Here is a 57190-nt window from a genome sequence, read left to right as displayed (position 1 = left end):
GCCGCCCGACGTCCCGCGGGTGCAGTCCGACGCTGGGCTCGTCGAAGATGTACGTCATCCCGGTCAGGCTGGAGCCCAAGTGGCGCACGGTCTTCAGCCGCTGCCCCTCGCCGCCGGACAGCGTCGACGTCTCGCGGTCGAGGCTGAGATAGCCGAGGCCGATCGCCTCGATGCGTTCCAGCGCGGCGACGGCGGCCCCGGCGATCGGTCCCGCGACCGGGTCGTCGATGTCCTTCAGTACGGCGATGAGGTCCGTGACCTGCATCCGGGCGCAGTCGGCGATCGACAGGCCGCGGATCCGGGTCGCGAGCGCGGCCGCGTTCAGCCGGGCGCCCCCGCACCTCGGGCAGGTCCCCTCCACGAGGTACTCCCGGACCAGATCGCGCGTCTTCTGGCTCAGCGCCGACAGATCCCGCTTCAGATACAGCCGCTCGAAACGGTCGGCAAGCCCCTCGTACTCCGTCGTCCAGGTGCCGCCGGAGCCGTTGACGGTGACCTTGCTGCCGGGCCGCCCGCGCATCAGGAACTCCCGCTCGGCCGCGGTGAACTCACCCACCGGCTTGTGCGGGTCCAACTCGTCGCTGCTGGTGTACGCCTGCCCCTGCCAGGTCCCGGCCGTGAACGGCGGGAAGCGGACCGCACCGTCCGCCAGCGACCTGGCCGGGTCGAGAATGCGGTCCCAGTCCGGCTGGACCGTGCGGCCCAGTCCGTCACAGCCGGGGCACATGCCCGACGGATCGTTGAACGAGTACGCCGTCGCCGGGCCGGCGCTGGGGGTGCCGTGCCGGGAGAACAGCACACGGATCACCGAGTAGACGTCCGTCATGGTGCCGACCGTGGACCGGGAATGGCCCCCGATCGGCCGCTGGTCGACGACGATCGCGGGCGTGAGGTCCTCCAACGAGTCGGCGTGCGGCCGCTCGTACTTGGGCAGCCGGTTGCGCACGAACCAGGTGAAGGTCTCGTTCAGCTGGCGCTGCGACTCGACCGCGATCGTGTCGAAGACGACGGACGACTTCCCCGATCCCGAAACGCCGGTGAACACGGTCAGCCGGCCTTTCGGGATGCGGAGGGTGACGTCCTTCAGGTTGTTCTCGCGGGCTCCGGTCAGGGTGATGAACTCGCTCATGCGCCCGAAGCTAGGCGGGATACCCGACAGCTTCTGGCGTGATTTCCTTCAGTTCTCTGTCCAGCAGCAGCCACCGCGTGATCCCGATCGACTCCAGGAACGGCAGGTCGTGGCTGGCCACGATCAGTGCCCCCTCGTACGACTCCAGGGCCGTGGTGAGCTGCCGTACGCTCGCCATGTCCAGGTTGTTCGTCGGCTCGTCCAGCATCAGCAGTTGCGGCGCCGGTTCCGCCAGCATCAGTGCGGCCAGTGTCGCCCGGAAGCGTTCGCCGCCGGACAGCGTGGCCGCCTGCTGGTCGGCCCGGGCGCCCCGGAACAGGAAGCGGGCCAGCTGCGCCCGGATCCGGTTGTTGGTGGCGTCCGGCGCGAACCGGGCCACGTTCTCCGCGACCGTCAGCCCGCCGTCGAGGACGTCCAGGCGCTGCGGCAGGAAGCGGAGCGGCACATGTGCCTCGGCCTCGCCCGCGACCGGCTGAAGCTCCCCGGCGATGGTGCGCAGCAGCGTCGTCTTGCCCGCGCCGTTGCGCCCGACCAGCGCGATCCGCTCCGGACCGTACAGGTCGAAACCGCCCTCGACGTGGGCGCCGTACGCCAGCTGCAAGTCCCGCAGGGTGAGCACGGTGCGGCCCTGCGGCACGGCCGTGTACGGCAGGTCGACGCGGATCTCGTCGTCGTCCCGCACCGCCTCCACCGCCTCGTCGAGCCGTTCCCTGGCCTCGGCGAGCTTCTCCTCGTGCATGATGCGGTGCTTGCCCGCGGAGACCTGGGCGGCGCGTTTCCTGAGCTTCATCACGGCCCTGGGCTCGCGCTTGATCTCGTACATCTTGTTGGCGTAGCGCGTCCGCTTGGCCAACTTCGTATGCGCTTCGACGAGTTCGCGCTTCTGCTTCTTCAGATCGGCCTCGGCCACGCGCACCATCCGCTCGGCCGCCTCCTGCTCGACCTCCAGTGCCTCCTCGTACGCCGAGAAGTTCCCGCCGTACCAGGTGATCTCGCCGGAGCGCAGATCGGCGATCTGGTCGACCAGTTCGAGCAGTTCGCGGTCGTGGCTGACCACCACCATGACGCCCGGCCAGGCCGCGACGGCCGCGTACAGCCGCTTGCGCGCGTACAGGTCGAGGTTGTTGGTGGGCTCGTCCAGCAGCAGCACATCCGGCCGGCGCAGCAGCAGCGCGGCCAGTCGCAGCAGGACGGACTCGCCGCCGGACACCTCGCCGATGGTGCGGTCCAGCTCGACATGGCCGAGGCCGAGCTCGCCGAGGGTGGCCAGGGCGCGCTCCTCGACGTCCCAGTCGTCGCCGACGGTCTCGAAGTGCTCCTCGGCCACGTCCCCGGCCTCGATGGCGTGCAGCGCGGCCCGCTGGTCGGCGATGCCGAGGGCCTCGTCGACGCGCAGGGCGGTGTCCAGGGTGACGTTCTGCGGGAGATAGCCCACCTCGCCCGCGACGCGGACGGTGCCGTCGACCGGCGTGAGGTCCCCGGCGATCAGTTTCAGCAGGGTCGACTTCCCCGACCCGTTGACGCCGACGAGCCCGGTCCGGCCGGGGCCGAAGGAGGCGTCGAGGCCGTCGAAGACGGAGGTGCCGTCGGGCCAGGCGAAGGAGAGGGACGTACAGGTGATCGAAGTATGCATAGGGGCCTCGCGGTTGCGTGATGCGGTCAGGGGCAACGCGTGTCGAGACACCGACAAGGCGGCGACCACCGGCGGGCCGTGGGGCCCAGGGGCGGGGGAGAACGAGAAAAGCCCTGCTCCGCAAGGACGGCTCGAACGCCGAGGTCGCACGCGGCGTGCACACCGGACGGGTGTGACGCGGTGTCTCAGGACCTCAGACGAGCAACGTCCTTCTCCAATCGGCGGCAACAGGACCGCTGTACACCGTACGAGGGGCGCCGGTACCTGTCAACGGATTAACGAGCGGGTCAGCACGCGTCCCGCATCAGCTCGGCCAGGTCGTGGTCCAGGTCGAGGTAGGCGTGCTCCAGGCCCTCGGGCACCAGCACGCGCGTCGCCTGCAGGAACTGCCGCAACTCACCCGAGCGGACATGCACGACGGCGGTGCCCTCGGGGGCGTGGAACTCCAGCACCGTCCGGTCGTAGCCGTACGGCCGCACGCGCACGTCGCCGTGGCCCTCGGGGCCGCGCAGACCGGCCGCCAGCAGTTCGCGGGAGAAGGTCCAGCAGACCTCCTCGCCCTCCAGGGTGGCCTGCGCCGGGAAGGTCATACGGATCGCGAACGGATCGGTCAGGTCGTAGCTCAGCGTCGCGGGGATGCTCGGCATCCGCGGCGCGGCGGCGACGAGGCGCGCCTCGACTGGCTGCTCGATGACGGTGGACATCGCCTTGCTCCCTTGTGACGGCCGGACGGACTCCCGGTGATGAGGCCGGGCACTGGGTGAGACGACGGAATCGGCGCGTCCGTGCACACGCGCGGGGTGACCTCCGTCACCGTGACCTGCCTACGGGGAGGGCCGCGTCGCCCGTCTGGAGAGCTGACCGCGCCCGGATTGCCGTATTCACCCACGATGGGGGTACTCGTTCACCCAACGTGAGAGGAAGTGAGCGGACATGCCAAGCGGTTCGAGCCCCAAACGAGAACGCCAATATGAGCACATCAAGAAGAGTGCTCAGGAGCGGGGCGAGAGCACGGGTCGCGCCAAGGAGATCGCGGCGCGCACGGTGAACAAGGAACGCGCCCGCTCCGGCGAGTCCAAGACCGCGAGCCGCACGTCCACCCAGGACATGTCGTCCGGCAAGCGCGGCGGCCAGCGGTCCGGCAAGGGATCCCAGGGCCCCACCTACGACCAGCTGTACGAGGAGGCCAAGCGGCGCAACATCCACGGCCGTTCGGACATGAACAAGCAGCAGCTGCAGCGGGCACTCGGTAAGTGAACTGATCCCGGGCGGCCCGGCCGACGGGCCGCCCGGAGCCGTACCCTCGTCATCACCATGACGACGACCGTACGCATCCCCGAAGGCTGGCCCACCACGGAGGAAGAGGCCCGCGCCGTCCAGGACGAGTTGCGCCGCAGGGTGGTGCTGGACGAGCCGGGTCCGCCGCCCGGCACTGGCCACGTCACCGGCGTCGACGTCGCCTACGACGACGAGCGGGACGTGGTGGCGGCCGCCGCCGTCGTACTGGACGCGGCCACCCTCGACGTCGTCGCCGAGGCCACCGCCGTCGGGCGAATCTCCTTCCCGTACGTGCCCGGCCTGCTCGCCTTCCGGGAGATCCCCACCGTCCTGGCCGCCCTCGACGCCCTGCCCGTCCCGCCCGGCCTGGTGGTCTGCGACGGCTACGGCCTCGCCCATCCGCGCCGCTTCGGGCTCGCCAGCCACCTCGGCGTGCTCACCGGCCTGCCCACGATCGGCGTCGCCAAGAACCCGTTCACCTTCACCCACACCGACCCGGCACCCGCGCGCGGGTCCTCGACGCCGCTGCTGGCGGGCGACGAGGAGGTCGGCCGCGCCCTGCGCACCCAGGAGGGCATCAAGCCGGTCTACGTGTCCGTCGGACACCGCGTCGACCTGGACACGGCCTGCGCCCATGTACTGCGCCTCAGCCCGCGCTACCGCCTGCCGGAGTCGACCCGCCGCGCCGACGCCCTGTGCCGCCGCGCCCTGCGGGAGGCCACCGCCGGCTGAGTCGAGGGATACCGCCGGGGCCTTCTGAGTACGCGGATGAGTACGCGTACGGATGCCGGTGCGCCGTCATGATCGGCAGGGTGGGCCGCATGACGACGCACCGTGCCCCCAAGCCCCTCGCCCACCCGACCCGGCCCGTCGAGCGCGCCGTGACGCTGGCGCTGGTCCTGGCCGTGCTGGCCGGTCTCGGCTGGATCGGCGGGATGATCTACACGCTGGCGGAGTGGTCGATGTAGCGGGACGGCAAGACCTGGCCACCACCGGCGTGCCGCCGCGCCGATGCAGCAAGACCCGGAACTACCTGCTCGCCGCCACCCGGAACGTGATCCCCGCCGCGCGCAGCCGTTCCAGCAGCGCGTCGCCCATCGCCACCGCCGTGGTGACCTGTCCGGCGGTCGGCGGGAGGTCGTCGAAGGCCAGGGACAGCGCCCCCTCGGCGAACATCTTCGCCGTCTCGCCGTACCCGGGGTCGCCGCCCGCGACCTCGGTGAACACCTTCCGGCCGCCGCCCTCGCCCACGAAGCGCACGGAGAACCAGCTCTTCGCCCGCCTCTCGGCGCTCGGCCCCTGACCGGGCTTGAGCCGGCCGGACAACCAGCGTCGGGCGGGCGGCAGTTGGGCGGCCGCCGTGATCGCGCCGAGCGCCGCGACCCCGCCCACCGCGACCGGCAGCCGTCGTACGGCGGCGTAGTGCCGGTAGCGAAAGTCGGGACCGTACCGATCGAGCGCCTTCGCCGAGCGGCGCACGATCTGCGGGTCGATGGTCGGCAGCGGCAGCGCCCAGGCACGCACCTCGGGGACGAACCGCGGCGCCCCGTTCGGAGTCGTCGCCCGCCGCCCCACCAGCCGCGGCTCGTGCCGGTGCCGCTCGCGCGCGGCGGCCGCCATCTGCCAGGGCCGCGCGAACTGGTTCAGCGCGGAGGCGAACGTCCCGCCCGAGAAGGTCGCGTGGGCGGTCACGAACCCGTCCACCGTCAGCGGCACGCCCTCCGGCAGCTGCTGGACGGTGTAGTACACGCCCAGGTCGTGCGGCACGGAGTCGAATCCGCAGGCGTGCACCAGCCGCGCGCCGGTCTCCCGCGCGCGTGCGTCATGCCGGACGTACATCAGGTCGACGAACTCGGGCTCACCCGACAGGTCGAGATAGTCCGTGCCCAGGTCCGCGCAGGCGGCCACGAGTTCCTCGCCGTACGTCACATAGGGGCCCACCGTCGTGGCCACCACGCGCGCGTGCTCGGCGAGTCGGCGCAGCGAGGCCGGTTCGGTCACGTCGGCCCGCAGCACCCCGATCTCCGCGCCCTCTGGCGACAGCTCCCGCAGCCGCTCGCGCAGCCGCGCCAGCTCCAGTTCGCTCCGGCCGGCGACGGCCCAGCGCAGGTTCTTCGGGGCGTGCGCGGCGAGGTACTCGGCCGTGAGCGTCCCGACGAAGCCCGTGGCTCCGAAGAGCACGATGTCGTACGGACGGTCCGCCCTGGTCGGCTTGCTCATGACACCCCTCGCTCCCGCAGCCCGCGCCGCTGTCGGTGGCTGAGGCTAGCGTGAGGTGTGCTGAGCCCGACGACGAGCCCGGAGGTGGACGGTGACCGTGCCCAGGAACGCCCTGAAGAAGTGGGAGAAAGTGCGCGAGTTCGCGCTCGGGCTGCCCGGCGCCGTCGAGGAGTTCCCCTGGGGCGAGTCCGTCGCCAAGGTCAACAAGAAGGTGTTCGTGTTCCTCGGCGTCGACGACGGCAGCTACCCGCTGGGCATCACCGTCAAGCTCAAGGACGACACCACCCACGCCCACGCCCTGACCGCCCCCGGCGCCGAGCCCGCCGGCTACGGCCTGGGCAGATCCGGCTGGGTGAGCATCCCGATGGAACCGAAGGACGCCCCGACGGCGGAACTCCTGTGCGACTGGGTGGAGGAGAGCTACCGCGTCATCGCCCCCAAGCGCCTGATAGCGGAGCTGGACGGACGCTGACGCCGCACCGGCGTGGTGGTGCCGCCGATCGCCTGGCACCCTGAATGCCAAAGTGATGTCTAAGCGCTTGCTCGTTCAGGCCTTGTGCCCACTGAAACACGTTCTTACCATCACCGGTGTTACATCGTTTGTGTCACAGCGACAGGGGGCTGGATGACCACGGCAAAGACGCCGCCACCGCGCGGCCCGCTCACCGGCGTCCGCGTGGTCGAGCTGGCCGGTATCGGCCCCGGCCCGTTCGCCGCCATGCTCCTCGCCGACCTCGGCGCCGACGTCGTCCGCGTGGACCGCCCCGGCGGCACCGGCCTCGCGATCGACCCCGACTACGACATCACCAACCGCAACAAACGCTCGGTGATCGTCGACCTGAAGTCCCCCGACGGCCCCGCCCGCGTCCTGGACCTCGCGGCCCGCGCCGACATCCTGATCGAGGGCTACCGCCCCGGCGTCGCCGAGCGCCTCGGCGTCGGCCCCGACGCCTGCCATGCCCGCAACCCCCGGCTCGTCTACGGCCGGATGACCGGCTGGGGTCAGGAAGGCCCCCTCGCCCACCGCGCCGGCCACGACATCGCCTACATCGCGCCGACCGGCACCCTCGGCATGATCGGCCGCCCCGACGAGGCCCCCGCCGTCCCCGCCAACCTGGTCGGCGACTACGCGGGCGGCTCCTTGTATCTCGTTGTCGGCGTCCTCGCCGCCCTGCACCACGCCCGCGCCACGGGCACCGGCCAGGTCGTCGACGCCGCCATCGTCGACGGCGCCACCCACCTCGCCGCGATGATCCACGGCATGCTCGCCGCCGGCGGCTGGCAGGACCGGCGCGGCGCCAACCTCCTCGACGGCGGCTGCCCGTTCTACGGCACCTACGAGACGGCCGACGGCCAGTACATGGCCGTTGGCGCGCTGGAGCAGCAGTTCTACGACGAGTTCGTCACGCTGCTCGGCATCGCCGACCAGGCCCCGGCCCGCAAGGACGTCACCCGCTGGGGCGAACTGCGCGAGACCGTCGCCGCCCGCTTCAAGACCCGTACCAGGGACGAGTGGACGGCCGTCTTCGAGGGCACCGACGCCTGCGTGGCGCCCGTACTGTCGCTGCGCGAGGCCCCGCACCACCCGCACCTCGCCGCGCGCGGCACCTTCACCGACCACGGCGGCATCACCCAACCCGCCCCCGCACCCCGCTTCTCCGCCACCCCGACCGCCGTCCGTACCGGCCCGGCCAGGCCCGGCGCCGACACCGCGGACGTGGCCCGCGACTGGGACGTACCGGGCCTGACGGAGGCGAGCCCGTGACGTCCCCAGCCTCCTTGCAAGCCCCTCACCGAAAGGCCCTCCAGTGACCACCGAAGCGTATGTGTACGACGCGATCCGCACCCCGCGCGGACGGGGCAAGGCGAACGGCGCCCTGCACGGCACCAAGCCCATCGACCTGGTCGTCGGGCTCATCCACGAGCTCCGCACCCGGTTCCCGAGCCTCGACCCCGCCGCCATCGACGACATCGTGCTCGGCGTCGTCGGCCCCGTCGGCGACCAGGGCTCCGACATCGCCCGGATCGCCGCCGTCGCCGCCGGACTGCCGGACACGGTGGCGGGCGTGCAGGAGAACCGCTTCTGTGCGTCCGGCCTGGAGGCCGTCAACATGGCGGCCATGAAGGTCCGTTCGGGCTGGGAGGACCTCGTCCTCGCGGGCGGCGTCGAGTCGATGTCCCGGGTGCCGATGGCCTCGGACGGCGGCGCCTGGTTCAACGACCCGATGACCAACCTCGCGGTCAACTTCGTCCCGCAGGGCATCGGCGCCGACCTGATCGCCACCATCGAGGGCTTCTCCCGCCGTGACGTCGACGAGTACGCGGCGCTGTCGCAGGAGCGGGCGGCGACGGCCTGGAAGGAGGGCCGCTTCGAACGCTCGGTCGTGCCGGTGAAGGACCGCAGTGGCCTGGTCGTCCTCGACCACGACGAGCACCTGCGCCCCGGCACCACCGCCGACTCGCTCGCCAAGCTGAAGCCGTCGTTCGCGGACATCGGCGACCTCGGCGGCTTCGACGCCGTGGCGCTGCAGAAGTACCACTGGGTGGAGAAGATCGACCACGTCCACCACGCGGGCAACTCCTCCGGCATCGTCGACGGCGCCGCCCTCGTCGCGATCGGCTCCAAGGAGATCGGCGAGCGGCACGGCCTGACCCCGCGCGCGCGGATCGTGTCCGTCGCGGTCTCCGGCTCCGAGCCCACCATCATGCTCACCGGCCCCGCCCCCGCCACCCGCAAGGCGCTCGCCAAGGCCGGGCTCACCATCGACGACATCGACCTCGTCGAGATCAACGAGGCCTTCGCCGCCGTCGTCCTGCGCTTCGTGAAGGACATGGGCCTGTCCCTGGACAAGGTCAACGTCAACGGCGGCGCCATCGCCCTCGGCCACCCCCTCGGCGCCACCGGCGCGATGATCCTCGGCACCCTCGTCGACGAACTGGAGCGCCAGGACAAGCGGTTCGGCCTCGCCACGCTGTGCGTCGGCGGCGGCATGGGCATCGCCACCATCGTCGAGCGCGTCTGACCGGCCCGTCCCAGATCCCGATACGGAGAAGCAATGACCGAGAGCACCACCATCCGCTGGGAGCAGGACGAGACCGGCGTCGTCACCCTCGTCCTCGACGACCCGGGCCAGTCCGCGAACACCATGAACCAGGCGTTCCGGAACTCCCTCGCCGCGATCACCGACCGGCTGGAGGCCGAGAAGGACTCCATCCGCGGCATCATCTTCACCTCCGCCAAGAAGACCTTCTTCGCCGGCGGCGACCTGCGCGACCTGATCCGGGTCACCCCAGAGACCGCGCAGGAGCTGTTCGACGGCGGCCTGGCGATCAAGCGCGACCTGCGCCGCATCGAGACCCTGGGCAAGCCGGTCGTCGCCGCGATGAACGGCGCGGCCCTGGGCGGCGGTTACGAGATCGCCCTGGCCTGCCACCACCGCGTCGCCCTCGACGCGCCCGGCTCCAAGATCGGCTGCCCCGAGGTCTCCCTCGGCCTGCTTCCCGGAGGCGGCGGCGTGGTCCGCACGGTACGCCTGCTGGGCATCGCCGACGCCCTCCTGAAGGTGCTCCTCCAGGGCACCCAGTACAGCCCTCAGCGCGCACTGGAGAACGGCCTGATCCACGAAGTGGCGTCGACCCCGGAGGAGATGCTCGCCAAGGCCCGCGCCTTCATCGACGCCAACCCGGAGTCGCAGCAGCCCTGGGACCGGCCGGGCTACAAGATCCCCGGCGGCACCCCCGCCAACCCGAAGTTCGCGGCCAACCTGCCCGCCTTCCCCGCCAACCTGCGCAAGCAGACGAACGGCGCCCCCTACCCGGCGCCGCGCAACATCCTCGCGGCCGCCGTCGAGGGCTCCCAGGTCGACTTCGAGAACGCCCAGGTCATCGAGGCCCGCTACTTCGTGGAGCTGGCCGCGGGCCAGACCTCGAAGAACATGATCCAGGCGTTCTTCTTCGACCTCCAGGCCGTCAACTCCGGCGCCAACCGCCCCAAGGGCATCGAGCCCCGCCAGGTCCGCCGGGTGGCCGTCCTGGGCGCCGGGATGATGGGCGCCGGTATCGCCTACTCGTGCGCCCGCGCCGGTATCGAGGTCGTCCTGAAGGACGTGTCCCTGGAGGCCGCCGTCAAGGGCAAGGGCTACTCCGAGAAGCTGTGCGCCAAGGCCGTCGCAAAGGGCCGTACGACGCGGGAGAAGGCCGACGCGCTGCTGGCCCGCATCACCCCCACCGCCGAGGTCCAGGACCTCGCGGGCTGCGACGCGGTCATCGAGGCCGTCTTCGAGGACACCGCGCTCAAGCACAAGGTGTTCCAGGAGATCGAGCAGGTCGTGGCGCCGGACGCGCTGCTGTGCTCCAACACCTCCACGCTCCCCATCACCGCCCTCGCCGAGGGCGTGCAGCGCCAGGCCGACTTCATCGGACTGCACTTCTTCTCACCGGTCGACAAGATGCCGCTGGTCGAGATCATCAAGGGTGAGCGGACCGGCGACGAGGCCCTCGCCCGCGCCTTCGACCTGGTCCGGCAGATCAACAAGACGCCGATCGTCGTGAACGACTCGCGCGGCTTCTTCACCTCACGGGTGATCGGCCACTTCATCAACGAGGGCGTGGCGATGGTCGGCGAGGGCATCGAGCCCGCGTCCGTGGAGCAGGCGGCGGCCCAGGCGGGCTACCCGGCCAAGGTGCTCTCCCTGATGGACGAGCTGACGCTCACCCTCCCGCGGAAGATTCGCAACGAAACGAAGGGGGCCGTCGAGGAGTCGGGCGGCACCTGGACCCCGCATCCGGCGGAGGCCGTCATCGACCGCATGGTCGACGAGTTCGGCCGCACCGGCCGCAGCGGCGGCGCGGGCTTCTACGACTACGGGGACGACGGCAAGCGGACCGGGCTGTGGCCGGGACTGCGCGAGCACTTCACGCGCGCGGGCGCCGAGATCCCGTTCAAGGACATGCAGGAGCGGATGCTCTTCTCCGAGGCGCTGGACACCGTCCGTCTCCTGGAGGAAGGCGTGCTGACCTCCGTCGCCGACGCCAACATCGGCTCCATCTTCGGCATCGGCTTCCCCGGCTGGACCGGCGGTGTCCTGCAGTACATCAACGGCTACGAGGGCGGCCTGCCCGGCTTCGTGGCCCGCGCGCGGGAACTCGCCGAGCGCTACGGGGACCGCTTCACCCCGCCCGCACTGCTGGTGGAGAAGGCGGAGAAGGGCGAGCGGTTCAGCGACTCAGCCCGTTCCTGACTCCGTGAGCCATTCGCCCAGCTCCTCCTTCAGCGACCGCTGGAACGTCGTCAGGAGCGCCTGCACCACCAGGGGGTGCATGTGGGCCGACAGGGACTTCACATCCCGCGGCCCACGCTCCGACACCTCGCCGCGGAAGAGCTGGGCGAGTTCGTGAGCCGCGGCGCGCGAGTGTTCGATGAGGACCTTGCGCGCCGCCAGGATCGCCTCCTGGGAGAGCGGCACGTCCAGCAGCCGGACACCGAGCCGCAGCAGACCCAGGTCGACGTCGTACGCGCCGCTCCCGGGCCGTACCACGTCCATCGCGGCCAGTCGCTCGACCTCACCGTCGGTCAGGGGCCGCCCCGCCCGCCGTTCCAGCTCCGCACGCGTCACCGTCTCCACCGTGTCCGGCGCCCAGGAGGCCACCACCGCCCGGTGGATCGCCAGGTCGTGCGCGCTGAGATCCGGCGGCAGCTGCCGCAGATAGCGTTCGATGGCCGCCAGCGTCATGCCCTGCCGCTGCAGCTCCTCGATGAGCTCAAGCCGGGCCAGATGCTCCCGTCCGTAGTGCCCCACGCGCCGCGGACCGATCACCGGCGGCGGCAGCAGACCCTTGGTGCCGTAGAAGCGGACCGTGCGCACCGTGACACCGGCCCGGGCGGCCAGCTCGTCGATCGTGAGGGTCGGCTCCTCGGTGTCGGTCGTCATGCGCAGCAGTATCGCTGTCTCACCAGTGCTGTGAAACCTCGTGGGCACCCTGTGATGAACCGAAGATGATCGTGGGATGGCCGTGCGGTGACGGTGTGAGAAGCAACGCTCTGTGACATGGGCCACCGTCTGTGGGCCGATTCATGTGGGAAAGTGCTGCCTTGGTCTGTGCCACGTCACGAGCGGGGTGCCGGACCGAGTCACGTACGGACACCCGAGCGCACGACGTTCGGGCGCACCAGAGAGTGGTACCACCCGTGAGCAAGGACGCCGTGGACACGGCCAAGGTCACCGCCGGGAACGGGGCGACCACGACGCCCGCGGACGCGGGCGACGCCGGCTACAGCAAGGACCTCAAGGCCCGCCACGTCAACATGATCGCCATCGGCGGCGCCATCGGCACCGGCCTCTTCCTGGGCGCCGGTGGCCGCCTGCACAACGCGGGCCCGGCGCTCGCGATCGCCTACCTCGTCTGTGGCGTCTTCGCCTTCTTCGTCGTCCGGGCCCTGGGCGAGCTGGTCCTGTACCGGCCGTCGTCCGGGTCCTTCGTGTCGTACGCGCGCGAGTTCCTCGGCGAGAAGGGCGCATACGTCGCCGGCTGGATGTACTTCCTGAACTGGTCGACGACCGGTATCGCCGACATCACCGCGATCGCGCTCTACACGCACTACTGGAGCATGTTCACCGACATCCCGCAGTGGGTGCTGGCCCTGATCGCGTTGGCCGTCGTACTGGCGGTGAACCTGATCTCGGTGAAGATCTTCGGCGAGATGGAGTTCTGGTTCGCGATCATCAAGGTCGCCACGCTGATCGGCTTCATGTTCGTCGGCATCTTCCTGCTGGCCACCCAGCACGAGGTGGGCGGCCAGACCCCCGGCATGAGCGTGATCACGGACAACGGCGGCGTCTTCCCGCACGGCCTGATGCCGGTCGTCCTCGTCATGCAGGGCGTGATCTTCGCGTACGCCGCCCTGGAGCTGGTCGGTGTCGCCGCGGGCGAGACCGCCGAGCCGGAGAAGGTCGTCCCGCGCGCGGTGAACTCGATCATGTGGCGCGTCGGCCTGTTCTACGTCGGCTCGGTCGTCCTCCTGGCCCTGCTGCTCCCCGGCTCGGTCTACTCGGCCGACGAGAGCCCCTTTGTCACGGTCCTGTCGAAGATCGGCGTCCCGGCGGCGGGCGACGTGATGAACCTGGTCGTCCTGACCGCGGCGATGTCGTCCCTGAACTCGGGCCTGTACTCCACGGGCCGCATCCTGCGCTCCATGGCGATGGCGGGCTCGGCCCCGAAGTTCACCGCCCGCATGAACCGCAGCCAGGTGCCCTACGGCGGCATCCTGCTGACCTGCGCGGTGTGTGTGCTCGGCGTCGGCCTGAACTTCCTCGTGCCGGCCCAGGCCTTCGAGATCGTGCTGAACGTCGCCTCGCTCGGCATCATCAGCACCTGGGTGATCATCATGGTCTGCCACCTGATCTTCGTCCGCCGCGCCAAGGCCGGCCTGGTGCAGCGGCCGCACTTCCGCCTCCCCGGCAGCCCGGTCACGGAGATCGCCACGATCACCTTCCTGCTGGCCTGCCTCGGCATGATGTGGAACGACCCCGACGTCGGCCGCAAGACCCTGCTGCTCATCCCGCTCATCGCCCTCGCCCTCGTCGCGGGCTGGTTCGGCATCCGCCGCCGGGTCTCCCAGACGGTGGACCAGGAGCTGACGAAGCTCACGAAGTAGCAGGTCACGGCCACTGTCAGTGGCATCGCCTACGGTGGCGTCGTGTCGGAGATCATTTATGTCCGGGGTGACGCCACCGTGCCGTCGGTGAAGGGCGTCAAGCTGATCGCCCATGTCTGCAACGACAGCGGCGGCTGGGGCAAGGGCTTCGTCCTGGCCATATCGCGCCGCTGGCCGGAGCCGGAGGCGGCCTACCGCGCCTGGCACCGCGACCGCGCGTCGAACGACTTCGGGCTGGGCGCGGCCCAGTTCGTCCAGGTCGAGCCTTACGTGTGGGTGGCCAACATGATCGGCCAGCGCGGCATCCTCCCCCACGCTCGGCTTCGCTCGCGTGGGGGGACCCCCATGGGCAGCAAGGGCGTCCCCGTGCGCTACGAGGCGATCGACACCGCCCTCGGCCGCCTCGCCGACAAGGCGGCCGAACTGAACGCCTCGGTCCACATGCCGCGGATAGGCTGCGGCCTGGCCGGTGGCAAGTGGTCCAGCGTGGAACCGCTCATCATTGAGCGGCTGGTGCGGCGGGGCATCGCCGTGACGGTCTACGACCACGGGGAGGGCGGAAGGTGAGCACCGACACGGACGTCCTCGTACTGGGCGGCGCGGGCGTGGACACCATCGTGTACGTGCCGGAGCTGCCGCTTCCGTACGCCGACAGCTACATGATCGACTCCGGGATCCGCACCCGCGCGGGCCAGACCGGCGACTTCGTCGCCCTCGGCCTCAGCGCCCTGGGTCTGCGCACCCACCACCTCGACCTGCTCGGCGACGACCCCGAGGGCGAACTGGTCCGGGCCCTGCACCGCGAGAAGGGCGTCGCCCTCACCGCCATCCCGCAGCCCGCCGGTACCAAGCGTGCGGTCAACCTCGTCGGCCCCGACGGCCGGCGCCTCTCCCTCTACGACACGAGCCGCTCGCACGCCGACGACCGGCTGCCCGAGGCGACGGTCCGGGCACTGGCGGAGTCGAGCCGCCACGTCCACGTCTCCATCACCCACCCCTGCGCCCACGCCCTGCCCGTGCTCCACGAGACCGGCGTGCCCCTCTCCACCGACCTGCACGACTGGGACGGCGAGAACCCCTACCACGAGCCCTTCGCCCTCGCCGCGGACATCGTCTTCCTCTCCGCCGCCGCCCTCACCGACCCCGAACGCACCATGCGCCGCATCGTCGAACACGGCCGCGCGCGGCTGGTCGTCGCCACGGCCGGCGCCGAAGGCGCGTACCTCCTCACCGACGGCGACCTGACCCACGTCCCGGCGGTTCCACCCCCCGCCCCGGTGGTGGACTCCAACGGCGCGGGCGACGCCTTCGCCGCGGCCTTCCTCTTCGGCCACCTGGACGGCGCACCGCCCCGCCGATGCGCCCTGTACGGCGCGGTGGCCGGCGCCCACGCATGCACGGTGCCGTCCACCGAGACGGCGGCCATTGGCCGGGACCGCCTCCTTGAGCGCGCCGCCGAGATGGACCACTGAAATGCAGGTGAGGGCAGCCGCCCTCCCGCGTATTCCGCCGCGACAGGGGTACACGACTGTGCATGATGGGGCGCGAGTGCCCGCCCCATGTACAGAGGCAGCGTGAGAACAGTGCGCCGAACCGGAACGCTGATCCTCGCGTCCCTGCTGGGACTGGCCCTCGGCGGCTGTGGCAGCGCCGGGGAACGCAGCGTGGACGCCTCTGCCGCGGCGACCGAATTCGAGCGACTGCTGAGTTCCGCCGATTTCAAGGGCCTCTGCGCTGCACTCGCACCGGAAACCCGCAGCGAATTGGCGGAATCCGAGAAAACGAGCTGCGCCGAGGCGATCGCCGCTCAGGACATCCCCTTCGGCGGCGCGGTCCGGAAAGTGGATGTCTACGGGAGACAGGCTCGGGTCGTACTGGAATCGGACACGCTGTTCCTGTCGCAGTTCCGGGACGGCTGGAAAGTTGTCGCCGCTGGGTGCACTCCCCGGTCGGGGGGCCTGCCCTATCAGTGCACGATCAAAGGAGGCTGAGGACGGATGCGGGTCATGTTCACGGTCTGTCTTGTGGTCGTCTTCGGCAGCCTGCTCTACTTCGGGTTCCTCGGCCTGACGTACCGCTGACGGGAAGGAGCGGGGCATGCGCCGATTCGTGCGCGAGAACGGCCTGACCCTGAGCTTCGGCATCGCGTTCCTGCTGGCTCTCGCCGGACACGCGATCGCCGGTCACACGGAGTTCAACAATCAGCAGGCCGCGGACGGGCTGGCACAGATCGGCCTCGGCGACTATCTCATGTCGTCCGACTTCGCGGTGGACGTGACAGAGAACTGGCAGTCGGAGTATCTGCAGTTCTTCCTCTACATCACCGTGACCGTCTGGCTGCTGCAACGGGGCTCACCCGAATCAAAGGAAATGCACAAGGCCGGTAAGGAATCTGACAAGGAGCAGCGAGTGGGACGCCACGCCCGGGAGGATTCGCCGCGCTGGGCGGGTGCCGGAGGGATGCGACAAGCGGTCTTTTCCCGCTCGCTCGGGCTGGTGATGGGCACGATATTCGTCTTGTCGTGGCTGGTCCAGGCGACCGCCGGAGTCTCCGCGTACAACGAGCAACAACTCAGACAACTCCAGGCGCCCATCAGCTGGGGCGCCTATGTGGGATCTGCCGATTTCTGGAGCCGGACCTTGCAGAACTGGCAGTCCGAATTCCTCGCGGTGGCCTCGATGGCCATTCTCTCCGTCTACCTTCGGCAGCGCGGCTCGCCGGAATCCAAACCGGTGGGCGCACCCCATTCGGCGACCGGAGTGGAAGGATAAGTCTCCGTACGGCGCGGACCCGGGGAAAATCACCGATTCGCCCCGGGCCGCACACTCGCGTTACTCGGCGTGCCCGTGCTCATGGTCGTGCACGCCATTGGTCGCCGCGATCTTCTTCCACGACTTCGGCTGCTCCGGCGCCCCCTTCGTCCCCAGCGCACGGGCCGAGATCGAAGCCTCCCGCGCCGCCGGCGCCCCCGGCTTCGACGGCTGGAACAGCCAGGTGTCGAACAGCGCGGTCAGCCGCTTCCCGGACACCCGCTCCGCGTACTTCCTGAAGTCGGCGACCGAGGCGTTGCCGTGGGCGTACTTCCGCGGCCAGCCCTTCAGGACGGCGAAGAAGTCCTCGTCGCCGATCGCGTTGCGCAGCGCCTGCAGGGCCAGCGCACCCCGGTCGTACACGGCCAGGTGGAACTGGTTCTCCGGCCCCGGGTCACCGGGACGGACCGTCCAGAACGGATCGTCCGCCGGGCGTGACGCGTACACGTAGTCGGCGATCTCCTGCGCCGTCCCCTCGCCCTCGTACTCGGACCACAGCCACTGCGCGTACCGGGCGAAGCCCTCGTTGACCCAGATGTCCTTCCACTGGGACACCGACACCAGGTCGCCGTACCACTGGTGGGCCAGCTCGTGCACGACGACCGACGTGTTCGACCCGTTTGCGAACTGCCGGGGGCTGTAGAACGGGCGGGTCTGCGTCTCCAACGCGTAGCCGGTGGTGGTGTTCGGCACGTATCCGCCGAGGGCGTTGTAGGGATACGGCCCGAAGTAGTCGGTCAGCCAGTCGGCGATCTCACCGGTCCGCTCGACGCTGGCCCGTGCCGCGCCGGCGATGTCGCCCAGGTCCTTGCTGTAGGCGTTGATGACCGGAATGCCGCTGTCCGTCGTCGCGGTCGTGACGTCGAACTTGCCGACCGCGAGCGTGGCGAGGTAGGTGGCCTGCGGCTTGTTGGACCGCCAGCTGTAGCGGGTCCACCCGGCCCGTGAACTCGTCGATTGAAGCGTGCCGTTGGAGATGGCCTGCGTGCCGTCCGGCACCTGCACCGAGATGTCGTAGGTGGCCTTGTCCAGGGGGTGGTCGTTGCTCGGGAACCACCACCACGCCGACTCGGGCTCACCGGCCGCGACCCCGCCGTCCGGCGTACGCAGCCAGCTGGTGAAGCCGTACGCCTGCTCCGACGACGGCACCCCGCTGTAGCGCACCACGACGGTGACGGACGTTCCCTTGGCCAGCGGTTTGCTCGGTGTGACCTGCAGTTCGTGCTGGCCCGAGGTCGCGAACCGCGCCTTCGCGCCGTTGACCCGCACCTCGCTCACATCCAGCAGGAAGTCCAGGTTGAACCGGGACAGATCCTGCGTGGTCCGGGCCAGCAGGGTCGCCGTACCCTCCAGCCGGTCGTTCGCGGGCTGGTACTTCAGCCTGAGGTCGTAGTGGGAGACGTCGTATCCGCCGTTGCCGTACGCCGGGTAGTAGGGGTCGCCGATGCCCGGAGCGCCGGGGGAGTGGCTCGCGGCCGATGCCGGGATCGCCAGCAGAAGGGAGGCCGCAGCGAGTGCGCCCGGCGTGGTGAGTCTGCGGTGCACTGAAGCTCCAAGTCGTAGGGGCGGGAGGACCGTTCGGAGCCCATTCATGCCCAGCGCAACAGCCCTGTCCACAACAACCGCTGTCACGAGATCACCATTCGGCCGTCATACACCCGGACGCCGCAACGTCGCTTTCCAGCCACCAGCCATAGGCCATGAGGGTCCCTCAGTCGTCCCCTTCTGCACTTGAGTTGCGGACGGTACCGTCCGGCGCATGCCTCTACGCATGCGCTTCACGACCTGGAGACCGCTCGCGACGGCGGCCATCGCCGCCCTGACGGCCACCCTGCTCACCCCCGCCACGGCGCACACCGCGCCTCGCACGAGCCAACCCGTCTACTCGTACGAGAACGCCGTCCGCGAGGCCGTCTGGGTGGACACCGGCCTCGACGGCGACGGCGACGGCCGGACGGACCGTGTCGCCGTCGACATCGTCCGCCCGCGCGAAGCCGCCCAGCGTGGCCGGAAGATCCCCGTCATCATGGACGCCAGCCCCTACTACTCATGCTGCGGGCGCGGCAACGAGAGCCAGAAGAAGACGTACGACGCGAACGGCGACGTCGTCCAGATGCCGCTGTTCTACGACAACTACTTCGTACCGCGCGGCTACGCCTTCGTCGGCGTCGACCTCTCCGGTACCAACCGCTCCGACGGCTGCGTCGACGTCGGCGGCCGCTCCGACGTCCACTCGGCGAAGGCCGTCGTCGACTGGCTGAACGGCCGCGCCAAGGCCTACACCACCCGCACCGGCGCGACCCGCGCCAAGGCCACCTGGACCAACGGCAGGACCGGGATGATCGGCAAGAGCTGGGACGGCACCATCGCCAACGGCGTCGCGGCCACCGGCGTCGAGGGCCTGGAGACGATCGTGCCGATCAGTGCCATCTCCTCCTGGTACGACTACTACTTCCAGCAGGGCGCCCCGCTGTACGACTCCGGCCCCGACTGGCTGTCGAACTACGTCAACAGCCCCGACGCCCGCGCCAAGTGCGCCGCCGTCCAGCAGCGACTCGCCGACGGCGCCCCGCGCACCGGCGACTGGACGCCGCTGTGGACCGAGCGCGACTACGTGAAGGACGCGCGCAAGGTGAAGGCGAGCGTCTTCCTGATCCACGGCATGCAGGACCTCAACGTCCGTATGAAGCATGTCGGCCAGTGGTGGGACGCCCTCGCGAGGAACGGCGTCGAGCGCAAGATCTGGCTGTCCCAGACAGGCCATGTCGACCCCTTCGACTTCCGGCGTGCGGAGTGGGTGGAGACCCTGCACCGCTGGTTCGACCACGAACTCCTCGGCTACGACAACGGCATCGACCGCGAGCCGATGGCCGACATCGAGCGCCACCCCGACCAGTGGGTCACCTCCAAGATCTGGCCCCCGCGCGGAACCGACACAACCACCCTGCGCCCCGCCAAGGGCACCGAGGCGGGTCTCGGCACCCTCGGCCTGCGCAGGGGCAAGGGCACCGAGACCTTCACCGACGACCCGCGGCACAGCGAGACCGACTGGGCCGCGCACATCGACCAGCCCACCTCCGACAAGGCGGGCTTCGTGACCAAGCCGCTCACCCGCGACCTGCGCCTGTCCGGCTCCACCGAGGTCACCGTCACCGCGACCCCCACCACTCGCACGGCCCATCTCTCGGCCGTCCTCGTGGACCTCGGCCCCGCCACCATCCGCGACTACGCCGACGCCGCCGAGGGCATCACCACCCTCCCCGACCGCACCTGCTGGGGCCCGTCCACCACCGGCGACAGCGCCTGCTTCAAGGAGACCAGTGCCAAGACGACCGACGTCGAGCACACCATCGTCAGCCGCGGCTGGGCCGACCTCGGCAACCACGCCTCCGACCTGACGGGCCGCCCGCTCACCCCGGGCAAGCGGTACACCATCACCCTCGACGTGGCCGCGACCGACCACGTCGTCCCGGCGGGCCACCGGCTGGCCCTGATCATCGCGGGCACCGACAAGGACCTCATCGACCCTCCGGCCGACACTCCCACGCTCACCCTGGACCTGTCTCGCACCTTCGCCCGCGTCCCGCTGGTCGGCGGCACGGCAGCGTTCGCCCTGGCCACGGCGGGCACCGCGACGGCGGTGACCCCGGCGCCGTACGAAAAGCTCGACGGAGTCGACGCACCGCGCGCCGCTCAGCGCGTGCCCGGCCCTCGCAACACCAACTGACTCACCCGGAGGCGGCCGGACCGCACAGCCCGGCCGCTTCCTCCGCACACCCCCACGCCACGGTCACGCCCGCACCCCCGTGACCGTAGTTGTGCACCAGCGCCCGCCCGTCCGGCAGCAGTTCGCGCTCCAGCCGCACCGCGTCCCGCACCGGCCGCAACCCCACCCGGTGGTCCAGCACCCGCGCCCCGGCGATCTCCGGCCGCAGCGCCGCGCACCGTCGTACGATCGTCTCGGCCACCGCCGGATTCGGCGCGAGCGACCACTCGTCCTCCTCCGAGGTGCCGCCCAGCACCAGCCGCCCCGGATGCGGGAAGACATACGCCATCTCACCGGAGGCGTCCTTGGAGACGACCCAGGTACGGATCCCGGGGTTCTCCACCACGACCAACTGCCCGCGCACAGGGCGCACCGACGCGTCCGGCACCAGCTTCCGCGCGCCCAGCCCCGTGCAGTTGACCACCACCGGCGCGTCCGCCTCCGCGAGCGCCGACACCGTACGCTCCTCCACCACTCCGCCCGCGGCAGCCAACCGCTCCCGCAGCCACGGCAGATGAGTCGACATGTCGACCAGCGGCAGCCGCGCCCACAGCCCCACCGACCCGGCGTACTCCTCGGGCGTCGCCGGCCGCAGCCCCTTCAGCCGGCCCGCCGCCCAGGAGTCCGTCTCGTCCAGGTCGGTCTCGCCCATGACTCCCTCGACCAGGCGTACGCCGGTCACCTCGGGCCGCTCGGCCAGCTCCTCGTAGACGTCCAGCGAGCGCAGCGCCCATCTGCGCGCCGCCTCGGGCGGCTCGATGCGGTACGGCCACCACAGCGCGCCCGCCACGGCCGAGGTGGTGCGCTCGACCGGGTCGCGCGTCCACACCCGTACCCGCCGCCCGCGCTCGGCCAGCACCACGGCCGTCGTCAGCCCGATGACACCCCCGCCGACGACGATCACATCGTCTTCCGTGTCACTGTTCATGCGGGGACGGTAGCGGAATGTGTCATGCCGCGATCAGAGCGGCGTAATGGTGGGGATACTCACCGTATGTCTGCCGCGTACGCGACCTTCGGCCTGGCACCCGCGATGCGGGCCGGTGGAGTTCTCGCAGACGGTGGCTACCAGGTACACCGGGACTTCGTGGACTTCATCGTCGACGGGCGCCCGCTGCTGTTCCAGCTCTCGGACCTGGACGCCGTCTCCCCGCTCGCCTCCGACGTCCCGCCCGCCATCTTCACCGCCCAGGTGCGCAGCCTGTTACTGGAGGCCGACGCGCCGCTGCCCGGCGGGCGATACGTCATCTACGGCTGCCCCGAGTGCGCGGACCTCGCGTGCGGCGCGGTCACCGCGGTCATCGAGCGCGCCGACGACGACTACGTGTGGCGGGACTTCGCCTGGCAGACGGACGAACAGTTCGACCTGGAGTTGAACGGCTACCAGGGCATCGGCCCGTTCCGCTTCCACGGCGACGAGTACCGCACGGCGCTGAACTCCCTGCTGGACGCCGAGGGCCCCGGCAGCCGCCGCGTCCTGCTGATCGGCGCCCGCGTCGCCCTGCTCGCCAAGCTCGCCGCCGCCCTGCGCACCATCGGCATCGGCGCCGACATCACCCGCGACGCCGACCGCGTCCCCGCCGAGGAGCTGCGCGGCTACGGCGCCGTCGCCTTCGGCCGCGGGGTCGGCGAGGAGGAGCGCGCGGCCGTGCGCCGGGCCTTCGAACGCGCCGGGGTCGAGGTGGCGTACGTCGACGGACTCGCCCCGATCGTCCCGCTGCTCGTCGCCCAGATCGAACACGCCCTCGACCGCAGCCCGGTGGCGCTGCGCCGCCTCACCCGCCTGGTCACCGCGGATGGCGAGGCGGGCATCGAGGTCACCTCGACCTGCCGGGTCCAGCTCACCGCGTACCGCCTGGACCGCCTCTCCCGCACCCACACCCACGAACTCTTCGACGGCCTCCTCGAACCGGGCCACCACCGCATCCCCCTGGACGGGAAGTGCGTGAAGGGCGAGTCGTATGTGGTGGCCAGGACGGCGGGGAGTGTGCTGGTGGAGTCGATGCCGCGGTGAAGGCCGGTCCGGTCGTCGCGGGTGGTGGACAACGGCTTGGTGGTCGTGCGGGGTGGTGGGGGCTTGTGGTGGGGGGCGATGGCGAGTAAGGCCGAGCCGGTCGTCGTGTGGGGCGGCGAGGGCGGCGGGTGAGGGCCTATCGGTTGTCGTGTGGCGTGGGCGGGGCCTGTGGTGGGGGAGATGGGGGATGGGTGGCCGATCGGTCGTCGTCTGGTGTGGGCGGGGGCTGTGGTGGGGCGCTGGCGGATGTGGGGCCGATCGGGTGCCATGTGGGGCGGGCACGAGCCTCTGGTGGGGTCGATGGCGGGTGAAGGGCCGATCCGGTCGTCGTGCGGCGTCGCGGGGTGGCTTGTGGTGGGCGATGGGCGGGTGAGGGCCGATTCGGTCGTCGTGTGAGGCAGCGAGGAGCCTCTGGTCGGGCGATGGCCCGGTGACGATCCACCCGGTCGCCCCGCCGGGCGACGGCAAGCGTGCTGGTGGGGACGGTGGCGCCCTGTATACCGGCGCGACCGCCCGGCCGGGCGGGCACTAGGATCGGCGTCTGATGACTGCCACCCTCGTCGCCAAGAACCTCGCCGCCGGTCATGGCGACCACGCGCTCTTCACCGGCCTCGATCTGGTCGTCGCGCCCGGCGACGTGATCGGGCTGGTCGGTGCCAACGGTGCCGGAAAGTCCACGCTGCTGCGGATGCTCGCCGGGCTCGACGCCCCCGAGCAGGGCGAGCTGCGCCTGTCCCCGCCCACCGCCACCGTCGGTCACCTGCCGCAGGAGCCCGAGCGGCGGCCGGGCGAGACGGTACGGGAGTTCCTGGCCCGGCGCACCGGCGTCGCCGAGGCCCAGCGGGCCATGGACGAGGCCACCCAGGCGCTCGTCGACGGGGCCCCCGGCGCCGATGACGCCTACGCCACCGGCCTGGAGCGCTGGCTCGGCCTCGGCGGCGCCGACCTCGACGAACGCGCCGAGGAGGTCGCCGACTCGCTCGGCCTCGCCGTCGGCCTCGACCAGCCGATGACGTCCCTCTCCGGCGGCCAGGCGGCCCGCGCCGGCCTCGCCTCCCTCCTGCTCTCCCGCTACGACGTCTTCCTGCTCGACGAGCCCACCAACGACCTCGACCTCGACGGCCTGGAGCGCCTCGAACGCTTCGTCAGCGGCCTGCGCGCCGGCACGGTCGTCGTCAGCCATGACCGCGAGTTCCTCACCCGCACGGTCACCAAGGTCCTCGAACTCGACCTCGCCCAGCAGCAGATCAACCTCTACGGCGGCGGCTACGCGGCCTACCTGGAGGAGCGCGAGGTGGCCCGGCGGCACGCGCGCGAGGAGTACGACGAGTACGCCGACAAGAAGTCCGCCCTCCAGGACCGGGCGCAGATGCAGCGCGCCTGGATGGACAAGGGGGTGAAGAACGCCCGGCGCAAGGCGGGCAACGACAACGACAAGATCGGCCGCAAGTTCCGCAGCGAGGCCAGCGAGAAGCAGGCCGCGAAGGCCCGGCAGACCCAGCGCATGATCGAACGGCTGGAGGTGGTCGAGGAGCCGCGCAAGGAGTGGGAGCTGCGCATGGAGATCGCCTCGGCATCCCGCTCGGGTGCGGTCGTGGCCACCCTGCGCGACGCCGAGGTCCGGCGTGGCGACTTCATGCTCGGCCCGGTGTCCCTCCAGGTCGACTGGGCGGACCGGGTCGCGGTCACCGGCGCGAACGGCGCGGGCAAGTCGACCCTGCTCGGCGCCCTGCTCGGCCGCGTCCCGCTCGACGCGGGCCACGCCGCCCTCGGCTCCGGCGTGCTGGTCGGTGAGGTCGACCAGGCCCGCAAGCTGTTCCACGGCCCGGAGACCCTGCTCGACGCGTTCTGCGCGGCCGTCCCCGACACCGAACCGGTCGAGGTACGCACGCTCCTGGCCAAGTTCGGTCTGAAGTCGGACCACGTCCTGCGCCCGGCGGCCACCCTCTCCCCGGGCGAGCGCACCCGCTCCGCCCTCGCCCTCCTCCAGGGCCGGGGCGTCAACCTGCTGGTCCTCGACGAGCCGACCAACCACCTCGACCTGCCCGCCATCGAGCAACTGGAGTCGGCCCTCGACACCTACACCGGCACCCTCCTGCTGGTCACCCATGACCGCCGCATGCTGGACGCGGTCCGCGTCACCCGCCGTCTGGAGGTCGCCGACGGCAAGGTGACCGAGCGCTAACGAGGCGTCAGCCGCGTCGCCAGCTGCGGATAGTCGACGACGAGGCCGTCCGCGTCGATGTCCAGCTCGCTGCGGAAGTCACCCGACGCGAACCGCACCCGCCCGCCGCCGCCGGTGCGGGCGAGATGCGTGTAGGTCTGGACCGAGGGCCGTACGGCCAGGTCGGGCACCGACACCCAGGCCATCAGGAACTCCCGCTCACCGGCGGTCCGGTGCAGGTCGTGCCGGAGCACCGGCATGGTGTTGGTCAGCGGACACAGCCCCAGATCGCAGTCGAGCGCCCCGTGCACCTCCGGCACCGGCTCCCCGTCGGCGGTCCATTCGCCCCGCCCGTCGTGCCACAGATCGAGCGTCCGCGTCAGCTCCGCGGTCTCGGCGGTCACCCGGAGCCGCCGGGTCACGTAACCGTCGCCCGTTTCCAGTTCGTACGACACCCAGTACGGCTCCGGATCCGTCCCCACCGCGCGCCCCCGCGCCCGCAGGGTCTCCCCGTCGAACGCGGCCCAGGCGGTCTCGTACCCGTGGCTCGCCGTGACGTCCCAGGTCACTGCACGCGAAGTGGTCATATCGACACACTAGGGGTGGTGGGGCGGCGGACGTCCCGCCGACACGGTTGCACCCACCGGGCCCGAACCCCCGCGGCCTCGCGGAAGCCCGGGCCCGACCAACGTCAGCCCCGCCCGCCCTTCTTGGGGTCGAGCAGCCCCGCGCGCCGCAGGGCGTCGGCCATCGCGCTGTTCGCAGGAGCCGGAGCCTGGCGTGCTCCACCGCCTCCGCTGCCACCGCGCCCGCCCTGCCGCTGCTGCGGCGGGCGCCCGCCCCGCTGCGGGCGGCGTTCGCCGGAACCCCGCTCCTGGGGCGCGGCCTCGTCGTCCAGCCGCAGGGTGAGGGAGATCCGCTTGCGCGGAATGTCGACGTCGAGGACCTTCACCTTCACGATGTCGCCCGGCTTGACGACGTCCCGCGGGTCCTTGACGAACGTCTTCGACATCGCGGACACGTGCACCAGGCCGTCCTGGTGAACGCCGATGTCGACGAACGCCCCGAACGCGGCCACATTGGTGACCACGCCTTCCAGGACCATCCCCGCCTCAAGATCGGAGAGCTTCTCGACGCCCTCCTTGAAGGTGGCCGTCTTGAACGCCGGACGCGGGTCGCGACCCGGCTTCTCCAGCTCCTTGAGGATGTCGGTGACCGTCGGCAGACCGAACGTCTCGTCCACGAAGTCCTGCGGCTTCAGCGAGCGCAGCACTCCGGTGTTGCCGACCAGCGCGGCCACTTCCTGGCCGGTGGTCTTCACCATCCGCCGTACGACGGGGTACGCCTCGGGGTGCACGCTGGACGCGTCCAGCGGGTCGTCGCCGCCCCGGATGCGCAGGAACCCCGCGCACTGCTCGTACGCCTTCGGCCCCAGCCGTGCCACGTTCTTCAGCTCGGAGCGGGACGTGAACGGGCCGTTGGCGTCGCGGTGCGCCACGATGTTCTCGGCGAGCCCGGAGGAGATGCCCGACACGCGCGCGAGCAGTGGCGCGGACGCCGTGTTGACGTCGACCCCGACGCCGTTCACACAGTCCTCCACCACCGCGTCCAGCGAACGCGACAGCTTCACCTCGGACAGGTCGTGCTGGTACTGGCCGACCCCGATCGACTTCGGGTCGATCTTCACCAGCTCGGCGAGCGGGTCCTGGAGGCGACGCGCGATCGACACCGCGCCACGCAGCGACACGTCCATGTCGGGCAGCTCCTGCGAGGCGAACGCGGAGGCCGAGTACACGGACGCGCCCGCCTCGGACACCATCACCTTGGTGAGCTTCAACTCCGGGTGCTTGGTGATGAGTTCACCGGCGAGCTTGTCGGTCTCGCGGGACGCCGTGCCGTTGCCGATCGCGATCAGCTCAACGGCGTGCTCCTTGGCGAGCCGGGCCAGCTTCGCGATCGCCTCGTCCCACTTGTTGGCCGGGACGTGCGGGTAGATGACGTCGGTGGCGACGACCTTGCCGGTGGCGTCCACGACGGCCACCTTCACGCCCGTACGGAAACCGGGGTCGAGGCCGAGGGTCGCGCGCGTGCCCGCCGGGGCGGCGAGGAGCAGGTCCCGCAGGTTCGCCGCGAACACGCCGACCGCCTCGTCCTCGGCCGCGGTACGCAGCCGCAGGCGGAGGTCGATGCCGAGGTGCACGAGGACGCGGGTCCGCCAGGCCCAGCGGACGGTGTCCGTCAGCCACTTGTCGGCGGGCCGCCCGCGGTCGGCGATCCCGAACTTCCCGGCGATGATCCCCTCATACGACGAGGGCCCCTCCGTCGACTCCTCCGGCTCCAGGACGAGGTCGAGGACCTCCTCCTTCTCGCCGCGCAGCATCGCCAGGATGCGGTGCGAGGGCAGCTCGGTGAACGGCTCGGCGAAGTCGAAGTAGTCGGCGAACTTGGCGCCCGCCTCCTCCTTGCCCTCCCGCACCTTGGCGGCCAGCCGCCCGCGCACCCACATGCGCTCACGCAGCTCACCGATCAGGTCGGCGTCCTCCGAGAATCGCTCGGTGAGGATCGCCCGGGCACCGTCCAGGGCGGCCTGCGGATCGGCCACGCCCTTGTCGGCGTCCACGAACGCGGCGGCGGCCGCGAGCGGCTCGACGGTCGGATCGCCGAGCAGTCCCTCGGCCAGCGGCTCCAGACCCGCCTCACGGGCGATCTGCGCCTTCGTACGCCGCTTCGGCTTGTACGGCAGATAGATGTCCTCCAGGCGCGCCTTGGTCTCCGCGCCCCGGATCTGCGCCTCCAGTTCGCCGGTGAGCTTGCCCTGCTCACGCACCGACTCCAGGATCGCCGTCCGCCGCTCCTCCAGCTCCCGCAGATAGCGCAGCCGCTCCTCGATCGTGCGCAGCTGCGCATCGTCGAGCATCTCGGTCGCTTCCTTGCGGTAGCGGGCGATGAAGGGCACCGTCGAACCGCCGTCGAGCAGCTCCACGGCAGCCTTGACCTGCCGCTCCCGTACGCCGAGCTCCTCGGCGATCCTGCCTTCGATGGACCCTACTCCCAGGGACCCGGGTGTCGTCACGATTCCCGTACCGCCTTCTCACTTCGGGTTGCGCGGCAATTGTGGCAGGTGGCACCGACAACGGGGGACCAGGGCGGGAACTGGCGGGGCGGCGGCTCTCAGACCCGGCGCGCGCCGCGTCGGCCGGCCCCGGAAGCGCCGCCGAGCAGGCGGGCCACGGCCCGGAACGGCAACGTCACGACCGTGGCGACGGCACCGCCGATCTGCCGCAGGACATCCGCAATGGCACGGAACACGTGAATCCCCTTTCGTCTTGCACTTCGACTCTCTGTGGACCAGGTGATCTGCGGGTACCGCGCCCGCCGCCGGTCATGCCGGGCGATGGCAGGAAAGGTGGGGAACTCGTCATTGCGGCCGCGATCGGCCCCGCGAAGAATCGCTCGTATGGCGCAACGAACCGTTCTGGTCGTCCTCTTCGACGGCGTGCAGAGCCTCGACGTCACCGGCCCGGTGGAGGTCTTCGCCGGGGCCGAGACGATCAACCCGGGGACGTACCGCATCCGTACGGCCTCCCTGGACGGCGGTCCCGTCCGCAGCTCCAGCGGGCTGACCCTCGTACCGGACGAGGCTCTCGCCGACGCGTCCGCCGCGCACACCCTCCTGGTCCCCGGTGGCAGGGGCACCCGCCGGCCGGATCCGCGTCTGACCGACTGGCTGCGTGAGCAGGGGCCGCGGGCCCCGCGCCTGGTCTCCGTGTGCACCGGGTCGCTGCTGCTCGCCGAGGCGGGCCTGCTGGACGGCCGTCGCGCGACGACCCACTGGAGGTTCTGCGACCAGCTCGCCCGCGACCACCCGGCCGTGCAGGTCGAACCCGACCCCATCTACGTGCGCGACGGCCACATCGCAACGTCCGCCGGCGTCACCTCCGGCATCGACCTCGCCCTCGCCCTGGTCGAGGAGGACCTCGGCCGGGACGTCGCCCTCACCATCGCCCGCCACCTCGTGGTCTTCCTGCGCCGTCCCGGAAACCAGGCCCAGTTCAGCGCGCAGCTCGCCGCCCAGACGGCCTCCCGCGAGCCGCTGCGCGAGCTCCAGCGGTGGATCACCGAGCACCCCGCCGACGACCTGACCGTCGAGGCCCTCGCCGCCCGCGCCCGGCTCTCCCCGCGCCACTTCGCCCGCGCCTTCCGGTCCGAGACCGGCACGACCCCCGGCCGCTACGTCGACCGGGTCCGCCTCGAACACGCCCGCCGCCTCCTGGAGGACACGGGCGACGGAATCGAGGAAATCTCCCGCGCCAGCGGCTACGGCACACCCGAGGCCATGCGCCGGGCCTTCGTGAAGGCCCTCGGCACCGCACCGGCCGAGTACCGCCGGCGTTTCCGTCCGGCCCTCACCCCATGAAGGGACAACCGATGCAGATCGCCATCGTCCTCTACGACGGCTTCACCGCCCTGGACGCCGTAGGCCCCTACGAGACCCTCGGCCGCCTCCCGGACGCCGAGACGGTCTTCGTCGCCGAACGCACCGGCCCCGTCCGCAACGACACCGGCAACCTCGCGCTCACCGCCGACCGGACCCTGACCGACGTGCCGAGCCCCGACATCGTGGTGGTCCCGGGCGGTCCCGGCCAGGAGTCGCAGATGACGAACGACACCCTGCTGGACTGGCTGCGCACCGCCGACGCCACCACCACCTGGACGACGTCCGTGTGCACCGGCTCCCTGATCCTGGCCGCCGCCGGACTCCTCCGGGGACGCCGGGCGACATCGCACTGGCTCACCCTGGAGGAGCTGAAACCCTTCGGTGTCGAGCCCACGCAAGAGCGGGTCGTCTTCGACGGCAAGTACGTCACCGCCGCCGGGGTCTCCTCCGGCATCGACATGGGCCTCACCCTGCTCGGCAGGATCGCCGGCGACGAACACGCCCAGGCCGTCCAGCTGATGACCGAGTACGACCCGCAGCCCCCGTACGACGCCGGCTCCCCGCAGAAGGCACCCGCGCACCTCGTCGAGATGTTCCGCGCCCAGGCCGCCTCAGCCTGACGCGGTCCAGGTGAAGCGCGGCTGCCGCCGCTCCAGGAACGCGGCGACGCCCTCCGCGGTGTCGGCGTTGTCGCGCATCTGCTCGGCCCAGTACGCGTCCCGGTCGGTGCGCCCGTCGGCGAACTCCTTCGCCGCGGCCTGCGTCAGCTGCGAGCGGGACACCAGGATGCGGGTGAACTCGGCGACCCGCTTGTCGAGTTCACCCTCGGGCAGCACCTCGTCGACCAGCCCGGTGCGCAACGCCCGGTCGGTGCCGATCAACTCGCCCGAGAACAGCAGGTACTTGGTGGTGGCCGGACCCACCAGCGACTTCAACCGCCGGGTCGCGGAGGCCGGATACACGATCCCGAGCTTCGCCGGGGTCACCCCGAACAGCGCGCCCTCCTCCGCGAACCGCAGATCACAGGCCGCCGCGAGCTGCGCCCCGCCGCCCACGCAGTGCCCGCGGATCGCCGCCAGCGTCGGCTTCGCAAACGCGGCGAGCGCCTCCTCCGCCCGCACGGCCAGCCCCTGCGCCTCGGCGGGCGAGGCCCGCAGCGTGGAGATGTCGGCGCCCGCGCAGAACGTGCCGCCCTCACCCGTCAGCACCAGGGCCCGTACCCCCGGATCTGCCGCCAGGGTGTCCAGCAGCTCGGGCAGCGCCCGCCACATCGCGGCCGTCATGGCGTTCCGCTTGGCCGGATGGGCGATGACGACGGTGGCCACCGAGTCGGCGACGCGGTGCAGCAGCTGGGGCTCCATGCGCGGGATGCTAGCCGCACCCCCGCTCCGTACGATCGACGAGGGGCCCGTGAGAGGAGGCGGCCCGATGACCAAGCCCGCGAAGGACGAGAAGGCCAAACTGCGGCGCGGCTTCGGCCGACTGGTCGCGCTGGGCGTGCTCCTGGTCGTCGCCGGTCTCGTCGGGCTCGTCTACACCGGCGTGGCCACGCTGACGTCCATGCTCCTGTTCGGCTGGCTGCTGCTGATCGGCGGCGTGGTCGGCCTGCTGCACGCCATTGAGGGACGCGGCAGCAACTTCTTCTGGCTCGCGGTGATCGTCGCGGCCCTGAACATCGCGGCGGGTGTCGTGATCCTGAAGAGCCCCGACGCGGCCGCCGACGCCCTGGCCATGTTCGCCGCCCTGCTCTTCCTCACCGCCGGGCTGTTCCGGCTGGTCGGCGGCCTGGTGGTGCGTGGCCCGCAGTTCGGCCTGACCCTGCTGCTGGGCGCGTTCGACCTGCTGCTGGGCATCCTGGTGCTGGGCTCCTGGCCGAGCAGCAGCCAGTACGTCATCGGTACGTTCTTCTCGCTGGCCCTGCTCTTCGACGGCCTCGGCCTGATCGCCACCGGCTTCGGCGGCCGCCGGATCGTGGGCATGGTCGAGGACGCCTCAGGAGTGGGCAAGGCCGGGCCAGGGGATGCCTCGAAACCCGTACAAGCCGAATAGTTCGGAAAGTCGGCACCGGCGGGACAGGATGCAGTCCCACATCTGACCGTGTCATACGCCAACGGTCAGAAGCGTTCGATAATTGCTGACTTGTGTTCAGCTCTCCGGCAGGAGGCGGCGCGTTACCAACACTCGACGTGTGGTGACAACCGAGCACAAGGGTGGCGACCGGACGATGGACGACCACGGGCGCGGGCCCGCCCCACGCCCCGCAGGCGGCGCAGACGCAACCGTCGAGCCGAGCACGCGCGCTCCACTGCCGTACGAGGGCGTATGGCGGTTCACCGCTCCCGCCGTCGACGCCTCGGTCCCGCAGGCCCGGCACGCCGTACGGGATCTGCTCCTGCGCCAGCGGGTGCCGGTCACGGACGACGTGGCCCAGGGACTGCTGCTGATCGTCTCCGAGCTGGTCACGAACGCCGTACGGCACGCCGCGGTGCTCTCGCCGATGCTCGCCGTGGAGGTCGCCGTCGGCGCCGAGTGGGTGCGGGTGTCCGTGGAGGACAACCACCCCTACCGGCCGACCGCCCTGGAGACCGACCACGGCCGGACCGGCGGCCGGGGTCTGCTCCTGGTGCGGGAGATCACCCGGGAGGCGGGCGGGGTGTGCGACGTCGAGCACACGACGAACGGTGGCAAGGTGATCTGGGCCGCCCTGCCGCTCAACCCCGCCCGGCTGCCCTGAGGCTCACCAGCCCTCGGACGGACCGGTCAGCTCCCTGATCGCGGGACGGGCCGCGTCCAGCACCGTCATGAACCACGCCGAGAAGGTGTCCCTGGCGTGCCGCTCCGCCAGCTCGTCCGGGGTGACGAACGCCGTGGCGTGCACCTCCTCCGGGTCCGGCCGCAGCGGCGCCTGCACCAGTCCGACGAAAAGGTGGTTGTACTCCTGCTCCACCAGGCCCGACACCGGGTCCGGGTGGTTGTAGCGCACGGTGCCCGCCTCGGCGAGCAGCGACGGGGAGACGCCGAGTTCCTCGTACGTCCGCCGGGCCGCCGCCGCGAAGGGGGCCTCGCCGGGGTAGGGGTGGCCGCAGCAGGTGTTGGACCAGACACCGGGGGAGTGGTACTTGCCCAGCGCCCGCTGCTGGAGCAGCAGCCGGCCGTAGTCGTCGAAGAGGAAGACCGAGAACGCCCGGTGCAGCCGGCCCGGTGGCTGGTGGGCGGCGAGCTTCTCAGCGGTGCCGATCGTCACGCCGTTCTCGTCGACCAGTTCCAGCATGATCGCTTCCGCGGTGCCGTTCGACGAGCTGTGCGTCGCGGTGGCAGGTGTGATCGGCATACCCATCCTTCGCCTCGTTCCTCGCGCCCCAGTCTGCCGTACGAATCCGGCACTCCCGGCACTTCCCGGCGCGTCTGCACCGGAAGAGGGACCCGGTGGATGATCCTGCCCGCCGCACGAAGCCAGGAACCGTCTGGTACGGCTGTGCGGGTGAGGACGGGGGCGCGCGCCGAACCGTCGCACTCCGGGGCATGGGCGTGGGTCGCCTGCGGCCGCTTCCGACAGCGATCGCCTGCGGCGTCCGCGCGCGCCGGTGTGTCGGCCTTCAGGCGGTCGCGCCGGGCTTCAGCGCTCGCCGGTTTGATGGGTGCCGTATCGGCCCTCAAGCGGTCGTACCGGCTTCGGCGCTCGCCGGTTTCCGGCTCGCGCGTGCGTGCGGGGCTTCGGCGGACGCCGGGTTTCCTGTGCGCCGTGTCGGCCCTCAAGCAGTCGTGCCCGGCCTCAGCGCACAACTGATGAGCGCCCCCGGCGATTCAGTAGCACAACCGTGCCTCGTGTTCCGCGTGGCCGCTCGGCTCCAGCTGGAACGTGCAGTGCTCCACGTCGAAGTGGTCGCCCAGGCAGCCCTGGAGTTCGTGGAGCATCTTCTCGTGCCCTATCGCGTTCAGGACGTCGGAGCGGACGACGACGTGCGCGGACAGCACCGGCATGCCCGAGGTGATCGTCCAGGCGTGCAGATCGTGGACGTCCTCCACCCCGTCGAGCGCCAGTACGTGGGCCCGCACCTCCGCCATGTCGACGCCCTTGGGTGCCGACTCCAGCAGCACGTCGAGCGTCTCGCGCAGCAGCTTCAGCGTGCGCGGCACGATCATCAGGCCGATGACCAGCGAGGCGATCGGGTCGGCCGCCTGCCAGCCGGTGGTGACGATCACCACCGCCGAGATCAGCACCGCCACCGAGCCCAGCGCGTCGGCGGCGACCTCCAGGAAGGCGCCGCGCACGTTCAGGCTCTCCTTCTGGCCGCGCATCAGCAGCGTGAGCGAGATCATGTTCGCGACCAGACCGATCAGACCGAACACCGCGGTCAGCCCGCCCTCGGTGCCGGCCGGTGTGATGAACCGCTGGATCGCCTCGTACAGCACATAGCCGCCGACCCCGAGCAGCAGCAGACAGTTGGCGAGCGCGGCGAGGATCTCGGCGCGCGCGTACCCGAAGGTGCGGTTCGCGCTGGCCGGGAGATTGGCGAAGTGGATCGCGAGCAGCGCCATGCCGAGGCCGAGCGCGTCGGTCGCCATGTGCGCGGCGTCCGCGATCAACGCGAGGGAGTCCGCGAGCACACCGCCGACGATCTCGACCACCATGACGGTGAGCGTGATGGACAGCGCGATCCGCAACCTGCCGCGGTACGCCGCGGCCGCCGTACCGGTGACCGGCGCGCCGTGCGCATGCCCGTGATCGTGCCCAGCCCCCATGAACAGCCGCCTCCCGTTGATCGGTCCGGACCCCAGTGAACTACGGGCGGGGGGTATCCGGCAACGCGGCACTGAACACCGTTGTCATGTGCCCTGACCTGCGGAAATGAAGCGCAGGTCAGGGCATTGGCGCGATCACCGGCCGATCACCGGCCGTGGTGCAGCAGCCATCCCTGCCACGCCGACTCGACCATCTCGCGCACTCCGCGCCGGGCCGTCCAACCCAGCTCCTCGGCGGCCCGGGCGGCCGAGGCGACGGCGCGCGGCGCGTCCCCGGGGCGGCGCGCCTCGACGACGGCGGGGCGGGTGTCGCCGGTCACCTCACCGATCAGCGTGACCAGCTCGCGCACCGAGACGCCCTCGCCGCGGCCGATGTTCACGGTCAGATCGCCGGACGCGTCCGGGGCGGACAGCCGCCGTGCCGCCGCGAGGTGCGCCTCGGCGAGGTCGGCGACATGGATGTAGTCACGGATGCAGGTGCCGTCCGGCGTCGGGTAGTCGTCGCCGAAGATCCGCGGGGCCTCGTCGCGGGTCAGCCGGTCGAAGACCATGGGGACCACGTTGAACACGCCGGTGTCGGCCAGCTCCGGCGCGGCCGCGCCCGCCACGTTGAAGTAGCGCAGGCACACCGTCGCGATGCCGTGCGCCCGGCCCGCCGCGCGCACCAGCCACTCACCGGCGAGTTTTGTCTCGCCGTACGGGCTCATCGGGGCGCACGGCGTGTCCTCCGTGATGAGGTCCACATCGGGGTTGCCGTAGACGGCCGCGGACGAGGAGAAGAGGAAGCGCCTGATCCCGGCCCCGGCGACCGCGTCCAGCAGCGCCGCGAGACCGCCGACGTTCTCCTCGTAGTACCGGGTCGGCTGCTCCACGGACTCGCCGACCTGCTTGCGCGCCGCGAGATGCACCACGCCCGTCACCGCGTGCTCGGCGAACACCCGCTTCAGCAGCTCGCCGTCCCCGGCCGAGCCCCGCACCAGAGGTACGTCCGCCGGGAGCCGCGCGGGCACCCCGGCCGAGAGGTCGTCCAGCGCCACGACGCGCTCCCCGGCCTCGGCCATGACCCGCGCCACATGCGCCCCGATGTATCCGGCACCGCCGGTGATCAGCCATGTCATGGTGGCCCACCCTAATCCCGGCCGGTACCTGGGTCGCCCCGGGCTTTAGCCCTTTCTGTCGTGATTGCCCACATTCGGAAGTGCGATTTTGTACGTCGCCCCCCCGCGTCCCCGATGATGATCATCGCGGAGGTACCGGCAGACCGTGTGGAACCGGACTGTGAACGGCCGGTGAACACGAACTTCCCAACATCCGATAGCCTCTGCCGACATGCCGCCCGCCGGGTGCAGCTCCGCCTGCCCCACGGGGCGCCCCACCATGCACGCGACCGGCGCGGAAACGTCGGCCCCCAGGGAGTGAGTTTCGGTTGTCGACCGCCATCCTCACCGGTCAGCCGGTGCCCGGATCGTCGATAGAGGGCGATCTGCGGTCGCTCGGCTTCGAGGTGTGCATCGCCGCCGACCCCGCCGACACCGAGGCCCTCCTCGCCCAGGTGCCGAGTGACCAGCGTGTCGCCGTCGTCGACGCCCGTTTCGTCGGTCACCTGCACGCCCTGCGCCTCGGCCTCACCGACCCGCGCTTCCCGCTCGCCGCGATACCCGGCGCAGTGACGGCCCAGCCCGCCGGCCGCCAGGCCCTGACGCGCGCGCTGGCCCGCGAGACCTCCACCCAAGGCACGCTGCTGGTGGACAGCCTCGCCGACCGGATCACCGGCGCGCTGGACGTCGATGTGCACCGGCCCGAGCTCGGCAGCCTGGTCGCCGCCGTCCCCACCGACCCGCAGGCCCGCAACGAGGCACGGCAGGCCGTCGCCGCCGTCGACGACGAGGCCGTACGCCTGAAGTCGGCCGTCAAGGCCCGCGACGGCTTCTTCACCACCTTCTTCATCAGCCCGTACTCCCGCTACATCGCCCGCTGGTGCGCCCGGCGCGGACTGACACCCAATCAGGTCACCACCGCCTCCCTGCTCACCGCCCTGATCGCGGCGGGATGCGCGGCCACCGGCACGCGCGGCGGGTTCGTCGCGGCCGGCGTACTGCTGATCGCGTCCTTCGTGCTGGACTGCACCGACGGCCAACTGGCCCGCTACTCCCTGCAGTACTCCACCCTCGGCGCCTGGCTGGACGCCACCTTCGACCGGGCCAAGGAGTACGCCTACTACGCGGGCCTCGCCCTCGGCGCGGCCCGGGGCGGCGACGACGTGTGGGCGCTCGCCCTGGGCGCGATGGTTCTGCAGACCTGTCGGCACATCGTCGACTTCTCCTTCAACGAGGCGAACCACGACGCCACCGCCAACACCAGCCCCACGGCCGCCCTTTCGGACAAACTGGACAGTGTCGGCTGGACGGTGTGGCTGCGCCGGATGATCGTCCTGCCGATCGGCGAGCGCTGGGCGCTGATCGCCGTCCTCACCGCCGTCGCGACCCCGCGCATCACCTTCTACGCCCTGCTCATCGGCTGCGCGTTCGCCGCGACCTACACTACGGCGGGCCGCGTCCTGCGGTCGCTGACCCGCAAGGCGGAGCGCACCGACCGTGCGGCGCGGGCGCTGGCCGATCTGGCGGACAGCGGGCCGCTGGTGGAGCTGCTCGCGCGCAAGGTGCCCGTCCCGGCGCCGCTCTGCGCCGCCGCCGGCGGTCTCGTCGTAGTGACCTCCGCCGCACTCTGGGGTGCGACCTGGCCGACCGTGCTCGCCGCGCTCGTCTACGTCGCGCTGTCCGCGGCCGCCGTCTCACGCCCCCTCAAAGGTGCGCTGGACTGGCTGGTTCCGCCCTTCTTCCGGGCCGCCGAGTACGGGACCGTGCTGATCCTGGCAGCTGAATCGGAGGTGAACGGAGTACTTCCCGCTGCTTTCGGGCTGGTTGCGGCTGTCGCCTACCATCACTACGACACGGTCTATCGCATCCGCGGCAACGCGGGTGCGCCCCCGCACTGGCTGGTGCGGGCGATCGGGGGGCACGAGGGCCGGACGCTGGTGGTCGTGGTGCTCGCCGTGGTGCTGACCGCCGCGCAGTTCAAGGTCGCGCTCACGGTCCTCGCCGTGGCCGTGGCCCTGGTGGTGCTCGTCGAGAGCATCCGCTTCTGGGCGTCCGCAGGGGCACCCGCCGTACACGACGAAGGAGAACCCGCATGATCGGCCTCGTGCTGGCGGCCGGCGCCGGCCGGCGTCTGCGCCCCTACACGGACACCCTGCCCAAGGCGCTGGTGCCGGTGGGGCCCGCGGGCGACGAGGACGGTCCCACGGTTCTCGACCTGACCCTCGCGAACTTCGCCGAGATCGGCCTGACCGAGGCCGCGATCATCGTCGGCTATCGCAAGGAAGCCGTGTACGCGCGCAAGGACGCGCTGGAGAAGAAGTACGGCCTGAAGCTCACCCTGGTCGACAACGACAAGGCCGAGGAGTGGAACAACGCCTACTCCCTGTGGTGCGGCCGTGACCTCCTCAAGGACGGCGTGATCCTCGCCAACGGCGACACCGTCCACCCGGTCTCCGTGGAGCGGACGCTGCTCGCCGCGCGCGGCGACGGCAAGAAGATCATCCTCGCCCTCGACACCGTGAAGTCGCTGGCCGACGAGGAGATGAAGGTCGTCGTCGAGCCCGAGCAGGGCGTCCGGAAGATCACCAAGCTGATGGACCCCGCCGAGGCCACCGGCGAGTACATCGGCGTCACCCTCATCGAGGGCGATGCCGCCCTCGAACTGGCGGACGCGCTGCGGACCGTCTGGGAGAGCGACCCCCAGCAGTTCTACGAGCACGGCTACCAGGAGCTCGTCAACCGCGGCTTCAAGATCGACGTGGCCCCGATCGGCGACGTGGCGTGGGTCGAGATCGACAACCACGACGATCTGGCCCGGGGACGGGAGATCGCGTGCCAGTACTGACCCGGCTCATCCCGTCACCGGTCGTCGTGGACATCCGCCCGGGTGCTCTCGACGATCTGGCGGGTGTGCTCGCCGACGAGCGCATATCCCACTCGGGCAGGCTCGCCGTCGCCGTCAGCGGCGGCTCCGGCGCCCGGCTGCGCGAGCGCGTCGCCCCACAGCTGCCCGGCGCCACCTGGTACGAGGTGGACGGCGGCACCCTCGACGACGCCGTGCGGCTGGCCGCCGAGATGAAGGCGGGCCACTTCGACGCGCTCGTCGGGCTCGGCGGCGGCAAGATCATCGACTGCGCCAAGTTCGCCGCGGCCCGCGTCGGCCTCCCGCTGGTCGCCGTACCGACCAACCTCGCGCACGACGGCCTGTGCTCCCCGGTCGCCACCCTCGACAACGACGCCGGCCGAGGCTCGTACGGCGTGCCCAACCCGATCGCCGTCGTCATCGACCTGGACGTCATCCGCGAGGCCCCGGTCCGCTTCGTCCGGGCCGGTATCGGCGACGCCGTCTCGAACATCTCCGCGATCCGTGACTGGGAGCTGGCCAACCGCGTCAAGGGCGAGAAGATCGACGGCCTCGCCGCGGCCATGGCCCGCCAGGCCGGCGAGGCGGTGCTGCGGCACCCGGGCGGCATCGGCGACAACGACTTTCTGCAGGTACTGGCCGAGGCGCTGGTCCTCAGCGGGATCGCCATGTCGGTGTCGGGCGACTCCCGCCCGTCCTCCGGCGCCTGCCACGAGATCAACCACGCCTTTGACCTGCTCTTCCCCCAGCGGGCGGCCGCCCACGGCGAGCAGTGCGGGCTTGGCGCGGCCTTCGCGATGTATCTGCGCGGCGCGCACGAGGAGTCGGTGTACATGGCCGAGGTGCTGCGTCGGCACGGCCTGCCGGTGCTGCCGGAGGAGATCGGCTTCACCCCGGACGAGTTCGTCCGGGTCGTGGAGTACGCCCCTCGGACCCGGCCCGGCCGCTACACGATCCTCGAACACCTCGACCTGCAAACCCACCAGATCAAGGACATCTACGCCGACTATGTCAAGGCCATCGGTAGCTGAACTCCGCCCTGTCGTCCACCCCGCCGGGGTGAAGGACCGGCGCAGCGGTGAGCACTGGGCGGGACGCCTCTACATGCGTGAGGTGTCGCTGCGGGTCGACCGCTACCTGGTGAACACCAGGGTCACGCCCAACCAGCTCACGTACCTGATGACCCTCTTCGGCGTGCTCGCGGCCCCCGCCCTGCTGGTGCCGGGCATCCCGGGCGCGGTGCTTGGCGTGGTCATGGTCCAGCTGTATCTGCTGCTGGACTGCGTCGACGGCGAGATCGCCCGCTGGAAGCAGCAGTTCTCGCTGGGCGGGGTCTACCTGGACCGGGTCGGCGCCTACCTGACCGACGCAGCCGTCCTCGTCGGCCTCGGCCTGCGCGCCGCCGACCTGTGGGGCACCGGGCGGATCGACTGGCTGTGGGCTTTCCTCGGCACCCTGGCCGCCCTCGGCGCGATCCTGATCAAGGCCGAGACCGACCTCGTCGGCGTCGCCCGGCACCAGGGCGGGCTGCCGCCGGTCAAGGAGTCCGCCTCCGAGCCGCGCTCCTCCCGCATGGCGCTGGCCCGCCGGGCCGCCGCCGCACTGAAGTTCCACCGGCTGATCCTCGGCATCGAGGCGTCCCTGCTGATCCTGGTCCTCGCCGTCCTGGACGCCGCCCGCGGCGACCTGTTCTTCACGCGGCTCGGTGTCGCCGTACTTGCCGGGATCGCGCTGCTGCAGACGCTGCTCCACCTGGTGTCGATCCTCGTTTCGAGCAGGCTCCGGTGAGCCCCGGGATGCGGGTCGGGGCGGTCATCATCACGATGGGCAACCGCCCCGAGGAACTCCGCGCGCTGCTGGAGTCGGTCGCCAAGCAGGACGGCGACCCGATAGACGTGGTCGTCGTAGGCAACGGCTCGCCCGTGCCCGAGGTCCCCGCCGGCGTACGCACCGTCGAGCTGCCCGAGAACCTCGGCATCCCCGGCGGCCGCAACGTCGGCATAGAGGCCTTCGGCCCCAGCGGCCGCGACGTCGACATACTGCTGTTCCTCGACGACGACGGCCTGCTCGCCCGCAACGACACCGCCCAGCTGTGCCGTCAGGCCTTCGAGGCCGACCCCAAGCTCGGCATCATCAGCTTCCGCATAGCCGACCCGGACACCGGCGTCACCCAGCGCCGCCACGTGCCCCGGCTGCGCGCCTCCGACCCGATGCGCTCCTCGCGGGTCACCACGTTCCTGGGCGGCGCCAACGCGGTCCGTACCCGGGTGTTCGCCGAGGTCGGCGGCCTGCCGGACGACTTCTTCTACGCCCACGAGGAGACCGACCTGGCCTGGCGGGCCCTCGACGCGGGCTGGCTGATCGACTACCGGTCCGACATGGTCCTGTACCACCCCACGACCGCGCCCTCCCGGCACGCGGTCTACCACCGCATGGTCGCCCGCAACCGCGTCTGGCTCGCCCGCCGCAACCTGCCCGCCCCCCTCGTCCCCGTCTACCTGGGCATCTGGCTCACCCTCACGCTGCTGCGCCGCCCCTCGCGGCCGGCCCTGCGGGCGTGGTTCGGCGGCTTCCGGGAAGGCTGGACGTCGCCGTGCGGTCCCCGCCGGCCCATGAAGTGGCGTACGGTGTGGCGGCTGACTCGACTGGGCCGACCTCCTGTCATCTGACAAGCTCGTCCCTGAGAGCATTCGGGGCGTAACGCTCGGCTTCCGGCTCCTGCCGACCCGCACAGGCCGCGCATAAGACGAAAGTTTCGACTAGTGAGTGAGACCACACACGACGGGACAGTCGCGGTGACCGCGCCTCCGTCACCCGACGAGGGACTGTCCGCGGCGGATCTCGCCGCCAAGTACGGGCTGTCCGTGAGCGGCGCCCGCCCCTCCCTTGTCGAGTACGTCCGCCAGCTCTGGGACCGGCGTCACTTCATCCTCGCGTTCTCGCGGGCGAAGCTGACCGCCCAGTACAGCCAGGCCAAGCTCGGCCAGCTCTGGCAGGTCGTCACCCCGCTGCTGAACGCGGCCGTGTACTTCTTCGTCTTCGGCGTGATCCTGGAGGCCGACCGGGGCATGCCGCGTGAGGTGTACATCCCGTTCCTGGTCACCGGCGTGTTCGTGTTCACCTTCACACAGAGCTCGGTGATGGCGGGCGTCCGCGCGATCTCCGGCAACCTCGGCCTGGTGCGCGCCCTGCACTTCCCGCGCGCCTCGCTGCCGGTCTCCTTCGCGCTCCAGCAGCTCCAGCAGCTGCTCTTCTCGATGGTCGTGCTGTTCGCGGTGACCGTCGCCTTCGGCAGTTACCCCGACCTGTCCTGGGCGCTGATCGTTCCGGCACTGGGCCTGCAGTTCTGCTTCAACACCGGCCTCGCGCTGATCATGGCCCGGGCGGGCGCCAAGACCCCGGACCTGGCGCAGCTGATGCCGTTCGTGATGCGTACGTGGATGTACGCGTCCGGCGTCATGTACTCCATCCCGATCATGCTGGCCGACAAGCCGTCCTGGATCGCCAACGTGCTCCAGTGGAACCCGGCCGCCATCTACATGGACCTGATGCGCTTCGCGATGATCGACGGCTACGGCTCGGAGAACCTCCCCGACCACGTCTGGGCGATCGCCGGCGGCTGGGCCGTGCTGTTCGCCCTGGGCGGGTTCGTGTACTTCTGGAAGGCGGAGGAGAGGTACGGCCGTGGCTGACCATACGACCGAGGCACGCATCCCCACCGTCATCGCGGACGACCTGCACATCGTCTACCGCGTCAACGGCGCCAAGACCGGCAAGGGCAGCGCCACCGCGGCCCTCAGTCGCATGCTCAAGCGAGGCTCCGACGGCGACGCGCGCGGGGTGCGCAAGGTGCACGCCGTGCGCGGGGTGTCCTTCATTGCCTACCGGGGCGAGGCGATCGGACTGATCGGCTCCAACGGCTCCGGCAAGTCGACCCTGCTGCGCGCCATCGCCGGACTGCTGCCCGCCGAGAGCGGCAGGGTCTACACCGACGGCCAGCCCTCGCTGCTCGGTGTGAACGCGGCCCTGATGAACGACCTGACCGGTGAGCGCAACGTCATATTGGGCGGGCTCGCCATGGGCATGACCCGCGAGCAGATCAAGGAGCGCTACCAGGAGATCGTCGACTTCTCCGGCATCAACGAGAAGGGCGACTTCATCACGCTCCCGATGCGCACCTACTCCTCCGGTATGGCCGCCCGCCTGCGGTTCTCCATCGCCGCCGCCAAGGACCACGACGTCCTCATGATCGACGAGGCGCTGGCCACCGGCGACCGCAAGTTCCAGAAGCGCTCCGAGGAACGCATCCGCGAGCTGCGCAAGCAGGCGGGCACCGTTTTCCTGGTCAGTCACAACAACAAGTCGATCCGTGACACCTGCGACCGCGTGCTGTGGCTGGAGCGCGGCGAGCTGCGTATGGACGGACCCACCGACGAGGTCCTCAAGGAGTACGAGAAGTTCACGGGTAAGTAGACAGCCGTTCAGGGCCCTGCCGGAACTGCTCCGGCGGGGCCCTGCGTCGTCGGCAAAGGGCACCTGTGCCGCCCGCAAAGGAAGCGTCAACTCTGGTCGCCCGTAGGAATCTTGAAGCCAATCGGTGTGTTCTTGTGATGCGCAGGACACCCCCTCGGTCCGCGCCGCGTTGTACAACGTAAGCTGTACGGGTGCCGAAAGGCGGCAAGTGGGGCGATAATGCGCGACACCCTCCACCGGGACAGCGGCCGGAACACCGGGCGGCGTGTCCGAAATAGTGCGTATTGGGTCGGCAGTGTAGAACGGGAGATGTGACGGCAATGGCTACGGAAACTCCCCAGCTCCGCGAGGCATGTGCCGTCCCCGCCCTGGGCAGCAAACGGTGACGGGAACCACCACGACGCGCACGGACGACCCGGAGCGCGCAACCCTCGACAAGGCCACGGCCGAGAACTTCCCCGTGGCCCCGTTCTTCCTGCCCAGAGCCTGGCGCGCCGACCTCATGGCCGTCTACGGTTTCGCCCGCCTCGTCGACGACATCGGTGACGGCGACCTCGCCCCCGGCGGCGCCGACGCCCGGCTGCTCGGCGTGTCGCCCGAGCGGGCCGAGGACCGGATGGCCCTGCTGGACGCCTTCGAGGCCGACCTGCGCCGCGTCTTCGACTCGACCCCGCGCCACCCCCTGCTGCGCCGCCTCCAGCCGACCGTGCGCCGCGCCTCGCTCACCCCCGAGCCGTTCCTCGGCCTGATCGCCGCCAACCGCCAGGATCAGCTCGTCAAGCGCTACGAGACCTACGACGACCTGCTCGCCTACTGCGAACTGTCCGCGAACCCCGTGGGCCGGCTCGTCCTCGCCGTCACCGGCACCGCCACCCCCGAGCGGATCCGCCGCTCCGACGCGATCTGCACCGCCCTTCAGATCGTCGAGCACCTCCAGGACGTCGCCGAGGACCTCCGCCGCGACCGCATCTATCTGCCCGCCGAGGACATGAAGCGCTTTCACGTCCAGGAGGCGGATCTCGCCACGGCGACCGCGGGCGCATCGGTGCGCGCACTGGTCGCATACGAAGCGCAACGCGCCCGCGATCTCCTGAATGAAGGCGCCCCCCTCGTGGGTAGCGTGAACGGCAGACTGAGGCTGTTGCTCGCGGGGTTCGTGGCGGGGGGAAGGGCGGCCGTCCAGGCGATCGCCGCCGCCGACTACGACGTACTTCCCGGCCCGCCCAAACCCGGCAAGCTCCGGTTGCTGCGTGAGGTGGGCGTGACTCTGCGAGGAGAGGGGTGATCCGGACCGTGGAGTCAGCGCCACACGTGTCCGCACCGGTACTCGCCGCCTACAGCTACTGCGAGGCCGTCACCGGACAGCAGGCCCGTAACTTCGCCTACGGCATCAGACTGCTGCCGACACCAAAGCGCCGCGCGATGTCGGCGCTGTACGCGTTCTCCCGGCGCGTCGACGACATCGGCGACGGCGCGCTCACCGACGACGTGAAGTTCGCCCGGCTCCAGGAGACCCGGACGCTGCTCGACCGGATCCGCCGGGACGCGCTCGGCGAGGACGACACCGACCCCGTCGGTGTCGCGCTCGCCCATGCCGCCCGCCACTTCCCGATCCCGCTCGACGGACTGGACGAGCTCATCGACGGCGTCCTGATGGACGTCCGCGGCGAGGCCTACGAGACCTGGGACGACCTGAAGACCTACTGCCGCTGCGTGGCCGGCGCCATCGGCCGGCTCTCGCTCGGCGTGTTCGGCACGGAACCGGGGGCGCGCGGCGCCGAGCGCGCGCCGGAGTATGCCGACACGCTCGGGCTCGCACTCCAGCTCACCAACATCCTGCGCGACATCCGTGAGGACGCCGAGGGCGGGCGCACCTATCTGCCCGCCGACGACCTGGCCAAGTTCGGCTGCTCGGCCGGGTTCAGCGGGCCGACCCCACCGGAGGGCTCCGACTTCGCGGGCCTCGTGCACTTCGAAGTGCGGCGGGCCCGCGCCCTTTTCGCCGAGGGCTACCAGCTGCTGCCCATGCTCGACCGGCGCAGCGGCGCCTGTGTCGCCGCCATGGCCGGTATCTACCGCCGTCTCCTCGACCGCATCGAGCGCGACCCCGAGGCGGTGCTGCGCGGCCGGGTCTCGCTGCCCGGACGTGAGAAGGCCTATGTCGCCGTGCGTGGCCTGTCCGGTCTGGACGCCCGGCATGTGACCCGACGGACCGTCAGGAGGCGCGCCTGATGGACACCTTGGATCAAGGGGACACCGGCGGCGAAAAGCGGCAGGCAACCCTCCGCGGCGGGGCGGCGTCCCTGACTGCAACGGCCTGCCAGGGCGCGTCGACACGCCACGGCAGGTGCGCAGGGGAGGGTGCACGATGACCGACGGCATGCGGTCCGGGCCCGCACGGGACACGGTGGTGGTCGGCGGAGGGCTCGCCGGAATCACCGCCGCGCTCGCGCTCGCCGACGCCGGGGTGCGCGTCACCCTGCTCGAAGGCAGGCCGAGACTGGGCGGCCTGGCCTTCTCCTTCCAACGCGGCGAGCTGACTGTCGACAACGGCCAGCACGTCTATCTGCGCTGCTGCACCGCCTACCGCTGGTTCCTCGACCGAATCGGCGGCGCGGCGCTGGCTCCGCTGCAGAACCGTCTCGACGTGCCCGTCGTCGACGTCACCAAGCCCGAGGGCCGGCGGCTCGGCAGGCTGCGGCGCGACGCGCTGCCGGTGCCCCTGCATCTGGGGCGCAGCCTCGCGACGTATCCGCATCTGTCACTCGCCGAGCGCGCCAAGGTCGGCCGGGCCGCGCTCGCGCTCAAGGGCCTCGACCTCGCCGATCCGACCCTGGACGCACAGGACTTCGGCAGCTGGCTGACCGCGCACGGTCAGTCGGCGCGTGCCGTCGAGGCCCTGTGGGACCTGGTCGGGGTCGCCACCCTCAACGCGGTCGCGGGCGACGCCTCCCTGGGGCTCGCCGCGATGGTGTTCAAGACCGGTCTGCTGTCCGACCCGGGCGCGGCCGACATCGGCTGGGCGCGCGTCCCGCTGGGCGAACTGCACGACCGGCTGGCCCGCAGGGCGCTCGACTCCGTGGGCGTCCGTACCAGGATCCGTTCACGCGTCACCTCCATCTCCCAGAACGACAACGGGCGTTGGAGCGTTCGAGTTCCCGGTGAGGTCATCGAGACCGACGCGGTCGTGCTCGCCGTACCCCAGCGCGAGACCCACGACCTGCTGCCGGACGGCGCGCTCGACGCACCGGAACAGCTGCTGCGGATCGGCACCGCGCCGATCCTCAACATCCATGTCGTCTACGACCGCAAGGTCGTCGACACACCCTTCCTCACCGCGCTCGGCACGCCAGTGCAGTGGGTCTTCGATCGCACCGAGGCCTCCGGACTGAAGAGCGGCCAATACCTCGCGCTGTCGCAGTCGGCCGCGCAGGACGAGATCGACGCGCCCGTGGCCGCACTGCGCGAGCGGTACCTGCCCGAACTGCAGGGCCTGCTGCCGCGGACCCGCGACGCCCAGGTGGAGGACTTCTTCGTGACCAGGGAGCGCACCGCGACCTTCGCTCCCACTCCCGGCGTCGGACGGCTGCGGCCCGGCGCCCGCACCAAGGCATCCGGCCTGTACCTGGCCGGAGCGTGGACCGCCACCGGGTGGCCCGCGACCATGGAGAGTGCGGTCCGCAGCGGCATCGGTGCGGCGGACGCCGCGCTGGGCGCCCTGGGTCGGCCCCGCCCCCGCCACCTCTTCGACGTCGAGGAGGCGGCCTGATGATCGATCAGCGCGCGGCAGGCCCCCGCACCCCCGGTACCGCAACAAGAGGAGAGACTGTGCCCACTGTGCCCCCGGCCTCGAAGGCCGCTCGAGAGACCGCGGTGGACGTGACCGCGCTCCTGGAGCGCGGCCGGACCCTGGCCACACCGGTACTGCGGGCGGCCATCGACCGCCTGGCACCTCCCATGGACACGGTCGCCGCCTACCACTTCGGCTGGATCGACGCCGCGGGCAACCCCGCCGACGGCGACGGCGGCAAGGCCGTGCGCCCCGCCCTCGCCGTGCTGTCCGCCGAGGTCACCGGACGCGCACCCGAGGTCGGCATCCCCGGAGCCGTCGCGGTCGAACTGGTGCACAACTTCTCGCTGCTGCACGACGACCTGATGGACGGCGACGAACAGCGCCGGCACCGCGACACCGTCTGGAAGGTGCACGGCCCCGCCCAGGCCATCCTGGTCGGCGACGCCCTGTTCGCGCTGGCCAATGAGATCCTGCTGGAACTGGGCACCGTCGAGGCCGGCCGCGCCACCCGCCGCCTGACCACCGCCACCCGCGCCCTGATCGACGGCCAGGCCCAGGACATCTCCTACGAGCACCGCGACCGCGTCAGCGTCGAGGAGTGCCTGGAGATGGAGGGCAACAAGACCGGCGCCCTGCTGGCCTGCGCCAGCTCCATCGGCGCCGTGCTCGGCGGCGCGGACGACCGCACCGCCGACACCCTGGAGAAGTACGGTTACCACCTCGGCCTGGCCTTCCAGGCCGTCGACGACCTCCTCGGCATCTGGGGCGACCCGGAGGCCACCGGCAAGCAGACCTGGAGCGATCTGCGCCAGCGCAAGAAGTCCCTGCCGGTCGTGGCCGCCCTCGCCGCCGGGGGCAGCGCCTCCGAGCGGCTCGGGGAACTGCTCGCCGCCGACGCCAAGAGCAGCGACGTGGCGAACTTCTCCGAGGAGGAGTTCGCGGCCCGCGCCGCCCTGATCGAGGAGGCCGGCGGCCGCGAGTGGACCGCCGAGGAAGCACGCCGTCAGCACACCATCGCCATCGAAGCCCTCGACGCCGTCGACATGCCCGACCGGGTGCGGGCCCAGTTCACGGCGCTCGCCGACTTCGTCGTCGTACGAAAGAGATGATCACTATCGGTCGAATAGCCCTCGCGTAGTCGCCGGCCGGTGTCGCGATCGGATGCGCACCGGCCGACGGCGGACCCACAGCAGACGCACCACTGCAGCACTGCACGAAGGGGAAGCCATGACAGCGACGACCGACGGAAGCACCGGGGCACTGCCGCCCCGCGCTGACGCGGCCAGCGAAACCGACAGCACCACCCCGGTGGCGGCCGGGGTCCACGAAGCCGCCGTACGCACCGTCCAGCGCGCCACCGACTTCCTGCTGGCCCGGCAGGACGCCCAGGGCTGGTGGAAGGGCGACCTGGAGACCAACGTCACCATGGACGCCGAAGACCTGCTGCTCCGTCAGTTCCTCGGCATCCGCGACGAGTCCACGACCCGCGCCGCCGCCCTCTTCATCCGCGGCGAGCAGCGCGAGGACGGCACCTGGGCCACCTTCTACGGCGGACCGGGCGAACTCTCCACCACCATCGAGGCGTACGTCGCCCTGCGCCTGGCCGGCGACGCACCGGACGCGCCGCACATGGCGAAGGCGTCCGAGTGGATCCGCACCCAGGGGGGTATCGCGGCATCCCGTGTCTTCACCCGGATCTGGCTCGCCCTGTTCGGCTGGTGGAAGTGGGAGGACCTGCCCGAACTGCCGCCGGAACTCATCTACTTCCCGACGTGGGTGCCGCTCAACATCTACGACTTCGGCTGCTGGGCCCGGCAGACGATCGTCCCGCTGACCATCGTCTCCGCGAAGCGCCCGGTGCGGCCCGCGCCTTTCCCGCTGGACGAGCTGCACACCGATCCGGCCCACCCGAATCCGGCGAAGCCGCTGGCTCCCGCGGCGAGTTGGGACGGCGCCTTCCAGCGGCTCGACAAGGGCCTGCACGCCTTGCGCAAGGTCGTGCCAAGGAAGCTGCGCAGGGCGGCGATGCGGTCGGCGGCGCGCTGGATCATCGAGCGGCAGGAGAACGACGGTTGCTGGGGCGGTATCCAGCCGCCGGCCGTGTACTCGGTCATCGCGCTGTATCTGCTCGGCTACGACCTTCAGCACCCCGTCATGCGGGCCGGGCTTCAGTCGCTGGACCGCTTCGCCGTGTGGCGCGAGGACGGGGCCCGGATGATCGAGGCCTGCCAGTCGCCGGTGTGGGACACCTGCCTGGCGACCATCGCGCTCGTCGACGCCGGGGTGCCCGCGGACCACCCGCAGCTGGTGAAGGCGGCCGACTGGATGCTGGGGGAGCAGATCGTGCGGCCCGGCGACTGGTCCGTGCGACGGCCGCAACTGCCGCCGGGCGGCTGGGCGTTCGAGTTCCACAACGACAACTACCCCGACATCGACGACACCGCCGAGGTCGTCCTCGCACTGCGCCGGGTACGGCATCACGACCCGGAGCGGGTGGAGAAGGCCATCTCGCGCGGGGTGCGGTGGAACCTCGGCATGCAGTCGAGGAACGGGGCCTGGGGCGCCTTCGACGTCGACAACACCAGCCCGTTCCCCAACCGGCTGCCGTTCTGCGACTTCGGCGAGGTCATCGACCCGCCGAGCGCGGACGTCACCGCGCACGTGGTGGAGATGCTCGCGGTGGAGGGCCTCAGCCACGACCCGCGCACCCGGCGCGGCATCGAGTGGCTGCTCACCGAACAGGAGCCGGACGGCTCGTGGTTCGGACGCTGGGGCGTCAACTACATCTACGGCACCGGATCCGTGGTGCCCGCGCTGACCACCGCCGGCCTGCCCGGCTCGCATCCGGCGATCCGGCGGGCGGTGACCTGGCTGGAGAGCGTGCAGAACGACGACGGCGGCTGGGGCGAGGACCTGCGCTCCTACAAGTACGTCAAGGAGTGGAGCGGCAAAGGCGCCTCCACCGCCTCGCAGACCGCCTGGGCGCTGATGGCGCTGCTGGCGGCGGGGGAGCGGGACTCCAAGGCCGTCGAACGCGGTATCGAGTGGCTGGCCGCGACCCAGCGGGAGGACGGCTCCTGGGACGAGCCCTACTTCACGGGGACGGGCTTCCCGTGGGACTTCTCGATCAACTACCACCTGTACCGGCACGTCTTTCCGCTCACGGCGCTGGGCCGCTACGTGCACGGCGAGCCGTTCGCTCGGAAACCACTCGCCGAGGCCAAGGGGAACGAATGAATTCCCCGTCCGCTCCGGCGCCGCTGCTGATCGCCTGCGCGCTCGGCATCGAGCGGCTGGCGTTGCGGCTGGGGGACCGGGGTGGTGCGGGCGGGCCGGTGACCGTGCGTACGGGCATGGGGCCCGGCGCGGCCGAGCGTTCCGTCGAGCGGGCGCTGGCCGACCCGGCACTCGCCGGGGCCGCCGTGCTGGCCACGGGCTTCTGCGCGGGGCTGGCGCACGGCATGCACCCCGGTGACCTGGTCGTCGCCGAGGAGACCCGGGACCCGCGCGGCACGACGCCCTGTGTGGGCACCGAGCTGCTCGTCAAGGAACTCGGACGGGCGGTGCCCGGCCGCACCGTCCACACCGGCCCGGTCACCGGCTCCGACCACGTCGTGCGCGGTCAGGAGCGGTCCGACCTGCTGGCCACCGGCGCAATCGCGGTCGACATGGAGTCGGCGGCAACGCTGCTGAGCGCCGGGCGTGCGGGAGCACGTCCGGTTGCGGCCGTCCGGGTGGTCGTGGACGCTCCAGAACATGAACTCGTCCGAATCGGCACGGTGCGCGGTGGAATATCGGCTTTCCGCGTTCTTCGTTCCATTCTTCCCGCATTCTTTGAATGGCACCGTAATGTACTGCTCCCCAGGAGGTGAGCCCGATGGCCATGCCGCTGCGCCAGTCCATCAAGGTCGCTACATACTTGGCTGAACAGAAGCTCCGCAGGCGTGACAAGTTCCCGCTCATCGTCGAGCTGGAGCCGCTGTTCGCCTGCAACCTGAAGTGCGAGGGCTGCGGCAAGATCCAGCACCCCGCCGGGGTGCTGAAGCAGCGCATGCCGGTCGCGCAGGCCGTGGGAGCGGTGCTGGAATCCGGTGCGCCGATGGTGTCGATCGCCGGCGGCGAGCCGCTGATGCATCCGCAGATCGACGAGATCGTGCGGCAGTTGGTCGCCAAGCGGAAATACGTCTTCCTGTGCACCAACGCCATGTTGCTGCGCAAGAAGATGGACAAGTTCAAGCCCTCGCCCTACTTCGCCTTCGCCGTCCACATCGACGGCCTGCGTGAGCGGCACGACGAGTCGGTCGCGAAGGAGGGCGTGTTCGACGAGGCGGTGGAGGCCATCAAGGAGGCCAAGCGGCGCGGCTTCCGGGTCACCACCAACTCCACCTTCTTCAACACCGACACCCCGCAGACCGTCATCGAGGTGCTCAACTACCTCAACGACGACCTCAAGGTCGACGAGATGATGATCTCGCCCGCCTACGCCTACGAGAAGGCGCCCGACCAGGAGCACTTCCTGGGCGTGGAGCAGACCCGCGAACTGTTCAAGAAGGCCTTCGCGGGCGGCAACCGGCGCCGCTGGCGGCTCAACCACTCCCCGCTCTTCCTGGACTTCCTGGAGGGCAAGGTCGACTTCCCGTGCACCGCCTGGGCGATCCCCAACTACTCGCTCTTCGGCTGGCAGCGCCCCTGCTACCTGATGAGCGACGGGTACGTGTCGACGTACCGCGAACTGATCGAGGACACCGACTGGGACAAGTACGGCCGGGGCAAGGACCCGCGCTGTGCCAACTGCATGGCGCACTGCGGCTACGAGCCCACCGCCGTCCTCGCCACCATGGGCTCGCTCAAGGAGTCCCTGCGCGCCATGCGCGAGACGGTCTCCGGAAACCGGGAGTGACGCCATGACCGCCATCCCCTTGGGCGTCCCCGAGGTACCGGCGCGGCCCATCGCCGAGCGGCGCGTGTCGCGGCAGATCCAGGTCGGGCCGGTGGCGGTCGGAGGCGAGGCACCGGTGTCGGTGCAGTCGATGACGACGACCCGTACGTCGGACATCGGCGCCACCCTCCAGCAGATCGCCGAGCTCACCGCCTCCGGCTGCCAGATTGTCCGGGTCGCCTGCCCCACGCAGGACGACGCGGACGCGCTCTCGACCATCGCCCGCAAGTCGCAGATCCCCGTCATCGCCGACATCCACTTCCAGCCGAAGTACGTGTTCGCCGCGATCGAGGCCGGCTGTGCGGCCGTACGGGTGAATCCCGGCAACATCAAACAGTTCGACGACAAGGTCAAGGAGATCGCCCGGGCGGCCCGGGACCACGGCACGCCGATCCGGATCGGCGTGAACGCCGGGTCGCTCGACAAGCGGCTGCTCCAGAAGTACGGCAAGGCCACACCCGAGGCCCTCGTGGAGTCGGCCCTCTGGGAGGCCTCGCTGTTCGAGGAGCACGACTTCCGGGACATCAAGATCTCCGTCAAGCACAACGACCCGGTAGTGATGATCGAGGCGTACCGGCAGCTGGCGGCCCAGTGCGACTACCCGCTGCACTTGGGGGTGACGGAGGCCGGTCCGGCCTTTCAGGGCACGATCAAGTCGGCGGTCGCCTTCGGAGCACTGCTCTCGCAGGGGATCGGGGACACCATCAGGGTGTCGCTGTCGGCTCCGCCCGCCGAGGAGGTCAAGGTCGGCATCCAGATCCTGGAGTCGCTGAATCTGCGGCAGCGGCGGCTGGAGATCGTGTCGTGCCCGTCCTGCGGGCGCGCCCAGGTCGATGTGTACCGGCTGGCCGACGAGGTCACCGCCGGGCTGGACGGCATGGAGGTGCCGCTGCGCGTCGCCGTCATGGGGTGTGTGGTGAACGGCCCCGGCGAGGCGCGGGAGGCGGACCTGGGGGTCGCCTCCGGCAACGGCAAGGGGCAGATCTTCGTCAAGGGCGAGGTCATCAAGACCGTACCCGAGTCGAAGATCGTGGAGACGCTGATCGAAGAGGCGATGAAGATCGCCGAGCAGATGGAGCGGGACGGGGCGACGGGCTCCCCCGACGTCACGGGGAAACCGGCAGTGACTGTGAGCTGACGCAAGGCACGGACCGAGAGGGGGCCCGAGCGTGTCGATTCTGGAGACCATCCGGGGACCACGCGATCTGAAGGCGCTGTCCGAGGCGCAAGTCGACGAACTGTCCGAAGAGATCAGGGAGTTCCTGGTGCACGCGGTCGCCAGGACCGGCGGCCACCTCGGGCCCAATCTGGGCGTGGTGGAACTGTCCATCGCGCTCCACCGGGTCTTCGAGTCACCGGTCGACCGCATCCTGTGGGACACCGGCCACCAGAGCTACGTACACAAGCTCCTGACAGGGCGTCAGGACTTTTCCAAGCTGCGCGGCAAGGGCGGCCTGTCCGGCTATCCCTCGCGCGAGGAGTCCGAGCACGACGTCATCGAGAACAGCCACGCCTCCACCGCGCTCGGCTGGGCCGACGGGCTCGCCAAGGCCCGCCAGGTACAGGGGGAGAAGGGCCATGTCGTCGCGGTGATCGGCGACGGCGCGCTGACCGGCGGAATGGCCTGGGAGGCGCTGAACAACATCGCGGCCGCCAAGAACCGGCCACTGATCATCGTCGTCAACGACAACGAGCGCTCGTACGCCCCGACCATCGGCGGCCTCGCCAACCATCTCGCGGCGCTGCGCACCACCGACTCGTACGAGAGGGTGCTGGCCTGGGGCAAGGACGTACTGCTGAGCACGCCGGTCGTCGGGCACACCGTCTACGAGGCGCTGCACGGCGCCAAGAAGGGCTTCAAGGACGCGTTCGCGCCGCAGGGGATGTTCGAGGACCTCGGCCTGAAGTACGTCGGGCCGATCGACGGACACGATGTGAAGGCCGTCGAGTCGGCGCTGCGGCGTGCGAAACGCTTCCACGGGCCGGTACTGGTGCATTGCCTCACGGAGAAGGGCCGCGGTTACGAACCCGCCCTCGCGCACGAGGAGGACCACTTCCACACTGTCGGCGTGATGGACCCGCTGACCTGCGAGCCGCTCGCGCCTTCCAACGGGACGTCCTGGACCTCGGTGTTCGGGGACGAGATCGTGAAGATCGGTGAGGAGCGGGAGGACGTCGTGGCGATCACGGCGGCCATGCTGCACCCGGTGGGCCTCGCCAAGTTCGCCGAGCGGTTCCCGGACCGGGTCTGGGACGTCGGCATCGCCGAGCAGCACGCGGCCGTCTCCGCGGCCGGGCTCGCCACCGGCGGGCTGCACCCGGTCGTCGCCGTCTACGCCACCTTCCTCAACCGGGCCTTCGACCAGCTCCTGATGGACGTGGCCCTGCACCGCTGCGGCGTCACCTTCGTCCTGGACCGCGCCGGGGTGACCGGTGTCGACGGGCCCTCGCACAACGGCATGTGGGACATGTCGATCCTCCAGGTCGTACCGGGGCTGCGGATCGCGGCGCCGCGTGACGCCGACCAGTTGCGGGCCCAGCTGCGGGAGGCCGTCGCCGTCGACGACGCGCCCACGCTCGTGCGGTTCCCGAAGGAGTCGGTGGGGCCGTGCGTGCCCGCGATCGACCGGGTGGGCGGCATCGACGTACTGCACCGGGCCGAGGCGCCTCAGGTGCTGCTCGTCGCGGTCGGGGTCATGGCGCCGGTGTGTCTGCAGGCCGCCGAGCTGCTTCAGGCCCGGGGGATCGGGTGCACGGTGGTGGACCCGCGGTGGGTCAAGCCCGTCGATCCCGCGCTGCCCGGCCTCGCCGCGGGGCACCGGCTGGTGGCGGTGGTCGAGGACAACAGCCGGGCGTCGGGGGTCGGCGCGGCGGTGGCGCTGGCGCTGAGTGACGCCGACGTGGATGTGCCGGTACGGCGGTTCGGTATTCCGGAGCAGTTCCTGGCGCATGCCAAGCGGGGCGAGGTGCTGGCCGACATCGGTCTGACGCCGGTCGAGATCGCCGGGCGGATCAGCGCGAGCCTGGCGGTCAAGGAGGAGTGGTCCGCTGTGCCGACTCAGGAGGCGGTCGTACCGGAGCAGTCCTCCAAGGAGACGGTCGTTCGGGAGCAGTCCTCCAAGGAGACCGTCGCCGAGGAATCGCTGTCCAAGGAGAGCCACCCATGACCACCGCGGAATCCGCGTCCCAACCCTCGCCGTCCGACGGGGACTTCGAACTCGGCGCGCTGCTGGCCGAGCGCGGCGCCGAGCGCTACGAGCTGCACGCCCGGTACCTCAACCACCAGTTGCCGCGCATGCTGCACACCATCGGCTTCGACAAGGTCTACGAGCGGGCCGAGGGCGCCTACTTCTGGGACGCGGACGGCAACGACTACCTGGACATGCTCGCCGGCTTCGGGGTGATGGGCCTGGGCCGCCATCACCCCGTAGTCCGCAAGGCGCTGCACGACGTCCTGGACGCCCAGCTCGCCGACCTCACCCGGTTCGACTGCCAGCCGCTGCCCGGGCTGCTGGCCGAGCGGCTGCTCGCGCACAGCCCGCACCTGGACCGGGTGTTCTTCGGCAACAGCGGTACGGAGGCCGTGGAGACCGCCCTGAAGTTCGCACGGTTCGTCACCGGCAGGCCCAGGGTCCTGTACTGCGCGCACGCCTTCCACGGCCTGACCACCGGCTCGCTGTCCGTGAACGGCGAGCCGGGCTTCCGGGACGGCTTCGCCCCGCTGCTGCCGGACACGGCCGTACCGCTGGGCGATCTCGACGCGCTCGCCCGGGAGCTGAAGCGGGGCGATGTCGCCGCGCTGATCGTCGAGCCGATCCAGGGCAAGGGCGTGCACGCGGCCCCGGCCGGCTATCTGCGCGCCGCGCAGGAGCTGCTGCACCGGCACAAGGCGCTGCTCATCGCCGACGAGGTGCAGACCGGCCTCGGCCGCACCGGCGACTTCTACGCCTACCAGTACGAGGAGGGCGTCGAGCCGGACCTGGTCTGCGTGGCGAAGGCGCTCTCCGGTGGTTATGTGCCGGTGGGTGCCACGCTCGGGAAGGACTGGATCTTCAAGAAGGTCTACTCGTCCATGGACCGGGTGCTGGTCCACTCGGCCAGCTTCGGGTCCAACGCCCAGGCCATGGCGGCCGGTCTGGCGGTGCTGTCCGTCATGGAGAACGAGCAGATCGTCGCTGGCGCCCGGGCCACCGGCGAGCTGCTCAGGTCCCGGCTCGCCGCGCTGATCGACAAGTACGAGATGCTCGCGGACGTGCGCGGCCGGGGCCTGATGATCGGCATCGAGTTCGGGCGGCCCCAGTCGCTGAAGCTGCGCAGCCGCTGGGCCATGCTGCAAGCCGCTCGCAAGGGGCTGTTCGCGCAGATGGTCGTCGTACCGCTGCTTCAGCGGCACCGGATCCTCACCCAGGTCTCCGGCGACCACCTGGAGGTGATCAAGCTGATTCCGCCGCTGATCATCGGGGAGCGGGAGGTGGACCGGTTCGTGGACGCCTTCACGGCCGTGATGGACGACGCGCACAGCGGGGGCGGGCTCGTGTGGGACTTCGGGAAGACGCTGGTGAAGCAGGCGGTGGCCAACCGCTGATCGGCTTTGCCTAGGAGGCAAGAAAATTGCCTATCAGGCAACGCTCCGGCTGAATGGAGGCATGAGCTCCTCCGCCTCCGAGCCCGGGGCCGAGCCGACCGGTGGTCTGCCGGTGGTCGCCCCGCAGCTGCGTGCCCTACGCCGCCGGGCCTCCCTCACCCTGGAGGCCGCCGCCCGTGCCGCCGGGCTGTCGCCCGCCCATCTGTCCCGGCTGGAGACCGGGCAGCGCCAGCCCTCGCTGCCGATGCTGCTGGCGCTCGCCCGCGTATACGGTACGACCGTCTCGGAGCTGCTCGGCGAGACGGTCGCCGACCGGGACGCCGTCGTGCGCGCCGCCGACATGGAACCGACCGGCGCCGGTGGCTGGACGTACTGGCAGGCCGGGGCGCCCGGGCGGGGCATGCAGGCCCTGCGGGTTCATGTGCCGTACGGCTCGCAGGGCGACATCGTGCGGGTGCACCCCGGTGAGGAGTGGCTGTGCGTCCTCAAGGGGCGGCTGCGGCTGCGCCTCGGGGACGCCGCGCACCAGCTCGGCCCGGGCGACAGCGCCCACTTCGACTCGCTGACCCCGCACCGCCTCGCCGCCCAGGACCGGGGCGGGGTGGACCTCCTCTTCGTCCACACCCTGCTGCAGAGCCCCACGGCCGCGCTGTGCCTCGGCCCCATCACGGGAGACACACCATGAGCGACTACGAGCAGAAGCTTCCCCGGGCCATCTGGGTCCGGTTGGTCATCTACGTCGTCGCGGGTCACCTCTTCGCCGCCTTCCTCTACCTGCTGTTCGAGGCGGGGGCCAAGTAGGCGTCAGTCGAGCAGGCGCTCGCGCAGCCGCTCCCGGGTCTCGGGGGCGACGCCCAGCCCCCGCTCCAGATAGGTGTCGACACCGCCCCAGGTGTCCTCGATAGTCTCGATCGCTGCCGTCAGATACTCGGCACGCGCGTCGAAGAGCGGGCTGAGCAGCTCCATGACCTCCGGGGAGTAGGCGGAGTCGGAGCTGCCGCTGCGGTGCACCTTGTAGCGGCGGTGCTTGGCGTTGGACTCCAGGTAGTCGGCGAGGATCGCCTCGCGCTCCACGCCCAGCGCGAGCAGCGTGACGGCGATCGACAGCCCGGCGCGGTCCTTGCCCGCCGCGCAGTGCATCAGCGCGGGGATGCTGTCCTCGGCGAGCGCGTGCAGCACCTGGGAGTGCTCGGCGGTGCGCTCCTTGATGATCGCGCGGTACGAGGTGATCATCCGGTCCGCGGCCTTGCCGTCCGCCAGAATCCCGCGCAGCTGCTCCACGTCGCCGTCCCGGACCATCTTCCAGAACTCGGCGCCGTCCGCCGGGTCCGTCAGCGGCAGATTGACGTTGCGCACGCCCGCCAGCTCGACATCCGGGCCCTCCAGCTTCTGGTCCGCGGCGTTGCGGAAGTCGAAGATCGTGTGCAGCCCCAGGGAGGCGAGGAACTCGGCGTCCTCCGCGGTGGCGTGCGCGAGGTGGCCGCTGCGGAACAACACCCCGTGCCGCACCCGGCGCCCGTCCACGGTCGGCAGTCCGCCCACGTCACGGAAGTTGCGCACTCCGGCCAGCTCCGGCTCGGTCGACGGCAC

Annotated in this window: 54 protein-coding genes (2 of these 54 running past the window's edge); 39 read left to right on the top strand and 15 right to left on the bottom strand. The window is 70.8% G+C overall.

The annotated features are described in order from the left end of the window. The 3 genes from SSP24_RS03710 to ssgD form a co-directional block, all read right to left on the bottom strand. Positions 1 to 1129, bottom strand: the 5' portion of a protein-coding gene (locus SSP24_RS03710) for an ATP-binding cassette domain-containing protein (protein ID WP_141307288.1). 1136 nt of this gene lie to the left of the window's left edge; the window shows 1129 of its 2265 coding nt (coding positions 1-1129); the start codon lies at positions 1127 to 1129; the stop codon falls past the left edge of the window. A gap of 10 nt (positions 1130 to 1139) precedes the next feature. After that, positions 1140 to 2762: an ABC-F family ATP-binding cassette domain-containing protein gene (locus SSP24_RS03705; RefSeq protein WP_141307287.1), complete on the bottom strand. Its 1623-nt coding sequence runs from the start codon at positions 2760 to 2762 to the stop codon at positions 1140 to 1142. Between the two features lie 287 nt (positions 2763 to 3049). Beyond that, positions 3050 to 3466: a spore wall synthesis regulator SsgD gene (gene ssgD, locus SSP24_RS03700; protein WP_141307286.1), complete on the bottom strand. Its 417-nt coding sequence runs from the start codon at positions 3464 to 3466 to the stop codon at positions 3050 to 3052. Positions 3467 to 3695: 229 nt separating this feature from the next. On the opposite strand from ssgD, the gene SSP24_RS03695 reads away from it, so the two are divergent. The 3 genes from SSP24_RS03695 to mmpA all read left to right on the top strand — a co-directional run bounded on the left by SSP24_RS03695 (position 3696) and on the right by mmpA (position 5008). Then, on the top strand, positions 3696 to 4019 hold the full coding sequence (locus tag SSP24_RS03695) for a plasmid stabilization protein (RefSeq protein WP_141307285.1): 324 nt from the start codon (positions 3696 to 3698) through the stop codon (positions 4017 to 4019). Positions 4020 to 4076: 57 nt separating this feature from the next. Further along, positions 4077 to 4772, top strand: a complete 696-nt coding sequence (locus SSP24_RS03690; protein ID WP_141307284.1) for an endonuclease V — start codon at positions 4077 to 4079, stop codon at positions 4770 to 4772. Between the two features lie 89 nt (positions 4773 to 4861). After that, entirely contained in the window at positions 4862 to 5008 is a 147-nt protein-coding gene (mmpA, locus tag SSP24_RS42680; RefSeq protein ID WP_167529490.1) for a morphogenic membrane protein MmpA, read from the top strand. Positions 5009 to 5069: 61 nt separating this feature from the next. On the opposite strand, the gene SSP24_RS03685 is transcribed toward mmpA, so the two are convergent. Then, positions 5070 to 6260, bottom strand: coding sequence for a saccharopine dehydrogenase family protein (locus SSP24_RS03685; protein WP_141307283.1), 1191 nt, complete (start codon positions 6258 to 6260; stop codon positions 5070 to 5072). Positions 6261 to 6351: 91 nt separating this feature from the next. Between SSP24_RS03685 and SSP24_RS03680 the strand changes: the two genes are divergently transcribed. The 4 genes from SSP24_RS03680 (at position 6352) to SSP24_RS03665 (ending at position 11500) form a co-directional block, all read left to right on the top strand. Next, positions 6352 to 6732 carry an MmcQ/YjbR family DNA-binding protein gene (locus tag SSP24_RS03680; protein WP_141307282.1) on the top strand — a complete coding sequence of 127 codons (381 nt, stop codon included), beginning with the start codon at positions 6352 to 6354 and terminating at the stop codon, positions 6730 to 6732. Between the two features lie 153 nt (positions 6733 to 6885). Next, positions 6886 to 8025, top strand: a complete 1140-nt coding sequence (locus SSP24_RS03675) for a CaiB/BaiF CoA transferase family protein (RefSeq protein ID WP_141307281.1) — start codon at positions 6886 to 6888, stop codon at positions 8023 to 8025. 43 nt (positions 8026 to 8068) lie between these two features. Beyond that, complete coding sequence (locus SSP24_RS03670) at positions 8069 to 9283, top strand: acetyl-CoA C-acetyltransferase (RefSeq protein WP_141307280.1); 1215 nt, start codon at positions 8069 to 8071, stop codon at positions 9281 to 9283. A gap of 33 nt (positions 9284 to 9316) precedes the next feature. Then, positions 9317 to 11500, top strand: a complete 2184-nt coding sequence (locus SSP24_RS03665) for a 3-hydroxyacyl-CoA dehydrogenase NAD-binding domain-containing protein (RefSeq protein WP_141307279.1) — start codon at positions 9317 to 9319, stop codon at positions 11498 to 11500. On the opposite strand, the gene SSP24_RS03660 is transcribed toward SSP24_RS03665, so the two are convergent. Further along, the gene (locus SSP24_RS03660; protein ID WP_174864581.1) at positions 11486 to 12190 is read right to left on the bottom strand and encodes a MerR family transcriptional regulator; all 705 of its coding nucleotides are present in this window, start codon (positions 12188 to 12190) and stop codon (positions 11486 to 11488) included. The two genes, SSP24_RS03665 and SSP24_RS03660, sit on opposite strands and share 15 nt — an antisense overlap. A gap of 257 nt (positions 12191 to 12447) precedes the next feature. Between SSP24_RS03660 and SSP24_RS03655 the strand changes: the two genes are divergently transcribed. From SSP24_RS03655 to SSP24_RS03635, 5 genes are all read left to right on the top strand, one after another. Further along, a complete protein-coding gene (locus tag SSP24_RS03655; protein ID WP_141307277.1) occupies positions 12448 to 13914 on the top strand; it encodes an amino acid permease in 1467 nt (488 codons plus the stop codon). A 42-nt stretch (positions 13915 to 13956) separates the two neighbouring features. Beyond that, the gene (locus SSP24_RS03650) at positions 13957 to 14481 is read left to right on the top strand and encodes a macro domain-containing protein (RefSeq protein WP_141307276.1); all 525 of its coding nucleotides are present in this window, start codon (positions 13957 to 13959) and stop codon (positions 14479 to 14481) included. Next, complete coding sequence (locus SSP24_RS03645) at positions 14478 to 15386, top strand: PfkB family carbohydrate kinase (protein ID WP_141307275.1); 909 nt, start codon at positions 14478 to 14480, stop codon at positions 15384 to 15386. The genes SSP24_RS03650 and SSP24_RS03645 overlap by 4 nt, the downstream gene beginning before the upstream one ends. A 102-nt stretch (positions 15387 to 15488) precedes the next feature. Beyond that, positions 15489 to 15905: a hypothetical protein gene (locus tag SSP24_RS03640; RefSeq protein WP_229864777.1), complete on the top strand. Its 417-nt coding sequence runs from the start codon at positions 15489 to 15491 to the stop codon at positions 15903 to 15905. 106 nt (positions 15906 to 16011) lie between these two features. After that, positions 16012 to 16686, top strand: coding sequence for a DUF6766 family protein (locus tag SSP24_RS03635; protein ID WP_141307273.1), 675 nt, complete (start codon positions 16012 to 16014; stop codon positions 16684 to 16686). Between the two features lie 60 nt (positions 16687 to 16746). Here the strand turns inward: SSP24_RS03635 and SSP24_RS03630 are convergent, their stop codons facing one another. Then, on the bottom strand, positions 16747 to 18270 hold the full coding sequence (locus tag SSP24_RS03630) for a M1 family metallopeptidase (protein ID WP_174864580.1): 1524 nt from the start codon (positions 18268 to 18270) through the stop codon (positions 16747 to 16749). 214 nt (positions 18271 to 18484) lie between these two features. Here SSP24_RS03630 and SSP24_RS03625 point away from each other — a divergent pair, with 214 nt between their 5' ends. Continuing rightward, a complete protein-coding gene (locus SSP24_RS03625; protein ID WP_141307271.1) occupies positions 18485 to 20452 on the top strand; it encodes a Xaa-Pro dipeptidyl-peptidase in 1968 nt (655 codons plus the stop codon). Between the two features lies 1 nt (position 20453). Here the strand turns inward: SSP24_RS03625 and SSP24_RS03620 are convergent, their stop codons facing one another. After that, the gene (locus SSP24_RS03620) at positions 20454 to 21419 is read right to left on the bottom strand and encodes an FAD-dependent oxidoreductase (protein WP_141307270.1); all 966 of its coding nucleotides are present in this window, start codon (positions 21417 to 21419) and stop codon (positions 20454 to 20456) included. A 66-nt stretch (positions 21420 to 21485) separates the two neighbouring features. On the opposite strand from SSP24_RS03620, the gene SSP24_RS03615 reads away from it, so the two are divergent. Both SSP24_RS03615 and SSP24_RS03610 read left to right on the top strand, forming a co-directional pair. After that, positions 21486 to 22505, top strand: a complete 1020-nt coding sequence (locus tag SSP24_RS03615) for an oxidoreductase (protein ID WP_141307269.1) — start codon at positions 21486 to 21488, stop codon at positions 22503 to 22505. 544 nt (positions 22506 to 23049) lie between these two features. Further along, positions 23050 to 24690: an ABC-F family ATP-binding cassette domain-containing protein gene (locus SSP24_RS03610; protein WP_141307268.1), complete on the top strand. Its 1641-nt coding sequence runs from the start codon at positions 23050 to 23052 to the stop codon at positions 24688 to 24690. On the opposite strand, the gene SSP24_RS03605 is transcribed toward SSP24_RS03610, so the two are convergent. The 3 genes from SSP24_RS03605 to SSP24_RS42675 form a co-directional block, all read right to left on the bottom strand. Continuing rightward, a complete protein-coding gene (locus SSP24_RS03605) occupies positions 24687 to 25256 on the bottom strand; it encodes a putative glycolipid-binding domain-containing protein (protein WP_141307267.1) in 570 nt (189 codons plus the stop codon). The two genes, SSP24_RS03610 and SSP24_RS03605, sit on opposite strands and share 4 nt — an antisense overlap. Before the next feature lie 104 nt (positions 25257 to 25360). After that, on the bottom strand, positions 25361 to 27742 hold the full coding sequence (locus SSP24_RS03600; protein ID WP_141307266.1) for a Tex family protein: 2382 nt from the start codon (positions 27740 to 27742) through the stop codon (positions 25361 to 25363). 98 nt (positions 27743 to 27840) lie between these two features. Further along, on the bottom strand, positions 27841 to 27978 hold the full coding sequence (locus tag SSP24_RS42675; protein ID WP_167529501.1) for an LPFR motif small protein: 138 nt from the start codon (positions 27976 to 27978) through the stop codon (positions 27841 to 27843). 148 nt (positions 27979 to 28126) lie between these two features. Here SSP24_RS42675 and SSP24_RS03590 point away from each other — a divergent pair, with 148 nt between their 5' ends. After that, on the top strand, positions 28127 to 29086 hold the full coding sequence (locus SSP24_RS03590) for a GlxA family transcriptional regulator (protein ID WP_141307264.1): 960 nt from the start codon (positions 28127 to 28129) through the stop codon (positions 29084 to 29086). 11 nt (positions 29087 to 29097) lie between these two features. Next, positions 29098 to 29727: a DJ-1/PfpI family protein gene (locus SSP24_RS03585; RefSeq protein ID WP_141307379.1), complete on the top strand. Its 630-nt coding sequence runs from the start codon at positions 29098 to 29100 to the stop codon at positions 29725 to 29727. On the opposite strand, the gene SSP24_RS03580 is transcribed toward SSP24_RS03585, so the two are convergent. Beyond that, the gene (locus SSP24_RS03580) at positions 29719 to 30468 is read right to left on the bottom strand and encodes an enoyl-CoA hydratase/isomerase family protein (RefSeq protein WP_141307263.1); all 750 of its coding nucleotides are present in this window, start codon (positions 30466 to 30468) and stop codon (positions 29719 to 29721) included. The genes SSP24_RS03585 and SSP24_RS03580 overlap by 9 nt on opposite strands. Before the next feature lie 67 nt (positions 30469 to 30535). Here SSP24_RS03580 and SSP24_RS03575 point away from each other — a divergent pair, with 67 nt between their 5' ends. Both SSP24_RS03575 and SSP24_RS03570 read left to right on the top strand, forming a co-directional pair. Further along, on the top strand, positions 30536 to 31156 hold the full coding sequence (locus SSP24_RS03575; protein WP_141307262.1) for an HdeD family acid-resistance protein: 621 nt from the start codon (positions 30536 to 30538) through the stop codon (positions 31154 to 31156). A gap of 175 nt (positions 31157 to 31331) precedes the next feature. Next, on the top strand, positions 31332 to 31841 hold the full coding sequence (locus SSP24_RS03570; RefSeq protein WP_218037063.1) for an ATP-binding protein: 510 nt from the start codon (positions 31332 to 31334) through the stop codon (positions 31839 to 31841). Between the two features lie 3 nt (positions 31842 to 31844). Here the strand turns inward: SSP24_RS03570 and idi are convergent, their stop codons facing one another. From idi to galE, 3 genes are all read right to left on the bottom strand, one after another. Further along, complete coding sequence (gene idi / locus SSP24_RS03565; protein WP_141307260.1) at positions 31845 to 32438, bottom strand: isopentenyl-diphosphate Delta-isomerase; 594 nt, start codon at positions 32436 to 32438, stop codon at positions 31845 to 31847. Between the two features lie 473 nt (positions 32439 to 32911). Beyond that, positions 32912 to 33850, bottom strand: coding sequence for a cation diffusion facilitator family transporter (locus tag SSP24_RS03560; protein WP_141307259.1), 939 nt, complete (start codon positions 33848 to 33850; stop codon positions 32912 to 32914). A 146-nt stretch (positions 33851 to 33996) separates the two neighbouring features. Next, positions 33997 to 34968: a UDP-glucose 4-epimerase GalE gene (galE, locus tag SSP24_RS03555; protein ID WP_141307258.1), complete on the bottom strand. Its 972-nt coding sequence runs from the start codon at positions 34966 to 34968 to the stop codon at positions 33997 to 33999. A gap of 308 nt (positions 34969 to 35276) precedes the next feature. Here galE and SSP24_RS03550 point away from each other — a divergent pair, with 308 nt between their 5' ends. From SSP24_RS03550 to SSP24_RS03460, 20 genes are all read left to right on the top strand, one after another. Beyond that, entirely contained in the window at positions 35277 to 37043 is a 1767-nt protein-coding gene (locus SSP24_RS03550; protein ID WP_141307257.1) for a DUF5941 domain-containing protein, read from the top strand. Then, on the top strand, positions 37040 to 37792 hold the full coding sequence (locus SSP24_RS03545; protein ID WP_141307256.1) for a phosphocholine cytidylyltransferase family protein: 753 nt from the start codon (positions 37040 to 37042) through the stop codon (positions 37790 to 37792). The genes SSP24_RS03550 and SSP24_RS03545 overlap by 4 nt, the downstream gene beginning before the upstream one ends. Continuing rightward, complete coding sequence (locus SSP24_RS03540; protein ID WP_141307255.1) at positions 37780 to 38841, top strand: iron-containing alcohol dehydrogenase family protein; 1062 nt, start codon at positions 37780 to 37782, stop codon at positions 38839 to 38841. Before SSP24_RS03545 ends, SSP24_RS03540 begins: the two co-directional genes overlap by 13 nt. Continuing rightward, positions 38819 to 39598: a CDP-alcohol phosphatidyltransferase family protein gene (locus SSP24_RS03535; RefSeq protein ID WP_141307254.1), complete on the top strand. Its 780-nt coding sequence runs from the start codon at positions 38819 to 38821 to the stop codon at positions 39596 to 39598. Before SSP24_RS03540 ends, SSP24_RS03535 begins: the two co-directional genes overlap by 23 nt. A gap of 8 nt (positions 39599 to 39606) precedes the next feature. After that, a complete protein-coding gene (locus SSP24_RS03530; RefSeq protein WP_141307378.1) occupies positions 39607 to 40479 on the top strand; it encodes a glycosyltransferase family 2 protein in 873 nt (290 codons plus the stop codon). A gap of 93 nt (positions 40480 to 40572) precedes the next feature. Then, complete coding sequence (locus SSP24_RS03525; protein WP_141307253.1) at positions 40573 to 41502, top strand: ABC transporter permease; 930 nt, start codon at positions 40573 to 40575, stop codon at positions 41500 to 41502. Beyond that, positions 41495 to 42283, top strand: a complete 789-nt coding sequence (locus SSP24_RS03520; protein WP_167529500.1) for an ABC transporter ATP-binding protein — start codon at positions 41495 to 41497, stop codon at positions 42281 to 42283. The genes SSP24_RS03525 and SSP24_RS03520 overlap by 8 nt, the downstream gene beginning before the upstream one ends. 352 nt (positions 42284 to 42635) lie before the next feature. Further along, the gene (hpnC, locus tag SSP24_RS03515; protein WP_373306637.1) at positions 42636 to 43568 is read left to right on the top strand and encodes a squalene synthase HpnC; all 933 of its coding nucleotides are present in this window, start codon (positions 42636 to 42638) and stop codon (positions 43566 to 43568) included. Further along, positions 43565 to 44515, top strand: a complete 951-nt coding sequence (gene hpnD / locus SSP24_RS03510; protein WP_167529499.1) for a presqualene diphosphate synthase HpnD — start codon at positions 43565 to 43567, stop codon at positions 44513 to 44515. The genes hpnC and hpnD overlap by 4 nt, the downstream gene beginning before the upstream one ends. Beyond that, a complete protein-coding gene (locus tag SSP24_RS45245; protein ID WP_373306638.1) occupies positions 44515 to 44655 on the top strand; it encodes a DUF6380 family protein in 141 nt (46 codons plus the stop codon). Before hpnD ends, SSP24_RS45245 begins: the two co-directional genes overlap by 1 nt. Further along, complete coding sequence (gene hpnE, locus SSP24_RS03505) at positions 44652 to 46052, top strand: hydroxysqualene dehydroxylase HpnE (RefSeq protein WP_141307250.1); 1401 nt, start codon at positions 44652 to 44654, stop codon at positions 46050 to 46052. The genes SSP24_RS45245 and hpnE overlap by 4 nt, the downstream gene beginning before the upstream one ends. Positions 46053 to 46120: 68 nt before the next feature. Beyond that, a complete protein-coding gene (locus tag SSP24_RS03500) occupies positions 46121 to 47185 on the top strand; it encodes a polyprenyl synthetase family protein (protein WP_167529505.1) in 1065 nt (354 codons plus the stop codon). A 118-nt stretch (positions 47186 to 47303) separates the two neighbouring features. Beyond that, complete coding sequence (shc, locus tag SSP24_RS03495) at positions 47304 to 49313, top strand: squalene--hopene cyclase (protein WP_141307248.1); 2010 nt, start codon at positions 47304 to 47306, stop codon at positions 49311 to 49313. Continuing rightward, positions 49310 to 49948 (top strand): phosphorylase family protein, encoded by a 639-nt coding sequence (locus tag SSP24_RS03490; RefSeq protein WP_141307247.1) that lies wholly within the window; start codon positions 49310 to 49312, stop codon positions 49946 to 49948. Before shc ends, SSP24_RS03490 begins: the two co-directional genes overlap by 4 nt. A gap of 5 nt (positions 49949 to 49953) precedes the next feature. Further along, the gene (gene hpnH, locus SSP24_RS03485; protein ID WP_141307246.1) at positions 49954 to 50976 is read left to right on the top strand and encodes an adenosyl-hopene transferase HpnH; all 1023 of its coding nucleotides are present in this window, start codon (positions 49954 to 49956) and stop codon (positions 50974 to 50976) included. Between the two features lie 4 nt (positions 50977 to 50980). After that, entirely contained in the window at positions 50981 to 52153 is a 1173-nt protein-coding gene (gene ispG, locus SSP24_RS03480; RefSeq protein WP_141307245.1) for a flavodoxin-dependent (E)-4-hydroxy-3-methylbut-2-enyl-diphosphate synthase, read from the top strand. Between the two features lie 31 nt (positions 52154 to 52184). Next, a complete protein-coding gene (dxs, locus tag SSP24_RS03475; RefSeq protein ID WP_229864778.1) occupies positions 52185 to 54182 on the top strand; it encodes a 1-deoxy-D-xylulose-5-phosphate synthase in 1998 nt (665 codons plus the stop codon). Further along, complete coding sequence (locus SSP24_RS03470) at positions 54179 to 55600, top strand: aspartate aminotransferase family protein (RefSeq protein ID WP_141307244.1); 1422 nt, start codon at positions 54179 to 54181, stop codon at positions 55598 to 55600. The genes dxs and SSP24_RS03470 overlap by 4 nt, the downstream gene beginning before the upstream one ends. A gap of 61 nt (positions 55601 to 55661) precedes the next feature. Next, entirely contained in the window at positions 55662 to 56285 is a 624-nt protein-coding gene (locus SSP24_RS03465) for a helix-turn-helix domain-containing protein (RefSeq protein ID WP_141307243.1), read from the top strand. Continuing rightward, a complete protein-coding gene (locus SSP24_RS03460; RefSeq protein ID WP_141307242.1) occupies positions 56282 to 56401 on the top strand; it encodes a DUF6126 family protein in 120 nt (39 codons plus the stop codon). Before SSP24_RS03465 ends, SSP24_RS03460 begins: the two co-directional genes overlap by 4 nt. A 3-nt stretch (positions 56402 to 56404) precedes the next feature. On the opposite strand, the gene SSP24_RS03455 is transcribed toward SSP24_RS03460, so the two are convergent. Continuing rightward, on the bottom strand, positions 56405 to 57190 hold the 3' portion of the coding sequence (locus tag SSP24_RS03455; RefSeq protein WP_141307241.1) for a tyrosine-protein phosphatase. It continues 12 nt past the right edge of the window; the window shows 786 of its 798 coding nt (coding positions 13-798); its start codon lies beyond the right edge, outside the window; its stop codon occupies positions 56405 to 56407.

It is taken from the genome of Streptomyces spinoverrucosus, from assembly GCF_006539505.1.
GTDB lineage: Bacteria > Actinomycetota > Actinomycetes > Streptomycetales > Streptomycetaceae > Streptomyces > Streptomyces spinoverrucosus.
The sequence above is the reverse complement of the archived record's forward strand: the minus strand, read 5'-3'. Positions and strand labels throughout refer to the sequence as shown.

Coding starts and splice junctions, on each gene's coding strand:
- SSP24_RS03665 (WP_141307279.1), top strand. CDS start 9,317: ATGACCGAGAGCACCACCATCCGCTGGGAGCAGGACGAGACCGGCGTC.
- SSP24_RS03620 (WP_141307270.1), bottom strand. CDS start 21,419: ATGAACAGTGACACGGAAGACGATGTGATCGTCGTCGGCGGGGGTGTC.
- SSP24_RS03690 (WP_141307284.1), top strand. CDS start 4,077: ATGACGACGACCGTACGCATCCCCGAAGGCTGGCCCACCACGGAGGAA.
- hpnC (WP_373306637.1), top strand. CDS start 42,636: ATGTGCCGTCCCCGCCCTGGGCAGCAAACGGTGACGGGAACCACCACG.
- shc (WP_141307248.1), top strand. CDS start 47,304: ATGACAGCGACGACCGACGGAAGCACCGGGGCACTGCCGCCCCGCGCT.
- SSP24_RS03580 (WP_141307263.1), bottom strand. CDS start 30,468: ATGGAGCCCCAGCTGCTGCACCGCGTCGCCGACTCGGTGGCCACCGTC.
- SSP24_RS03585 (WP_141307379.1), top strand. CDS start 29,098: ATGCAGATCGCCATCGTCCTCTACGACGGCTTCACCGCCCTGGACGCC.
- SSP24_RS03530 (WP_141307378.1), top strand. CDS start 39,607: ATGCGGGTCGGGGCGGTCATCATCACGATGGGCAACCGCCCCGAGGAA.
- galE (WP_141307258.1), bottom strand. CDS start 34,968: ATGACATGGCTGATCACCGGCGGTGCCGGATACATCGGGGCGCATGTG.
- SSP24_RS03535 (WP_141307254.1), top strand. CDS start 38,819: ATGTCAAGGCCATCGGTAGCTGAACTCCGCCCTGTCGTCCACCCCGCC.
- hpnE (WP_141307250.1), top strand. CDS start 44,652: ATGACCGACGGCATGCGGTCCGGGCCCGCACGGGACACGGTGGTGGTC.
- SSP24_RS03490 (WP_141307247.1), top strand. CDS start 49,310: ATGAATTCCCCGTCCGCTCCGGCGCCGCTGCTGATCGCCTGCGCGCTC.
- SSP24_RS03615 (WP_141307269.1), top strand. CDS start 21,486: ATGTCTGCCGCGTACGCGACCTTCGGCCTGGCACCCGCGATGCGGGCC.
- mmpA (WP_167529490.1), top strand. CDS start 4,862: ATGACGACGCACCGTGCCCCCAAGCCCCTCGCCCACCCGACCCGGCCC.
- ssgD (WP_141307286.1), bottom strand. CDS start 3,466: ATGTCCACCGTCATCGAGCAGCCAGTCGAGGCGCGCCTCGTCGCCGCC.
- SSP24_RS03605 (WP_141307267.1), bottom strand. CDS start 25,256: ATGACCACTTCGCGTGCAGTGACCTGGGACGTCACGGCGAGCCACGGG.
- SSP24_RS03685 (WP_141307283.1), bottom strand. CDS start 6,260: ATGAGCAAGCCGACCAGGGCGGACCGTCCGTACGACATCGTGCTCTTC.
- hpnH (WP_141307246.1), top strand. CDS start 49,954: ATGGCCATGCCGCTGCGCCAGTCCATCAAGGTCGCTACATACTTGGCT.
- SSP24_RS03570 (WP_218037063.1), top strand. CDS start 31,332: ATGGACGACCACGGGCGCGGGCCCGCCCCACGCCCCGCAGGCGGCGCA.
- SSP24_RS03460 (WP_141307242.1), top strand. CDS start 56,282: ATGAGCGACTACGAGCAGAAGCTTCCCCGGGCCATCTGGGTCCGGTTG.
- SSP24_RS03660 (WP_174864581.1), bottom strand. CDS start 12,190: ATGACGACCGACACCGAGGAGCCGACCCTCACGATCGACGAGCTGGCC.
- SSP24_RS03675 (WP_141307281.1), top strand. CDS start 6,886: ATGACCACGGCAAAGACGCCGCCACCGCGCGGCCCGCTCACCGGCGTC.
- SSP24_RS03610 (WP_141307268.1), top strand. CDS start 23,050: ATGACTGCCACCCTCGTCGCCAAGAACCTCGCCGCCGGTCATGGCGAC.
- SSP24_RS45245 (WP_373306638.1), top strand. CDS start 44,515: ATGGACACCTTGGATCAAGGGGACACCGGCGGCGAAAAGCGGCAGGCA.
- SSP24_RS03470 (WP_141307244.1), top strand. CDS start 54,179: ATGACCACCGCGGAATCCGCGTCCCAACCCTCGCCGTCCGACGGGGAC.
- SSP24_RS03695 (WP_141307285.1), top strand. CDS start 3,696: ATGCCAAGCGGTTCGAGCCCCAAACGAGAACGCCAATATGAGCACATC.
- SSP24_RS03625 (WP_141307271.1), top strand. CDS start 18,485: ATGCCTCTACGCATGCGCTTCACGACCTGGAGACCGCTCGCGACGGCG.
- SSP24_RS03465 (WP_141307243.1), top strand. CDS start 55,662: ATGAGCTCCTCCGCCTCCGAGCCCGGGGCCGAGCCGACCGGTGGTCTG.
- SSP24_RS03545 (WP_141307256.1), top strand. CDS start 37,040: ATGATCGGCCTCGTGCTGGCGGCCGGCGCCGGCCGGCGTCTGCGCCCC.
- SSP24_RS03575 (WP_141307262.1), top strand. CDS start 30,536: ATGACCAAGCCCGCGAAGGACGAGAAGGCCAAACTGCGGCGCGGCTTC.
- SSP24_RS03560 (WP_141307259.1), bottom strand. CDS start 33,850: ATGGGGGCTGGGCACGATCACGGGCATGCGCACGGCGCGCCGGTCACC.
- SSP24_RS03705 (WP_141307287.1), bottom strand. CDS start 2,762: ATGCATACTTCGATCACCTGTACGTCCCTCTCCTTCGCCTGGCCCGAC.
- ispG (WP_141307245.1), top strand. CDS start 50,981: ATGACCGCCATCCCCTTGGGCGTCCCCGAGGTACCGGCGCGGCCCATC.
- idi (WP_141307260.1), bottom strand. CDS start 32,438: ATGCCGATCACACCTGCCACCGCGACGCACAGCTCGTCGAACGGCACC.
- SSP24_RS03590 (WP_141307264.1), top strand. CDS start 28,127: ATGGCGCAACGAACCGTTCTGGTCGTCCTCTTCGACGGCGTGCAGAGC.
- SSP24_RS03635 (WP_141307273.1), top strand. CDS start 16,012: ATGCGCCGATTCGTGCGCGAGAACGGCCTGACCCTGAGCTTCGGCATC.